This window comes from Pelomonas sp. Root1217, assembly GCF_001425705.1.
GTDB lineage: Bacteria > Pseudomonadota > Gammaproteobacteria > Burkholderiales > Burkholderiaceae_C > Pelomonas.
Genome location: NZ_LMDC01000002.1, coordinates 1 through 57,545, shown reverse-complemented (window position 1 = coordinate 57,545; position 57,545 = coordinate 1). Strand labels below are relative to the sequence as shown.

At 67.6% G+C, this 57,545-nt stretch carries 42 protein-coding genes and 4 pseudogenes (1 of these 46 running past the window's edge); 12 read left to right on the top strand and 34 right to left on the bottom strand.

Going from position 1 to position 57,545, the window contains the following annotated elements:
- Together ASC95_RS07360 and ASC95_RS07355 are read right to left on the bottom strand one after the other, a co-directional pair.
- Positions 1-3,163 carry the 5' portion of an efflux RND transporter permease subunit gene (locus tag ASC95_RS07360; RefSeq protein ID WP_057297126.1) on the bottom strand. The gene continues 65 nt to the left of window position 1, outside the view, so only the first 3,163 of its 3,228 coding nucleotides appear in the window; its start codon is at positions 3,161-3,163; the stop codon falls past the left edge of the window.
- Positions 3,163-4,203, bottom strand: coding sequence for an efflux RND transporter periplasmic adaptor subunit (locus tag ASC95_RS07355; protein ID WP_057297125.1), 1,041 nt, complete (start codon positions 4,201-4,203; stop codon positions 3,163-3,165). Before ASC95_RS07355 ends, ASC95_RS07360 begins: the two co-directional genes overlap by 1 nt.
- Positions 4,204-4,346: 143 nt before the next feature.
- On the opposite strand from ASC95_RS07355, the gene ASC95_RS07350 reads away from it, so the two are divergent.
- The 3 genes from ASC95_RS07350 (at position 4,347) to petA (ending at position 5,743) form a co-directional block, all read left to right on the top strand.
- Positions 4,347-4,706 carry a metalloregulator ArsR/SmtB family transcription factor gene (locus ASC95_RS07350; protein WP_057297159.1) on the top strand — a complete coding sequence of 120 codons (360 nt, stop codon included), beginning with the start codon at positions 4,347-4,349 and terminating at the stop codon, positions 4,704-4,706.
- 183 nt (positions 4,707-4,889) lie between these two features.
- Positions 4,890-5,039, top strand: a complete 150-nt coding sequence (locus ASC95_RS29790) for a DUF3149 domain-containing protein (protein ID WP_082567581.1) — start codon at positions 4,890-4,892, stop codon at positions 5,037-5,039.
- A 77-nt stretch (positions 5,040-5,116) separates the two neighbouring features.
- Positions 5,117-5,743 (top strand): ubiquinol-cytochrome c reductase iron-sulfur subunit, encoded by a 627-nt coding sequence (gene petA / locus ASC95_RS07345; RefSeq protein ID WP_057297124.1) that lies wholly within the window; start codon positions 5,117-5,119, stop codon positions 5,741-5,743.
- 202 nt (positions 5,744-5,945) lie between these two features.
- Here the strand turns inward: petA and ASC95_RS07340 are convergent, their stop codons facing one another.
- Positions 5,946-6,302, bottom strand: a complete 357-nt coding sequence (locus tag ASC95_RS07340) for a helix-turn-helix transcriptional regulator (RefSeq protein WP_057297123.1) — start codon at positions 6,300-6,302, stop codon at positions 5,946-5,948.
- Between the two features lie 120 nt (positions 6,303-6,422).
- On the opposite strand from ASC95_RS07340, the gene ASC95_RS07335 reads away from it, so the two are divergent.
- Positions 6,423-7,523: a YeeE/YedE family protein gene (locus ASC95_RS07335; protein ID WP_369820593.1), complete on the top strand. Its 1,101-nt coding sequence runs from the start codon at positions 6,423-6,425 to the stop codon at positions 7,521-7,523.
- Positions 7,524-7,530: 7 nt separating this feature from the next.
- Here the strand turns inward: ASC95_RS07335 and ASC95_RS07330 are convergent, their stop codons facing one another.
- From ASC95_RS07330 to ASC95_RS32440, 15 genes are all read right to left on the bottom strand, one after another.
- On the bottom strand, positions 7,531-8,043 hold the full coding sequence (locus ASC95_RS07330) for a TlpA disulfide reductase family protein (protein ID WP_057297121.1): 513 nt from the start codon (positions 8,041-8,043) through the stop codon (positions 7,531-7,533).
- Positions 8,040-8,975, bottom strand: coding sequence for an MBL fold metallo-hydrolase (locus ASC95_RS07325; protein WP_057297120.1), 936 nt, complete (start codon positions 8,973-8,975; stop codon positions 8,040-8,042). Before ASC95_RS07325 ends, ASC95_RS07330 begins: the two co-directional genes overlap by 4 nt.
- Positions 8,975-10,087 (bottom strand): YeeE/YedE family protein, encoded by a 1,113-nt coding sequence (locus ASC95_RS07320; RefSeq protein WP_057297158.1) that lies wholly within the window; start codon positions 10,085-10,087, stop codon positions 8,975-8,977. Before ASC95_RS07320 ends, ASC95_RS07325 begins: the two co-directional genes overlap by 1 nt.
- 47 nt (positions 10,088-10,134) lie before the next feature.
- Entirely contained in the window at positions 10,135-10,551 is a 417-nt protein-coding gene (locus tag ASC95_RS07315) for a DsrE family protein (RefSeq protein WP_057297119.1), read from the bottom strand.
- A gap of 28 nt (positions 10,552-10,579) precedes the next feature.
- Positions 10,580-11,095 carry a heme-binding protein gene (locus ASC95_RS07310; protein ID WP_057297118.1) on the bottom strand — a complete coding sequence of 172 codons (516 nt, stop codon included), beginning with the start codon at positions 11,093-11,095 and terminating at the stop codon, positions 10,580-10,582.
- 21 nt (positions 11,096-11,116) lie between these two features.
- A complete protein-coding gene (gene soxB, locus ASC95_RS07305) occupies positions 11,117-12,856 on the bottom strand; it encodes a thiosulfohydrolase SoxB (RefSeq protein WP_057297117.1) in 1,740 nt (579 codons plus the stop codon).
- The gene (gene soxX / locus ASC95_RS07300) at positions 12,856-13,485 is read right to left on the bottom strand and encodes a sulfur oxidation c-type cytochrome SoxX (protein WP_057297116.1); all 630 of its coding nucleotides are present in this window, start codon (positions 13,483-13,485) and stop codon (positions 12,856-12,858) included. Before soxX ends, soxB begins: the two co-directional genes overlap by 1 nt.
- Before the next feature lie 11 nt (positions 13,486-13,496).
- Positions 13,497-14,318 carry a sulfur oxidation c-type cytochrome SoxA gene (gene soxA, locus ASC95_RS07295; protein WP_057297115.1) on the bottom strand — a complete coding sequence of 274 codons (822 nt, stop codon included), beginning with the start codon at positions 14,316-14,318 and terminating at the stop codon, positions 13,497-13,499.
- A gap of 34 nt (positions 14,319-14,352) precedes the next feature.
- The gene (gene soxZ, locus ASC95_RS07290; protein WP_200960092.1) at positions 14,353-14,664 is read right to left on the bottom strand and encodes a thiosulfate oxidation carrier complex protein SoxZ; all 312 of its coding nucleotides are present in this window, start codon (positions 14,662-14,664) and stop codon (positions 14,353-14,355) included.
- A 205-nt stretch (positions 14,665-14,869) separates the two neighbouring features.
- Positions 14,870-15,328, bottom strand: coding sequence for a thiosulfate oxidation carrier protein SoxY (gene soxY, locus ASC95_RS07285; RefSeq protein WP_162250731.1), 459 nt, complete (start codon positions 15,326-15,328; stop codon positions 14,870-14,872).
- A gap of 71 nt (positions 15,329-15,399) precedes the next feature.
- Entirely contained in the window at positions 15,400-16,485 is a 1,086-nt protein-coding gene (locus tag ASC95_RS07280; RefSeq protein ID WP_057297113.1) for a c-type cytochrome, read from the bottom strand.
- Positions 16,469-17,752 carry a sulfite dehydrogenase gene (soxC, locus tag ASC95_RS07275; protein ID WP_157256004.1) on the bottom strand — a complete coding sequence of 428 codons (1,284 nt, stop codon included), beginning with the start codon at positions 17,750-17,752 and terminating at the stop codon, positions 16,469-16,471. Before soxC ends, ASC95_RS07280 begins: the two co-directional genes overlap by 17 nt.
- Before the next feature lie 347 nt (positions 17,753-18,099).
- Entirely contained in the window at positions 18,100-19,146 is a 1,047-nt protein-coding gene (locus ASC95_RS07270; protein WP_057297111.1) for a sugar-binding domain-containing protein, read from the bottom strand.
- 19 nt (positions 19,147-19,165) lie between these two features.
- Entirely contained in the window at positions 19,166-21,754 is a 2,589-nt protein-coding gene (locus ASC95_RS07265; protein ID WP_057297110.1) for a glycoside hydrolase family 2 TIM barrel-domain containing protein, read from the bottom strand.
- 28 nt (positions 21,755-21,782) lie between these two features.
- Complete coding sequence (locus tag ASC95_RS32440) at positions 21,783-22,814, bottom strand: glycoside hydrolase family 27 protein (protein WP_369820592.1); 1,032 nt, start codon at positions 22,812-22,814, stop codon at positions 21,783-21,785.
- A gap of 31 nt (positions 22,815-22,845) precedes the next feature.
- Between ASC95_RS32440 and ASC95_RS32435 the strand changes: the two are divergent.
- A pseudogene (locus ASC95_RS32435) lies at positions 22,846-22,953 on the top strand (5'/3'-nucleotidase SurE); the annotation flags it as partial.
- 119 nt (positions 22,954-23,072) lie between these two features.
- Here the strand turns inward: ASC95_RS32435 and ASC95_RS32220 are convergent.
- From ASC95_RS32220 to ASC95_RS07225, 8 genes and pseudogenes are all read right to left on the bottom strand, one after another.
- Positions 23,073-23,246: pseudogene (locus ASC95_RS32220) on the bottom strand (hypothetical protein); the annotation flags it as partial.
- A gap of 41 nt (positions 23,247-23,287) precedes the next feature.
- Positions 23,288-25,234 carry a sialate O-acetylesterase gene (locus tag ASC95_RS07250; protein ID WP_235537770.1) on the bottom strand — a complete coding sequence of 649 codons (1,947 nt, stop codon included), beginning with the start codon at positions 25,232-25,234 and terminating at the stop codon, positions 23,288-23,290.
- 37 nt (positions 25,235-25,271) lie between these two features.
- Positions 25,272-27,323: a beta-galactosidase gene (locus ASC95_RS07245; RefSeq protein WP_057297107.1), complete on the bottom strand. Its 2,052-nt coding sequence runs from the start codon at positions 27,321-27,323 to the stop codon at positions 25,272-25,274.
- A 22-nt stretch (positions 27,324-27,345) separates the two neighbouring features.
- Positions 27,346-27,486 (bottom strand): hypothetical protein, encoded by a 141-nt coding sequence (locus tag ASC95_RS30415; RefSeq protein ID WP_157255999.1) that lies wholly within the window; start codon positions 27,484-27,486, stop codon positions 27,346-27,348.
- A 14-nt stretch (positions 27,487-27,500) separates the two neighbouring features.
- Positions 27,501-30,446, bottom strand: a complete 2,946-nt coding sequence (locus ASC95_RS07240) for a TIM-barrel domain-containing protein (protein ID WP_082567579.1) — start codon at positions 30,444-30,446, stop codon at positions 27,501-27,503.
- Positions 30,443-33,010: a glycoside hydrolase family 3 C-terminal domain-containing protein gene (locus ASC95_RS07235; RefSeq protein WP_082567578.1), complete on the bottom strand. Its 2,568-nt coding sequence runs from the start codon at positions 33,008-33,010 to the stop codon at positions 30,443-30,445. The genes ASC95_RS07240 and ASC95_RS07235 overlap by 4 nt, the downstream gene beginning before the upstream one ends.
- Before the next feature lie 299 nt (positions 33,011-33,309).
- On the bottom strand, positions 33,310-34,905 hold the full coding sequence (locus ASC95_RS07230) for a cellulase family glycosylhydrolase (protein WP_082567577.1): 1,596 nt from the start codon (positions 34,903-34,905) through the stop codon (positions 33,310-33,312).
- Between the two features lie 23 nt (positions 34,906-34,928).
- On the bottom strand, positions 34,929-37,085 hold the full coding sequence (locus tag ASC95_RS07225; protein ID WP_057297106.1) for a dockerin: 2,157 nt from the start codon (positions 37,083-37,085) through the stop codon (positions 34,929-34,931).
- Between the two features lie 26 nt (positions 37,086-37,111).
- Here ASC95_RS07225 and ASC95_RS32330 point away from each other — a divergent pair, with 26 nt between their 5' ends.
- On the top strand, positions 37,112-37,336 hold the full coding sequence (locus ASC95_RS32330) for a hypothetical protein (protein ID WP_057297105.1): 225 nt from the start codon (positions 37,112-37,114) through the stop codon (positions 37,334-37,336).
- A 137-nt stretch (positions 37,337-37,473) separates the two neighbouring features.
- Here the strand turns inward: ASC95_RS32330 and ASC95_RS07215 are convergent, their stop codons facing one another.
- The 5 genes from ASC95_RS07215 to ASC95_RS07195 form a co-directional block, all read right to left on the bottom strand.
- On the bottom strand, positions 37,474-38,163 hold the full coding sequence (locus tag ASC95_RS07215; protein WP_057297104.1) for a FadR/GntR family transcriptional regulator: 690 nt from the start codon (positions 38,161-38,163) through the stop codon (positions 37,474-37,476).
- A gap of 22 nt (positions 38,164-38,185) precedes the next feature.
- Positions 38,186-40,102, bottom strand: a complete 1,917-nt coding sequence (locus ASC95_RS07210) for a glycoside hydrolase family 97 protein (RefSeq protein ID WP_057297103.1) — start codon at positions 40,100-40,102, stop codon at positions 38,186-38,188.
- A gap of 63 nt (positions 40,103-40,165) precedes the next feature.
- On the bottom strand, positions 40,166-41,815 hold the full coding sequence (locus ASC95_RS07205) for an alpha-L-fucosidase (protein ID WP_057297102.1): 1,650 nt from the start codon (positions 41,813-41,815) through the stop codon (positions 40,166-40,168).
- Positions 41,816-41,955: 140 nt separating this feature from the next.
- Positions 41,956-43,599, bottom strand: coding sequence for a glycoside hydrolase family 5 protein (locus tag ASC95_RS07200; RefSeq protein WP_057297152.1), 1,644 nt, complete (start codon positions 43,597-43,599; stop codon positions 41,956-41,958).
- Between the two features lie 161 nt (positions 43,600-43,760).
- Entirely contained in the window at positions 43,761-46,271 is a 2,511-nt protein-coding gene (locus ASC95_RS07195; RefSeq protein ID WP_235537768.1) for a sialidase family protein, read from the bottom strand.
- 544 nt (positions 46,272-46,815) lie between these two features.
- On the opposite strand from ASC95_RS07195, the gene ASC95_RS07190 reads away from it, so the two are divergent.
- Positions 46,816-47,934, top strand: a complete 1,119-nt coding sequence (locus ASC95_RS07190) for a LacI family DNA-binding transcriptional regulator (protein WP_255355213.1) — start codon at positions 46,816-46,818, stop codon at positions 47,932-47,934.
- Positions 47,935-48,107: 173 nt separating this feature from the next.
- On the opposite strand, the gene ASC95_RS07185 is transcribed toward ASC95_RS07190, so the two are convergent.
- Complete coding sequence (locus tag ASC95_RS07185) at positions 48,108-49,625, bottom strand: tryptophan halogenase family protein (protein WP_057297101.1); 1,518 nt, start codon at positions 49,623-49,625, stop codon at positions 48,108-48,110.
- A gap of 180 nt (positions 49,626-49,805) precedes the next feature.
- On the opposite strand from ASC95_RS07185, the gene ASC95_RS07180 reads away from it, so the two are divergent.
- From ASC95_RS07180 to ASC95_RS07170, 5 genes and pseudogenes are all read left to right on the top strand, one after another.
- Positions 49,806-51,212, top strand: a complete 1,407-nt coding sequence (locus tag ASC95_RS07180) for a hypothetical protein (protein ID WP_057297100.1) — start codon at positions 49,806-49,808, stop codon at positions 51,210-51,212.
- A gap of 101 nt (positions 51,213-51,313) precedes the next feature.
- Positions 51,314-54,541, top strand: a complete 3,228-nt coding sequence (locus tag ASC95_RS07175) for a TonB-dependent receptor (protein ID WP_057297099.1) — start codon at positions 51,314-51,316, stop codon at positions 54,539-54,541.
- Between the two features lie 92 nt (positions 54,542-54,633).
- Entirely contained in the window at positions 54,634-54,780 is a 147-nt protein-coding gene (locus ASC95_RS30410) for a hypothetical protein (protein ID WP_157255998.1), read from the top strand.
- A gap of 13 nt (positions 54,781-54,793) precedes the next feature.
- Positions 54,794-54,874, top strand: a pseudogene (locus ASC95_RS32430) (hypothetical protein); the annotation flags it as partial.
- A gap of 34 nt (positions 54,875-54,908) precedes the next feature.
- Complete coding sequence (locus tag ASC95_RS07170) at positions 54,909-55,547, top strand: tryptophan 7-halogenase (protein WP_057297098.1); 639 nt, start codon at positions 54,909-54,911, stop codon at positions 55,545-55,547.
- Positions 55,548-56,095: 548 nt separating this feature from the next.
- Here the strand turns inward: ASC95_RS07170 and ASC95_RS07165 are convergent.
- Positions 56,096-57,274 (bottom strand): IS91 family transposase, encoded by a 1,179-nt coding sequence (locus ASC95_RS07165; RefSeq protein WP_057297097.1) that lies wholly within the window; start codon positions 57,272-57,274, stop codon positions 56,096-56,098.
- A 10-nt stretch (positions 57,275-57,284) separates the two neighbouring features.
- Positions 57,285-57,449: pseudogene (locus ASC95_RS29785) on the bottom strand (tyrosine-type recombinase/integrase); the annotation flags it as partial.
- Positions 57,450-57,545: the final 96 nt, after the last annotated feature.

The window sequence follows — 57,545 nt, the reverse complement described above, 5'->3', positions numbered from 1 at the left end:
AGAGCAGGGGAATGACGACCAGGGTCAGCAGCGTGCTGACCAGGATGCCGAAGATCAGCGAGATCGCCAGGCCGTTGAAGATGGGGTCGTCCAGGATGAAGAAGGCGCCCAGCATGGCCGCCAGGCCGGTCAGCACGATGGGCTGTGCACGCGTGGCGGCCGAGTGCACGACGGCTTCCTTCAGCGGACGGCCCTGCGACACCTCCAGCCGGATGAAGTCCACCAGCAGGATGGAGTTGCGCACGATGATGCCGGCCAGCGCGATCATGCCGATCATGCTGGTGGCGGTGAACTGCGCACCCAGCAGCGCGTGCCCCGGCATCACGCCCGCCAGCGTCAGCGGGATGGGCGCCATGATGATGAGCGGTGTGAGATACGAGCCGAACTGCGCGACGACCAGCAGGTAGATCAGCACCAGGCCCACCGCGTAGGCGGCGCCCATGTCGCGGAAGGTCTCGTAGGTGACCTGCCACTCGCCGTCCCATTTCAGCGTGTAGTCGCGCCAGGCGTCGCTGGGCGGCTGGATGAAGGCCTCTGTCAGCGCGCCGCCACCGGGCGTGACGATGGCGGCCAGCGCGCCGCGCATCTTGAACATGCCGTACAGCGGGCTGTCCAGCGCACCGGCCATGTCGCCGGTGACGAAATGCACCGGCAGGCCGTCCTTGTGGAAGAGCGGCTGCTCGCGCTGGCTGTCCGTCACGCGCACCAGTTCGCGGATGGGTACCAGGCCGCCCGCGCTGGTGCGCACGCTCAGTTGCAGCAATGTGTCCAGGTCGCCGTGGCGCTCCGCGGGCAGTTGGATGAGGGCAGCGGCCGGGTACTTGCTGGCGTCGTGCAGCCAGGTGGCGGCCTCGCCGGCCAGGCCCGCGCCCAACGTCGCGACGATGCTCGACTGCGGGATGCCCAGCAGCGCCGCCTTGCTGCGGTCCACTGTCAGCAGCTTCTTGGGTGCAACGGCGATCCCGGAGTCGTCCACGTCAACCACGCCGGCCGTTTGCTCGAACACCCGACGCACGGCGGCTGCCACCGCGCGCCTGCCTTCGGCGTCGGGGCCGTAGACCTCGGCCACGATGGGGGACAGCACGGGCGGGCCGGGCGGCACCTCGACCACTTTCACGTTTGCACCATGGCGTTGGCCGATGGCCTGCAACGCCGGGCGCATGCGCGTCGCAATGGCGTGGCTCTGGAGGCTGCGGTGGTGCTTGTCGACGAGGTTGACCTGCAGGTCACCGATCTCGCCGCCGGCACGGAGGTAGTACTGGCGCACCAGCCCGTTGAAGTTGATCGGCGCTGCCGTGCCGGCATAGGCTTGGTAGTCCGTGACCTCGGGCTGCTGGGCCAAGTAGGCGCCCAGCTCGTGCAGTACCGCGGCGGTCCGCTCCAGCGGCGTGCCGGCCGGCATGTCGACGATGACCTGGAACTCGGACTTGTTGTCGAAGGGCAGCATCTTCAGCACCACCAGGCCGAGGGCCGGCAGCGCCAGCGACACGGCGATCAGCGCCGCCACGCTCAGGCCGAGCAGGCGGCGGTTGCGCTGGCCGCGAGCATCGTCCAGCAGCGGCCGGAACACGCGCCCGAAGAGCGGCCCCAGCTTCGCCGCGAGGCCATGGCCGGCGGCACCGGCGCGCCCGTCATGCTCGAGCCACAGCCGCGCCAGCCAGGGCGTCACGATGAAGGCGATGGCCAGCGACAGCAGCATGCCCATGCTGGCGTTGATGGGGATGGGGCTCATGTACGGCCCCATCAGCCCGCTGACGAAGGCCATGGGCAGCAGCGCGGCGATGACGGTCAGCGTGGCCAGGATGGTGGGGCCGCCGACTTCGTCCACGGCGCCGGGGATCAACTGCAGCAGCGTCTTGTCCGGGTGCAGCGCCATGTGGCGGTGGATGTTCTCGACGACGACGATGGCGTCGTCCACCAGGATGCCGATGGAGAAGATCAGCGCGAACAGCGACACCCGGTTGAGCGTGAAGCCCCAGGCCCAGGACGCAAACAGCGTGACGGTCAGCGTCAGCACGACGGCGCTGCCGACGATGGCCGCCTCGCGCCGGCCCAGCGCGATGAACACCAGGGCCACGACCGAGGCGGTGGCGAACATCAGCTTCTGGATGAGCTTCATGGCCTTGTCGTTGGCCGAGGCGCCGTAGTTGCGCGTCTCGGCCACTTCCACGCCCGCCGGGATGACGGTGTTGCGCAGTTCGGCCACGCGCTGCATGACCGCATCGGCCACGCGGATGGCGTTCTCGCCCGGCTTCTTGGTGATCGTCAGCGTGACGGCGGGATGCTCGGCCGCGTCCTTGCCGGCCGTGCCGTGCCAGACGTAGCGCTGCGCGGGCGGTGGGCCGTCCACGAGGTGCGCCAGGTCGCCGAGAAAGACCGGCCGCCCGGCGCGCACGCCCACGACGATCTGGGCCAACTCCTGGGCATCGCGCAGGAAGGGTCCGGCCTCGACGTCCACGGCGCGGTCGCCGGCCAGCAGCTGGCCCACGGGCGCGGCCAGGTTGGCCGACTGCAGGGCCTGGCGCAGGTCCGCCACGGTCACGCCTGCGGCGGCCAGGCGCGTCGGCTCGATCTCGACGCGGATGACGCGGCCCGGGCCGCCCAGCGTGGCCACCTCGCGGGTGCCGGGCACCCGCTTGAGGTCAGCCTCGATGCTGTGCGCGACGCGCTCCAGGTCGAAGGCGCCCGTCTGCGCGTCTTTGGAAAACAGCGTCAGCGTGACAATGGGCACATCGTCGATGCCCTTGGGCTTGACGAGTGGCGCGCCGACGCCCAGGCCGCGCGGCAGCCAGTCGGCATTGGCGTTGACTGCGTCGTACAGCCGCACCAGCGCCTCGGTGCGCGGCACGCCGACCTTGAACTGCACGGTCAGGATGGCCAGGCCCGGGCGCGAGACGCTCATCACATGCTCGATGCCCGCGATCTGCGACAGCACCTGCTCGGCCGGGCCGGCCACCATCTGCTCCACGTCCCGCACGGCGGCACCGGGGAAGGGGATGAGCACGTTGGCCATCGTCACGTTGATCTGCGGCTCCTCCTCGCGAGGCGTGACGGCCACGGCGAAGAAGCCCAGCAACAGGGCCACCAGAGCCAGCAGCGGCGTGATCTGGGCCGACTGGAAGAAGCGGGCGATGCGGCCTGAGACGCCGAGTTCAGTGCTCATCAAGGCCTCCGCGCCGCTGCCTGGGGGTCCAGCGCCACGCGCTCGCCCAGCTTCAGCCCGGACAAGACCTCGGTCTGGTCGCCCAGGGCAGGGCCGGTGCGCACCTGCCGCAACAGAGCGCGGCCGTCGCCGCCCACCACGTAGACGCCCTTGAATTCAGCGCGTTGGACCAGGGCCTGCGTAGGCACCAGGATGCGTGCGGTTGCCGCGGCCCCGGGCAGCCAGGCGCGGGCGAAGCTGCCCGGCGCTGCAAGGCTGCCGGCCGGCAGGTCCAGCCGCACGGTCACCGTGTGCGTTGCCGGGTCCGCCGCGGGCAACACTTCCCAGTGCACGGGGGACAGCAGCCGCCCCGGCTGGCCGGCCAGCTCCACGGCGGGCGCCTGCACCGGCAGCGCCTTCAGCAGCAAGGCCGTCGACTCAGGTACAGCCACGGCAACGCGCAAGGTCGTCGGGTCGAATAGCGTGAGCAGGGCCCGGCCCGGCTGGGCCATGTCGCCCAGCATCACGGCCACGTCGGTCACGATGCCGTCGTAAGGCGCCTTCACCGCGAAGTAGCCCGTCTCGGTGCGGGCCGCCTGGGCCGACGCCACCTGGGCCTCGGCCTGGGCGGTGGCCGCCTTGTACTGTGCTTCCGCGTGGTCCAGGGCAGCCTGGCTGATGAAGTGGCTCTGGAACAGCTGCCGCTGGCGCTTCACCTCCGAGGTGGCGGCGTCCTGTGCAGCCCTGGCCGCCTGGACGTGGGCAACGGCGGCGCCGGCCTGCTGCTCGGCAGCACGGGCATCCAGGCGCACCAGCAGTTGGCCGGCCTTCACGCGGTCTCCGGCTTTGATTGGCAGGCCGACGACCGCGCCGGCGACCTGGGAAGCCAGTACCGTCTGCCGCACCGCCTCGACCGTCCCGTCATAGCCGGTCAGGGCAGTGTTTGCCACTGGCGTCACGGTCCAGATGGCCGGCGCGCCAGCGGCGTGGCTGGCCGTGACGGCGGCGCCCAGTGCCCACGAGAGCGCGGCACGGAGCAGCGGGCGGGACCTGATCGGCATGGTTTCTCCAGGGATGACAAGACAGTCGAATGCCTTTAGTATTTAACTACGTAGCTAAATAGTCAAGTGGCAACATGAGCAACGAGGAAGTGAAGCTGCAGATCGGGCATGATGCAGAGGCATCTCAGCTCTCCTGCCCATCCATGCAAGGCCTGACCGACGAAGCTCTTCTCCAGGTGGCCGCCTATTTCCAGGCCTTGTCCGAGCCGACCCGGCTGCAGATCCTCAACCTGCTGCGCCAGGGCGAGCGCAACGTGGGCGAACTCGCGCAGGCCTGCGGCTTCACGTCGGCCAATATTTCCCGGCACCTGTCCGTGTTGATGCAGCAGGGCCTGGTGCAGCGCGAAGGGCGAGGTTCTGCGGTCTTCTACAGCATTGCGGACGAGTCCGTCTATGCACTGTGCGATCTCGTCTGCGGCAACATCGGCCGGCAGATGGAGCGCCAGGCGTCGCAGCGAAGCAGTTTCATGAAGGGCGTTCGCGCCACACGTAGGAGCGGGTGACGCAGGCATGGCGTGATCGCCTCAGGTCGGCAAGGGTGGCGGCGTTCATGCGAGGTCTGTGGCGACGCGAACCATGGCAAGCCAGCTTAGTGCGCCGCAGTGACCAGTCCTTGAGATGGCTCAAAGCAGCGCGTTGCCGGGAGGCATCGAATCAACGCACGCCATCTCAACAAGGAGTGCGTCATGAGCGTGTTCAAGGATCTCTTCACCAGCGATGCCGGCCTGCTGAGTGCTGCCGTACTGCTGTTCATGTTCGGGATGGGCGGGTTCTTCGTCCGCTACTTCGTCAAGCACATGCGCGCGGATGAACTCCGCAACGACGGGCCTCACTGAGCGCAAGTCGGTGTCATCGGCACGGCCGATGACACGACGCCCGAGCCGGCACCGTCAACCGCCCCAAGGACTCCACCATGAACGCAATACTCCAACCGTCCGGTTGCACGGCCTGCAGCGCTGCGCCAGGCGACCCGCAACGGCGCGCCTGGCTCCTGGCGACCGCGGCCGCAGGCGGCGTGACTGCCGCCGCCACTGCGATCCCTTTCGTGTCGTCGTTCGCTCCGAGCGAGCGTGCCAGGGCGGCAAGCGGCCCGGTGGAGGTGGACATCGCAGACATCCCGCCCGGTGGCGTGAAGACGGTGGAGTGGCGCGGCAAGCCGGTGTGGGTCGTGCGGCGCACGCCGGAGGCGATGGCCCTGCTGCAAGGCCACGACGCCGACTTGGTCGATCCGCAGTCCGAACGGGACCAGCAACCGGCCTACGCGAAGAACGCGGCGCGCTCCATCCGGCCCGAGATCTTCGTTGCCATCGGCATCTGCACCCACCTGGGCTGCTCGCCCAGCAACGCGCCTCAGGGTGCCAGCAACCCCAGCCTGCCTGCCGACTGGCCCGGCGGCTTCTTCTGCCCCTGCCATGGCTCCACCTTCGATATCTCAGGCCGCGTATTCAAGAACAAGCCGGCGCCGACCAACCTGGAGATCCCGCCGCACCACTATGCGGGTGACACACGAATCCTCATCGGCGACGACGCCGCAGCCTGAAGACATCATGCGGTGCTTTGCGGGGAGAAGGCCATCAGTGCAACTGCTCGCCGTGGCCCGAGCTATGACCGTGCTTCGCGCCTAGATCGGGCGCTTTGGAAAACCCTCCCGACCGCGCCGGATTCCCGCTCACCCTTTCAGGCCGGCCAGCGTTGACGGCGTTGGTGGCCGCGAGGTGGCCCGGCGCTGGCGTTCATGCGCGTCAGCGCAGTCCGCCAACAAGCAAGCGGTCCTCGGCGGGCACGGCTTCGTCGCCATCGAGCTCCATCGCAAGCTGGGTGCATACCGCGCGGCACAGCATGGCCACCTTCTCGCTTTGCAGGCGGTAGTAGACCTGGGTGCCCTCGCGTCGCCGGCCCAGCACGCCTGCACGATACAGCGTCGACAGATGCTGGGACATGTTGGGCTGGGTGGTGGCGATCTGCGCCAACAGCTCCGAGACATTGCGCTCGCCATGGCAGACCGCGCTGATGATCTTCAGCCGGATCGGCGTGGCCAGCACGCCGAACAGCTCGGCGGCAGACTCGAAGACTCGATCTTCCTCGTTGGCAGCGTTCATCGCGGCAGCAGGATTGAACTACGGAAAATCACTGTATCAGCAAGCGCCGATGCTTGGCATCCCCAATGCAGAATGCGGCGGCCGACTCACTCGCGCCAAGTTGACGCCATGGACGAATCAATGCTGCCCGCTCTCACGCATCAGGTGCTCTGGGCAGCCTTTGGCCTGTCCGTGCTGTTCGGTGCGCTTTGCCAGCGCACGCGCTTCTGCACCATGGGCGCCATCTCCGACATCTACACGATGGGGGACTGGCGGCGTGCCCGCATGTGGGTGCTCGCCGGCGCAGTCGCGATGCTTGTTTTCAACGGCATGGCTTTGCTGGGTCAGCTGAACCCGGCTGACAGCATCTACACCGGGCCGCGGGTGCTGTGGCTGTCCGCCGTGCTGGGCGGCGTGGTCTTCGGTTTCGGCATGGTGCTCAGCTCGGGCTGCATCAGCCGCAACCTGGTGCGCCTGGGCGCGGGAAACCTGAAGTCGTTGGTGGTGCTCCTGGTGGCTGCCATTGCGGCGGGTGCCACCCTGCGCGGGCTGACGGCCGTGCTGCGCGTCGCCACCCTCGAGAAGGTCTATTTCGAGCTGCCCGGCGGGCAGGCCCTGCCTACCGTGCTGGCGACCGAGTTCCACGGGGCCCTCGGTCCCTGGACGGGGGGCGCCGTCGCCTTGATCGCCACTGCGTTGCTGGCCTGGGTGCTGAAAGCTCGCGAGGGCCGCATGCCCGACGTCTGGCTGGCCGGCCTTGGCGCCGGCCTGCTGATCTCGGCGCTTTGGTGGGTGTCTGGCCATCTGGGCTTTCTGCCCGAGGACCCACGCACGCTGGAGCCCGTCTACCTGGCGACGAACTCGCGACACATGGAGTCGCTCAGCACTATCGCGCCCATCGCCTATGCGCTGGACTGGCTGCTGCTGTTCAGCGACCAGTCCAAGACCCTGACGCTTGGCATCGTCAGCGTCGCTGGCATCGTCGTTGGCGCCGCGCTGATGGCTTGGCGCGAAGGGAGTTTTCGCTGGGAGGGTTTCGGGAACGTGGGGGACCTGGGCCTGCACCTCGCTGGAGCCGTCTGCATGGGTGTGGGCGGCATCGTCGCGATGGGCTGCACCATCGGCCAGGGCATCACCGGCGTGTCGACGCTGTCTCTGGGCAGCGTCATCGCTGTGGCAGCCATGGTGGCGGGTGCCGTGCTGGGCCTGCGCTATCAGGAGTGGCGCCTGGACCGGGTCTGAGGCGCCTTCAACGGCTGCTGCCATGGCGCAGCAGCCCGCGCAGGTCGTCGTCGCTCATCTCGCCAGGGATGCAGCGCGGCTGCGCCGGTGCCGCGCCCAGCCAGCACGTCATGGGCACGAGCTTGCGCGGCGTGAGCTGCGCCTGCAGCCCGCAAGCCCCCGAGCCGTCGACGATCACCGGGAATGAATAGCCCCACTTTTGTACGGCGTTGCGCACCGTGTCGAGCCGACCGTCGGTGGACACGCCCAGCACCCGGGTCGCGGCCAGCGCCGGCTCCCGCAGCAGCCGGCCCAGCCGCTCGTTGTGCCGGCGGCAGAAGGCGCAGTCGACCGACCAGAACACCGCGAGCACCGGCCCCGTGCGCCAGAACCCGGCGTCGATAGTGCGGTTCAGCACATCGCTCGTCGGCGGGCCGTCGGGACAGCGAGCGAAGAGCGCTTCGGCGGTGGGTGCTGCCTGGGCAAAGCCGGCCAGCAGGGCGACGGCGGCAAGCCACCACGAACGGCAGGGCAGGGTCATGGCTCGCCGCGCTCCATCAGCAGGTAGGTGTTGTAGGCGTTCATGCGGTTGGCCACCCGGAACAACGGCAGGCCTTCGAAGGCCGACCAGTCGGTGCGCGCATAGGCCTCGTCGAAGGGTTCCATGCTGGCGGCGGCCTGACCCATGGTGGTGCGCAGGTATTGCAGGTAGTCGCGCGTCATGCGGAGGTCGTCCAGCGCGTGCGTGGACAGCGGCCCGTGGCCTGGAACGATGACGTCAGGCGTCGTCTCGATCAACCTGGACAGTGCGGCGATCCAGCCGCGGCTGTCGGCCTGACCCACGTAGGGGATGCGGCCGCGGAAGGCCAGGTCGCCGGCAAAGAGCACGCGAGAGCGCTCGACCCACACGCTCAGGTCTTCCGGCGTGTGGGCCGGCCCGACATGACGGATCAGCAGCCGCTCGCCCCCCAGCTCCAGCGCTGTGTCGTCGCGAATCCAGCGGTCGGCGGGCACGAGGCGGGTCTTCGCGTCAATCCACGGCGCGAGCGTCTCGCGGCTGGCCTGCAGCCGAAGCTGGGCCGTGTCGGACTGCAGGTACTCGCGCCCCGCCTCGTGGGCGATGACCGTGGCACCTTGATCCTTGAAGACTTGCAGGCCGTAGATGTGGTCGGCGTGGTAATGCGTCAGGATCACGTAGCGCACGGGCTGGGGCGTGATCGCGCGGATCGCCTCCAGCAGCGACTCGGCGACCGCTGGCGAGCCCAGCGCGTCGATGACGACCACCCCGGCCGGCGTCACGACCACGCCAGCGTTCGAGATGAAGTTGCGGTTCTCGCGCGTGCCCAGCGCCGCCTCTCCCTGGACGAACCAGATGTTGGGCGCTACCGGCAAGAGCTTCAACGGCGCGGCGTGCACCATGCCCGACAGCGCCGACACCAACCACCAGGCCAGGAGATGACAGGCTTGCAGCATCAGCGCATCGCACCCGATTCGACAGCGGACAACGGCGCGGGCGCGTCGATGGCGTGGGTGCCGCGCTGGTCCACCAGGCGGTCGGTCAGCATGGCCGCGGCCCACATGGCGACCAGCGTGACCCAGGCGGTGGCCGTGAAGATCGCCGCGCCCGAGAGGCCCGCACCCACCGCGCAGCCACCGGCCAGCATGCCGCCAAAGCCCATGCACACGGCCCCCGCGATGTAGCGCCGCATGCTCGCGCCACCTTGGAAGCCCTCCAGCTTGAGCTCGCGCGACAGCGCAGCGGCCGCGAAGGCGCCGAGGAAGACGCCCGGCACCAGGCCGAAGTCGAAGGTCAAGGGCTTGTCGCTGACAAAGAGCACGCGGGTCAGCACCTCGGCGGACGGCCCGGTGAAGCTGAGCGACTGGATGGGATGCGGGTCGAACGCGAGCCTGGACATGGCGTATGTGAACCACCAGCCCGAGGCGACGGCCAGCCCGACGCCGATGGCGCCTGCCCAGCCCCAGAAGCCGACACGTTGGCGCCGCGCCCAGAAGACGGCGGCGCAGAACCAGACCGCGGCAAAGACCAGGGCACCGACATGGCCGATGCCGGTGCGCGCCAGCAGGTCACGCGCGCCGCCGCCGTCGATGGTCCACCACTCGGACATCGCCAGGCGCAGCGGCAACAACGCGCCGGTCAGCGCCGACTGCGCGCTCACCGCAAAGATCAGCCCCGACAGCAGCGAGCGCAGATTGCCCTGGGCCGCCAGTACCAGCAGCCGGCTGGAGCAGCCGCGCGCCAGGATCATGCCCATGCCGAACAGCGCCCCGCCGATGGCAGCGCCCGACAGGCTGCCGCGCGCTGCGATCTGGCGGGCGTTGCCGGCATCGAACCAGCCGATCCAGGCCAGCCACTGGGTCACCCCGACGGCTGTGGCGAAGGCAAACAGCCAGACCGTCAGGCGCCCGCCCGTCTGGTTGCGCGAGAACTCGATGACGGCCGAGCGCAGGCAGAACTTGGAGCGCTGGGCGAAGAAGCCGAAGAGCGCGCCGATCACACAGGCGCCCAGGGCGAGCGTGCCGCTTTCGCCCAGCGCGTCGATGGCGGATTCAAGCAGCGCAGACATGGAGCGCCAGTCTGTGCCTGCGCCGCCCCGGGCCGACTTGAGTTGCATCAAGGCTTGATGTAGGCGTAGCCCTGCTTTTGCAGCTTGACGATCCGAACGACGCCGGAGGGCGTGAAGTCGGCGTCCATGATGAACTGCTCCTTCTTCAGGCCGCGGTTCTTCAGCGTGATCTCGCAGATCTCGAAGCGCACGCCGCGGGCCTTGAGGGCCGAGACGAGTGGCGCGTATTCGGTGTCGTTGGTGGCGGCCTTGGCACCTTCCATCAGCATGTCCACGCCCTCGGCGTGAGTCACCACGGTGATCTGGGCCGAGGGGTCGGTGTCCAGGTGGTTGCGGATGTTGCGCAGGCCCTTGAGCCCCTGCGCGGCCGCGTTGTCGAAGTGGTAGACCACCAGGTCACCCGCCCAGGCGAGCGGCGTGGCAAGAATCATCGCGAAGAGAGCGAACAGGAAGCGCTTGCGCATGGGGTTCTCCAGTGGGACGGGTGGACCGTCAGTTGCCGAGCTCGATGCTGTCTGCGACGGCCTTGACGCCGGCCAGCGCGCAGGCGTCGTCGGCCTCGCCGCCTGGCGCGCCGGACACGCCGATGGCGCCGACCACTCCGCCCGACGCCTCGATGACCTGACCGCCACCAATGGCCATCACCTGCGGCGACTGGCGGATGCCACTCATGGGCTTGCCGGCCTGGGTCTCTGCTGCCAACGCTGCAGTCGACATGCGAAAGCTGGCCGCCGTCCAGGCCTTGCGTGGTGCGATGTCCACTGTGTGGGCACCGGCGAAACGGTCGCGCAGCAGCACCTGCACCAGGCCCGCGCGGTCAACGACGGCCACGGCCACCTGATGCCCGGCGCCACGGCAGTGCGCAAGTGCAGCGCGCGCAGCGATGAGCGCCGTCTCCGGCGTGAGCTGCTGTGCGCTGAACAGGGGCGGCGGCTCGGCGGCCTGCGCCACCGGCAGCAGCGTCAGCAGCGCCAGCGTCAATGCGGCCTGGGCAACGGTTCTGGACATGGCGAACTCCGGTATTGGGCTTCAACCCGGCGGCATGCCGGGGTTGCCCTGCATGGCCACGAGGCGGGGCGTGTTGATGTGGCGCGGCTTCACGCGCCCGCCCTGGCTGCGCAGCCAGGTCTCGACATGGTCCCAGACGGGCTTCACGCCCGGTGCGCTCCTGGCTTCTTCGGCCACGGGCGCCCAGCCGGCCACCTTGTAGCGCTTGTCTGCCTCAATGGGCTTGCCGTGCAGGCGCATGTCGGTGACGCGCCGGCCCATGGCCTCCGCCGGTTGCATCGTGTAGGTCAGGCCGCCGACGCGCACCATGTCGCCGCCCTGCTGGTAGTAAGGATCGGGGTTGAAGAGGTTGTCCGCCACGTCCTCCAGCACGGTCTTGATGGTCGAGCCGGTCATCTCGGTCAGAGTGGCGTAGGGGTAGGTGATGGCGAGCTGGTCCATCAGCAATTCGCGCGTGATGGTGTCGCCTGGCAGCAGACTGGTGCCCCAGCGGAAGCCCGGCGAGAAGGCGATCTCGGCGCCCTGGGAGTCCATCAGCGCATCGCAGATGAGCTGGTCCCAGCTGCCATTGAAGTTGCCGCGGCGGTACAGCAGCCCGTCGGTGACGGCCAGCTTCTCGGCCAGCCGCGCTTCATAGGGCGCGCGCACCTTGGTGATGAGCGCCTGCATCTCGGGGTCGGGCCTGAGCTGGTTGGCGAACACCGGCAGCAGGCGGTAGCGGAAGTCCACCAGTCGACCACCCTTGACGTCGAAATCCATGACGCCGAGGAACTTGCCGTTGCTACCCGCGTTGGTGACCAGCGTCGTGCCGCCGGGGTTCTTGACCGGCACCGCCAGCGGCACGCCGTCGTGCGTGTGGCCGCCGAAGATGGCGTCGATACCGCGCACGCGCGAAGCCATCTTCAGGTCGACGTCCATGCCGTTGTGCGACAACACGCAGACCAACTGGGCGCCGGCCGCGCGGGCCTCGTCCACGACCTTCTGCATGTTGGCGTCCTGGATGCCGAACTCCCAGTCGGCCACCAGGTAGCGCGGGTTGGCAATGGGCGTGTAGGGGAAGGCCTGGCCAATGATGGCGACGGGCACGCCGTTGATGTCGCGCAGCGAATAGGGTTTGAAGACCGGGTCGCCGAAGTCCGCCGTCTTGACGTTCTGGGCGACGAAGTCGACCCTGCCGGCGAAGTCCTTCTCGACGATCTCCTTGACCCGCTCCATGCCGTAGGTGAACTCCCAGTGGCCGGTCATCACGTCCACACCCAGCAGCTTGCAGGCGTCCACCATGTCCTGGGCGTTCGTCCACAGCGACGTGGCCGAGCCCTGCCAGGTGTCTCCGCCGTCCAGCAGCAGTGCGCCGGGGCGGCTGGCCTTGAGGCGCTTGACCAGCGTGGCCAGATGGGCGAACCCGCCCACACGACCGTAGCGCCGTGCGGCCGTCTCGAAATTGAGCGAGGTGAACGCATGGGCCGCCGCCGTGCCGGGGCGCAGGCCCGCGGCCTTCAGCAGCGACTCGCCCACCAGGTGCGGGAGTTGGCCCTGCATGCTTCCCAGGCCGAGATTGACGCTGGGTTCGCGGAAGTAGATCGGGTTGAGCTGAGCATGGCAGTCCGTCATATGCAGCAGCGACACATTGCCGAAGGAGGGCAGTTCGTAAAGCTGGGACTCGGCCTTGTCGCTTGCCGCCTCGGCCTCGCGGCCGAGCGGCATGCCCGCGACAGCGGCGCAGGACAGCACCTGCAGGAAATCGCGCTTGGACAGCGACATTACTGGTTCACCGGCGACTTGGGGTCCAGCAGCAGCGCCATGACGTCGCGGATCTGCTGCTCGGACAGCAACTCGGCGTGGCCGAAGCGCGGCATGTGGGAGCAGGCGGCATAGGCCTTGCTGTTCCACAGCTTGCCCCAGGTGTACTTGACGATGGCCGCCGAGGCCGGGTCGGCGGGGTCAGCGACGCCGCGCAACTTGCCGTAGTTCCAGAGGCTGGGGCCGATGGTGCCGAAGGAGATTTCCTTCTTGTCCATCTGGTGGCAGTTGTAGCAGCTGCCACCGTTCTTCGCAGGGGCCGCGCTGGCGTCGGTCCAGGTCATGCCGCGACCGTTCTGGGCCAACTTCTCACCCTCCTTCCAGTCGCCGATGAATTGGCCGTCGGCGGGCCATTTGACGGCGGCCAGCTGCGCGGCCTCGATCTTCTTCGCAACGGCGGGTGATGGCGGCCTGGCCTGCGAGCAGGCCTTCTGCGCATCGTCCTGATTCAGGCGCTCCACCTTGGCAATGCCCTGGTCTCGGAAGGAGGCGCGCATCATCGCGTCGGTCTGCTGATCGAGCTGACTGGCGGTCTGTGCCTGCGCGCTACCGCTGACCAGCACGAGGGCGGCGAGGTATCGGATCTTCATGGTCGTTCTCCTCAGCGCTTGAGCGCGGGTGCGATGGACTCGGCGCCCTTGGCGTTGACGCCCATGTAGACGGCCAACGCCACCGTCACGTCGGACGCAAAGCCCGGGTAGGGGAAGCGCTGTTGGCGGAAGCAGTCATTGAGCCGGCGCTGCATGCTCCACAGCTCGCCGCTGGACACCCGGTAGGCCGGCCAGGCCGCGAAGCCGACGCCGTCGCCGGGGTTCTTGGTCAGGTTGGGCAGGTCCTGCAGGCGGATGCGCCTGCCGTCCTCGCCATGGCAGCTGGCGCAGGAGAAATCCATCGGCCCGCCGCGGAAGAAGAACGCCCGCTTGCCAAGCTCGTAGAAGCGCTTCTCCTCGGGGTGCTTCTGCGGCAGCGCCATCTTCATGTTGCGCGACAGCGAGGAGATCCATGCAGCCAGTGCCGTGACGGTCGCCTGCTCGCCCTTGTCGAACGGTGTGCTGGCAATCTCGGCGGCATCGAAACCCTGCAGCGTCTGCATGCAGCTCAGCAGCCGCGACTCCAGGTCCTGCACCTTGCGGGTGTCGGGGAACCAGCGCGGCAGCTGCACCCAGGCGCCCTTGACCATGCCCGGGCCCAGGCCCAGGTCGCAGGCCTCGAGCGACGCGTTCTTGGGGCCGCGTGGCGTCTTCCAGAGCTCCTCGCCCTTGGCCTCGAAGAGCTCGGCCGGGTTGCCGTCCTCGAGCATCCTGCGGTACTCGGCAATGCCGTCCGCGGCGGACTTCGGTGCAGCCGGCGTCTGCGCCAGCAAGGGCACCGCAGCGATTGCACCCGCTGCGGCGGCTACGAAGGCGATCAATCTGGAGCGCATAGGCCCTCCTGCAATGGCGAAAGGTCGAGGGCGGTCAGGAGACCGTGGCTTCGTCGGTGCGGGTCTCGCCGCGGTTGTCACGCCAGGTGATGGCGATCTTGTCGCCGGCCTTGGCCCCCTTGACGACGAACTGCAGGAAGGGGTTCTTCGATACCGAGGGCCCCCACTCGGCTGTGAGGACGGGCTTGCCATTGAGTTGGGCGCTCACCTCCTGGATGAACCAGGCCGGGATGGTCTTGCCGGCCGCGTCCTTGCGCAAGCCGGTCTCCATCTCGTGGCTCATCAGCACGCGAACGGTGGTTTTCTCGCCGGCCGACTGGGCGCGGATGCGCATGGGATCTGGCATGTGTGTCTCCTGTTCAGTTGCTTTTCAGTTGTTCAACTCGCCTTGGCACAGGAACCCGGGCATTCCGGGCCGAGCGCTGGGCCGCTCCCAAGCCGGCCCACCTGCGGCTGCTTGCGGCTCGATGCCGCAAGCAGCCGCGTCCCCGCGGGGGACCGGCTGGGCACGCCCGCGTTCAGCGGCGCGAGACCGGACGAGGGGCTCCATCTCACCCGCCGCAGCCACCGAGGGTGACCTTGACTTCCTTCTGGGCGTACAGCACCTTGCCGTCCGCCATCAGGGCCACCGCGATGACGTTGGATGACTGCCCCATCTTGACGCGCGTCGTGAAGCTGGGCTCCACGGAGTCGCTGACGTCGAAGGCTGCCGACAGCAGGCTGGGGTTCTTCTCGACCAGGATGAGCAGGCGCCTGACGCCGGCCAGCGAGGTGGAGGCGCCCACCGGCACGACGGCGCCGTTCTCAGCGATGTCGGGCGCGGTGACCGTGATGTCCTTGCTCTCGGCAGGCGCGCCGGCGCCCAGGGCCTTCATCAGGTCGGCCATGGTCTTGGCCTCGAAGGCAGCAGTCGAGTAGGCGGCGCGGGCTGCCTGGGGCAGCAAACCCAGGCCTCCCAGCATCAGCGCCACTTGCGCGGAGCGCGCAAGGGCAGTTCGGCGGGTCAGCATGGTTGTCTCCTGTAGTGCCATGACGGTAGGTGTGTGGCGAGTGATGCGCATGGGGGATTTCCTGGGCGGTGTCAGCGGCTGGCGGCACCGGCGGCGAGCCAGGCAGCCAAGGTCTTGAGCTCGGCGTCCGTCAGCGGCTGCGCCGGCATGGGAGTGGGGCCCCAGACGCCCTGGCCGCCAGCCTTGATCCGGCCGGCGAGGTAGGCCTCGGCGTCAACGCGCGTACCGTACTTGACAGCCACTTGCTTGAACCCGGGGCCCACCAGCTTTTGTTCCATGCCATGGCAGGCGGTGCACGAATGCTTCTTCAGCAGTGCCAGTGCTGATGAGGCCGCGCCAGGCGCCGGCGCGGCCGGAGGTGTCGCAGCCACGATGATCGGAGCGGTCGCGCGCGTGCCGGGCGGCCGGGTCGTGTCGATGCCGCGCTGCGGGCCGATCTGCCGCTGCTGCTCGGCGAGGTTGCCATGGTTGTTGCGCGCGAAGTCGGGCAGCAGCGAAGCGACCTTGGGCTCCGTCACGCAGTCGTGCATGCAGGCCACGGCCTTCACATCGACCGAACCGGCCTTGCCCAGGCTCTTGCCCGGCCACATCGCGTGGGCGGTCGTCACACCGTTGCGGTTGGGCAGCCGCTGCTGCACCTCGGCAATGTTGGCGTCTGACAGCGTGAAATCGGCCGGCACGATGCCGCCCAGGTTCAGCAGGTAGGCCGTCACCGCATAGACCTCGTCGGTCTTCAAGGACTTGGGCGCGTTCCAGGGCATGGCGCGATTGATGTAGTCCCACAGCGTCGAGACGGTGGACACCTTCATCAACGTCGTGCGGCCAGGGAAGCTGGGGTCATTCATTCGAGCGACCCGGCCGGTCTTGATGTCCTCGGCCGTGGTGCCGCCTACCAGCGGCGAGAAGGTCTCGTTGCTTTCGCCAAAGACGCCGTGGCAGGAGGCGCAGCGGGCCTCCCAGACGTCCTGGCCCAGGTTCACCGAGCCAGCGCCCTTGGGCAGGCCCTTGAAGTCGGGCCGCACGTCGATGTCCCAGGCTTTGAGCTCCGCCGCGGTGGCCGGCCTGCCGATGCCAGGGTAGGCGCTCTGCGCCGAGGCCGTGCCGAGTGCGGCCAGCGCCAGCAGCGCGGCGGCGAGCGGCTTACGTGAGCTGGACATTGCGCACCTCGCCGCTTTCCTCGACCAGCCAGGACTGGATGGCGTTGTTGTGATAGATCGAGCGCGTACCGCGCACGGCGCGCAGCTGGCGGGTGCTGGGCTGCACATAACCGCTCTCATCCATGGCGCGGCTTTGCAGGAAGGCGGGCTTGCCGTCCCATCGCCAGTCCAGCGTGAAGCGGGTCAGGCATTTGCTCATCACAGGGTCCTGCAGGCGCGCAACGCGCCAGTTGCGGCCACCGTCGGTGGTCACGTCCACCCGCTTGACCTTGCCGCGACCGGACCAGGCGAGCCCGCTGACCTGGTAGTAGCCTTTGTCGAGCAACACCTGGCCGCCCGAGGGCGTGGTGACGACGCTCTTGCATTCTTGTGTACTCGTGTATTGGCGGTGCAGGCCGCCAGGCATCAGGTCGATGTAGTGAATGGTCTCGTCCTTGGTGCCGTAAGGCTGGTCGCCCACCTCCAGGCGGCGCAGGTACTTGACCCAGCTCACGCCTTGCACGCCGGGGACCACCAGGCGAAGCGGGTAGCCCTGCTCGGGGCGCAGCATCTCGCCGTTCTGGCCATAGGCGACGATGACCTCGCCGCTCTCCACCAGCTCCATCGGCACGGTGCGCGTCATGCTGGACCCGTCAGCGCCTTCTGCCAGCACATAGCGGGCGCGCTTGTAGTCCACACCGCAGAGCTCGAACAGCACGCGCAGCGGCACGCCGGTGAACTCGCTGCAACTCAGCATGCCGTGGGTGTACTGGCAGGTTGGAACGGCGACGTTGCCCCACTCCATGCCCGTGTTGGCGCCGCATTCGATGAAATGGAAGCGGCTCACGCTGGGCAGGCGCATCAGTTCGTCCATCGTGAAGACCAGGGGCCGCTTCAGCAGCTTGTCGTCGCTGCCGTTCACCATCAGGCGGTGTTTGGAGGGGTCGATGTCCCACCAGCCCTGGTGATGGCGCTCGAAATGCAAGCCACTGGGCGTGACGATGCCGAAAAGCGACTGCAGAGGTGCGAAGGAAACCGAGGCCTGGACCGTTTGCGTCAGACCCGGGCTCGGCCGGCGCTGGACGTTGGCCTCATATTTGGAGGGCTTGCCGTAGCCATCGGTCGCGACAGCCTGGCCCAGTCCAATGCTGTGCTCGGGCAGATTCAGGATGTTGGGGTCCCCCTCACTCTTGACCTGCGCAATCGCGCTCGCAGCGGCCGAGCCTGCAAAGGCGGTCGCAAACGCTTTGCGGACGAAATCGCGTCGACCCGCCTTGGCTTCTTCCATCACGGTCCGGATGCCTTCGCGATTCAGGAATCCCTCGGGCGCCTTTTTCAGTCGGCCGGACTGGCTCGGGTCATGGCTCACAGAACCTCCTGGAGACCTGCTGAAACTGTCAGCGGCCTGCCCGTCGCACGCGGCGAGAGGTGGTCAGGCATTGATCGCGCCGATGGATTCGCGGACTGCATCTGAAGCCTTGTCTCTTGCGTTCAGGCCTGAGGGCCTGTCACGGGTTCATCTGGGCTGACCGCCAACACCGCTGGGCCGGGGTCGCTTGCCTTGGCATCGTCTTCCAAAACATCAGTTTATGTTTATATTAACGATGACGGATATTTAACACGTTGGTGTCTACCCTAGGGTGAAGACTGAAAGCCTGCGGGCCGGCGCCAACGGCTCCGGCGTTTGTGCGCAAGGAGCCAGGCGTCAATCCGCCTGCGGATGCCGAAGGGCGTGTCGATGCGGTCGACGACCTCGGCGCCGCGCTTGATGGTCGTGGTCAGTGTGTAGCGCTGCGGAGTGTCGAGCGACCACAGCAGCGGCGACTCCACGCGCAACTGGGCGCTCACGTCCGTGGTTGCGTCGGCCGCGACGGTGCGGGCCGGCTCGCTTGCGCGGGCGACGACGCGACCAGCCGGATCGCGCAGCTCGTGTTCCAGCGCGAAGTGATCGCCCGCCTTGCCGTCGTTGCGCACGGTTGTGTCCACCGTCACGTCGGCGATGTCTCCGTTGACTGTCGCGCGCACGAAGCTGCCGTGTGGCGCCACATGCAGCGGCCCGGTCTGCGTCAGCCAGACATGGCGGTAGATGCCGGCGCCCTCGTACCACCAGCCCTCCTGCGTCGTCGCGTCCACCCGCACCGCGACGACATTGCGGCCGCCGAAGTTCAGGTAGTCGCTGATGTCGACTTGGAAGCCCGAATAGCCGCTGGCCTCGCGATTCAGGTAGTGCCCGTTGACCCAGACGACGCTGTCGCGGAACACGCCGTCGAACTCCAGCGTGAAGCGCCGGCCCTTGCCGGCCGCCGGAATGGCCAGTTCGCGCCGGTACCAGCCGACGCTGTTCTCCGGGAAGCCGCGGCCGACGGCCTTCATGCCGTGCTGGGAGCTGCCGCGCTCGCTGAACGGCAGTTCCACCGCCCAGTCGTGCGGCACGTCGACGCGACGCCAGGGACGGTCCTCGAAGTCGGCCGCAGCCGGGCCGTCGCCGTAGCCGGCCTTGCCAAAGAAGAAGGGGCGCATGCCGTGGTCGAAATCCTTGGCGGGATCGTTGGCATGGCCTAGCGCGAAACGCCAGCCGTCGTCGATGCGGGTGCGCTCGCGCAGGTTGTCGGCGTAGCCCTGTGCGCCGACGATGGCCAGCGCCAATGCGATGAGGCCACTGCGGAGGGCGAGCTGTGCCATGGGTCTCTCTTGTTGAAGTTCAGTTCTTGGGCTTGGCGAATACGCGCACTTCGCTGAGTTGCGCCGGGTGATCGAGCGTGACGGCAGGGAAGCGGATGCGCAGGAAAGCCGCCTTGTTGTCGCCGCCGAACAGCGCGGCCTCGTGGTTCTTGCGGCGTTCCTTGACTTCGGCCACCTGGCGCCAGTGGGTCTGGTCGTTGCTGATCTCCACGACGAAGTCCGGGTTGCTGTCGTCAGGCATCTGCACCGACAGCCAGTGCAACGCATAGACGTTCTCCAGGTGGCCCACCCAGTAGGCCTCGCCGTTCTTGGCGTCGGCGCGCCAGAAGGTGTCCGGGTTGCCGTCGTTGGCCAGCGGCGCCTCGTGCCCAGGCGCGGAGCCGCTGGTGGCGGTGGGCCGGCTGGTGGTCACGTTGATCGGGTCGTCCGGCAAGGACTTGCGGTTGATCGGCGGGTAGGTGATGACCGGCTGGTCGGGCGCCAGCGGCGAGACGCCCGGCACGAAGCGCTCCGCCCCGGTCGTCGTGATGGTGATGCGAGCGGGCTTGAGGCCGGGGGACGTCGCCTCGATGACGGTCTCGCCAGCGAAGTACGACCGGAAGCTGATCGCGGCCTGGCCGTCGCGGATGGCGACCGGCGACTTGCTGCTGAAAGCGATGCTGCGCCCGGTGGGGAACTTGCCTGGGCCGCTGACGATGGTCAGCGTCACGTCCGGCGAGTTGCTCAGCGCCCGGCCGGTCCCGTCCTGCACGGTGACGACGAGATGGGTGTCGTCCAGCCCCTGCGTGCCGCGGATGACGGTCTGGCTGGCGGCCAGTTGCAGCTGCGCGGGCTTGCCGTCCACCGGCCAGGCGGGCGGTGGCACGCCGGCGTAGGTGTGGCGGTACCAGTGGTACTGGCGCTTGGGCAGGCGGAAGTAGTCGACGAAGCCCATGGCGCCGAACTCGATGGAAGCGATGGAGCCGTGGTCGAAGGCGCACCACAGCGCCTCGCCCGAGCGCCAGGGGTAGCGCCACGAGTAGGGACGCGGGTTGGCCTGCTGGTCCGGCGTGTCGGGCATCAGGCCGAAGCCGGGCTCGTAGGCACCGGGGCGGTCCACCATCGTCGAGCCGTATTCCGACACGACCGAGGGCACGCCGGGGTTCAAGAACAGCGTCGCGCCGTCGCCGTTGTAGCCCGCCACGTCGCCCAGCTTGTCGATCTCGCCGCGCTGCGCACCGCCGATGGCGACCGGCCGTGTCGGGTCGATGCGGTGGAAGAAGGCCACCTCGCGTTTGAGGAAGTCCCGCATCGCCCCCATCGCCTCGCCCTGGGTGAAGAAGGGCTCGTTGCTGGCGCTCCAGATGACGATGGACGGGTGGTTGCGGTGGATGCGCACCATTTCCTCGACCTGGCGCAGCACGCTCGCCTCGAACTCGGGACGGTCCGCCGGGTCGGGCGGGTAGGCGCTGGACAGCCAGCTGCCGTCCGCACCGAAGCCGCCGATGCCCCAGAAGGGCGCTTCGGACCAGAACAGCATGCCCAGCTCGTCGGTCGCCTTCGAGAAGGCCGGCGAATGCGGGTAGTGCGAGCCGCGGATGAAGTTGAAGCCGGCGTCCTTGACCATCTTCACGTCGCGCCTCGCGGCGCCGTCGGTCACGCCGTCGCCCCAGCCGGCCTGGTCCTGGTGGACGTTGGCGCCGATCATGTAGAGGTGCTTGCCGTTCAGGAAGAAACCCTTGTCGGCGGTGAACTTGACCGTGCGGATGCCGAAGGGCGTCTCGAAGCGGTCGACTGCCCGGCCGTTCACGAAAAGGCGGCTGACCAACTTGTAGAGATAGGGCTGCCCGGGCGACCACAGCCGCGGCGAGGGGATGGCGGGCAGGGTCTGGTCGTAGTCGAGCTTGCCCGCGGCGGGCACGGTCTGCTCGCTGCGATGCTGCGCCACGCGCTGGCCGGCGGCGTCCAGCACTTCGGACACCACGGCGACCTTGGCCGGCGCGGGGCGGCCGTTGAACACCTCGGTCTGCACGCGCACGGTGGCCCGCTCGTCGGACACCTGCGGCGTGGTCACGAAGGTGCCGTACCAGGCCACGTGCACAGGATCGGTGATGACCAGGCGCACGTTGCGGTAGATGCCGCCCGAGAACACGTGCTCGCCGGCGCGTGGTGCGACGCGGGCGTTCCACTCGTTGTTGACGTGCACGGCCAGCAGGTTGCGGCCGGTCTTCACATGCGATGTGATGTCGACGCTGAAGCCGGTGTAGCCGCCGACGTGGCGACCGGCCTGCTTGCCGTTGACCCAGATGACGGCGTCCTGGAAGACACCGTCAAACTCCAACGTGATGCGCTTGCCCTGCGCGCTGGTGGGCAGTTCGAGGTTTTTGCGATACCAGCCATGACCCACGTAGAAGCCGGTGCCCAGAAAGTAAGGCTCCGAGAACGAGTGGGGCAGGTCGGCGCGCCGCCATTGCGAGGTGTCGTGTTCCGCCGCGTGCGCACCGGGCGGGTTGCCGAGGGTGAAGAGCCAGTCGCGGTTGATGGGTTCGCTGCTGCGCGGAACCGCGCTGGCGATGCTGGCGAGTAAGCCCAGGCACAGGGCCACTGCGAGGTGAAAAAGCCGTTTCATGTCGACGTCCTTGGCCTGGGCTGCACAATCAACGCTGCGGCGTGACCCGCACCATGATCACGCCATGCGGGGCGACCTTGCCGCCGTAGCTGCCGCTGACGCCCTTCGTGACCTTCTTGCTCCACAGGTCTTTCACGTCGGCCTTCTGTTCGGTAGCCAGGCCCAGGCGGTCCCACTTCAGCTTCATGTCGGCCGGCGTCTTGCCGCGGTTGAACAGCACGGCCGCGAACTCACCACCCTGCAGCGGCCGCACCCAGACTTCGAGGTCACCTTCCTTCAGCATCCGGCGCCCTTGCTTGCCCAGCGGATCCTGGTCCACGGCGATGACGTCCTTGTTGGTCAGGATGCGCACGGTGTCGGCGTCCATCCTGGACAGGTCGTTGCCGGCGATCAGCGGTGCCGCGAGCATGGCCCACAGCGAGAAGTGGCTCTCGTATTCCGTCGTCGTCATGCCGCCGTTGCCGACTTCCAGCATGTCGGGGTCGTTCCAGCCGTTGGGGCCGGCATGGGCGGCGCGCTCGACCTGCATGTCGAGGATGTTGGTCATGCCGTGCGACCAGTCCTTCTGGCCTTCCCAGGCGTCGTAGATGTCGCCGGTGGTGCGCCACAGGTGGCCGGTCGTCGGGCCCCAGCGCTCGGGATTGGCGGTTCCCCATTCGCAGATGGACAGCACGATGTCCCGGCCCGACTCGCGCAGCGCCTTGGCCATGATGGTGTAGGCGGCTTCGGCGTTGCGCGTGCCGGTGTGGCACCAGTCGTACTTCAGGTAGTCCACGCCCCACTTGGCGTACTGGCGGGCGTCCTGGAACTCATGGCCGGCGCTGCCCGGACGGCCGCCGCAGGTCAGCGAGCCGGCGTCGGAGTACAGGCCGAACTTCAGGCCCTTGCTGTGCACGTAGTCGGCCAGCGCCTTGATGCCGCTGGGGAAGCGCTCCGGGTCGGCCTGGATGTTGCCGTCGGCGTCGCGGCTCTTCTGCCAGCAGTCGTCGATGACGATGTACTGGTAGCCGGCGTCCTTCATGCCGGAGGCGGCCATCGCGTCGGCCTGCTGGCGGATCAANGGAATGCCGCGGCCGGCCGAAAGGAGGGGCATGCGCATCTTGATTTCCAACGACGACGGTTACCTTGCACCGGGCCTCGAGGCCCTCGTCAAAGCTTGTGACGCCTTGATGCCTGAAGGGAAACGCTCGGGGTCGGCCTGGATGTTGCCGTCGGCGTCGCGGCTCTTCTGCCAGCAGTCGTCGATGACGATGTACTGGTAGCCGGCGTCCTTCATGCCGGAGGCGGCCATCGCGTCGGCCTGCTGGCGGATCAACTGCTCGCTGACGTTGCAGGCGAACTTGTTCCAGGAGTTCCAGCCCATCGGCGGCGTGGGCGCCAGGTTGGGCTTGGCGGCGTCGAGCTTGAGCGTCTCGTGGGCGTGGGCGGGTGCGGCGGCAAGGCAGCCGAGCAGGGCGAGGGCCTGCGCAGCATGTCGGAACAGCGGATGCATGGAAATTTCCTGTCGAGAGGTGAGGGGAAAGTGTTGGCGGTTCAGCGACCGTAGCGCCGATTGGCGGATTCCAGCGGCCAGTCATCGGTGCGCAGCGGCGGCAGCGGCAGGCCGTCGCCGCCGACGACGTTGGCCTCGCTGGCGTTGTTGACCCAGGCATAGCGTGCCGCCACGGGCGCCGGCACGGCGGGGCTGCGCAGCACGATGCGGTCACCGTCGAGGCGCGCCTCGGCGGGCTGCCAGCGGCGGTCGGCACCGGCCACGTAGAAGCCGCGCACCGGCTCGCCACTGCGGGCCGTGCGCAGGCCGCCGACGGTGGTGTCGAAGCGCAGCTCGAATTCAGCACCCCTGGCTTGGTGGCCGACCAGGCGCGGGCCCGTGGCCGGCGCGGCGCGCAGGCCCAGCTCGTGCATCGCGAGTCCCGCCAGGCGCTGGCCGACGGTGCGCTTGTTGCGCGGGTGGATGTCGACCGTGTCGCCGATGTCGATGGCCGTGGCCATGCCGGTGTGGGGCAGGCCCAGCGCCGCGGCCTGGCTGGCGCGCAGCTCGGCCCAGCCGTTGCCGTCGGGCCGGTTGTCCGCCATCGGCAGCCAGGACGCCAGCTGCACGAAGAAGAAGGGCAGCTTGGGATCGGCGAACTGGGCGCGCCAGTCCTGGATCAGGCGCTTGAAGCCATCGGCATAGGCCGCCGCGCGCCCGGCGTTCTCTTCGCCCTGGTACCAGAGCACGCCCTTCACGGACAGGCCCTGCAGCGGCGCGACCAGGCCGTTGTGGCCCAGCGTCGGCGCATCGTTGGCGACCGGGCCGGCCGGCATCGCGATCTTCTCGACGCGCGCGCGCCACGTGCCGGCCAGCGAGACCGCGCCGGCCGCCGTGTCCAGCCGCAGGTTGGCGGCCTCGCCGTGGATGCCACCACCACCGGCGTTGTCGGTCACGCGCACGGCGATCCAGTTCGCGCCGGCCTTGAGCAGGCCCGCAGGCAGCGTGTAGCGGCGCGGCAGCTCCCAGCCGCACTGGCCGCCGACCTTCTGGCCGTTGACCCAGACCTCGTCGCAGTCGTCCACCTTGGCGAGGTGCAGCGTGGCGGCGCCGGCTGCTTGCGCGGCGGTCAGCTCGACGCGCTTGCGCATCCAGACCACGCCGTCCACGTCGTACAGGCCCTGGCCTTCCCAATTGCCGGGGGCCTTCAGCGTCGGCCACTTGCCATCGATGTCGGCAGCGGCCGACCAGCCCGAGGCTTCCACGCCGTCCAGCGGCAGGCCCGGCTGCCAGGCGGCGATGCGCGGCAGCATGCGCTGGGCCAGCACGGCGCCGAAGGACGCGTTCTCGGCGGGCAGCTTGTTGACGAAGGGCGCCAGGTCGGGGTCGCGCAGCGCGGCCTCGCGGCTCATCCAGGTCTCCAGCATGGAGCCGCCCCAGGCGGTGTTGATGAGGCCGATGGGCACGCCCTGCACGGCCTGCATCTGCTTGGCGAAGTGATAGCCGACGGCGCTGAACCCACCGACGCTGCCGGGCTCGGCAACCACCCAGGAGGCCGGCGCGATATCGGCCTCGACCTTGACGCTGGCGCGGTGCGGCACGCGCAGGTGGCGCAGCTGCGCGTTCTGCGGCGAGGCCACTTCCTGCGGGCCGGTGTCGGTGTCGGCAAGCACCCATTCCATGTTGGACTGGCCGCCCAGCAGCCAGACGTCGCCGATCAGGATGTCGTTCAGCACGACGGTCTTGTCGCCCGTGACAACGAGACGGTGCGGGCCACCAGCCGGCAGCGCGGCCAGCTGCGCGCGCCAGCGGCCGTCGGCACCGACACGCGCCGTGGCCTTGCGCCCGGCGAGGTCAACGGTCAACGTCTGGCCGGGCGTGGCCTGGCCCCAGAGGTTCAGCGGGCGGTCGCGCTGCAGCACCATGTGCTCGCCGAAGACCTCGGACAGGCGCACTTCGGCCTGGGCGGCGGCGGCCAGCAGGGCCAGCATGAGGGGCAGGGCTTTCATTTTCATTGGGTTCGTTCTCGTCTTTCGGTTCTTCATCTCAGTTTTGCGGTTCCAGCAGTTCCACGCCCAGCGCCTCCAGCTTCAGGCTGCCTTCCCAGCGCTGGCCGCCGAGCACGCCTTTCATCGCGCCGGAGATGGGAACCTCCACTGGCGACCAGTTGGTGTTGACGTAAAGCGTGCGGCCCTCGACGACGCGCGCAAACACGCCGTCGGGCGTCTTCGGCCCCGGTTCGAGCCCCAAGCTCGCGTAGAGCGAGCGCAGCAGCGGCTTCATGAGCTGCGGCTGCGCCGGGGTGGCGAGGTAGATGGCGCGGCCCTTGCCGAACCGGTTGACGGTGATCGCAGGCGGCGTGCCGTCGAAGTTGCTGAAGCGGCTCAGCACTTCGGCAGTGGAGGGTTCCAGCACCTCGTAGTGCTCGATCGTGCTCTTGACCTCCTCGTCACCGATCTTCAACGTGCCCGCCGCTTGGCCGAACTCGTTGGTGCGCAGGCCGAAGACGTCCGTCAGGCCGCCGGGCAGCGGTGTGGCGTGCCACAGGTTGTTGTCGTTCACCTTGGCCGACTGCGCCGTCATGATGACCGTGCCGCCATCGGCGACGAACTTGCGCACCGCCTCGGTCGAGGCCTTGTCCAGCAGGTACATGCCCGGCAGGACGATGAGGCGGTAGCGGCTCAGGTCCTCGTAGGACAGCTTGATGACGGCGACGTCGATGTTGTCCTTGAGCAGCGGCTCGAAGGCGCCCAGGGCCTGCTTCTGGTAGTGCGTCTTCAGGTAATCGCGCGAGCTGTTGGCCGGGCCGTTGGCGCTGTGGGCGGCGACGTTGTCGAAGGAGTAGGCGATGGCCACCTTGGGCTCGACCTTGCGTGGGAAGCCGAGCTTCTCCAGCTTGGCGTAGTCGCTGGCGATGCGGGCCCATTCAGCCAGCTTCCACGAGGGCCGGTCGTCATGGTCGAGCAGACCCATCAGCACCTGCTCCTCACCGCCGAGATGGCTGTTGAAGGTCCACGCCAGTGCCGCCTGGCCGCCCATCAGCAGCACGAAATGCGACCACATGCGCGACCAGCCCTTGCTGCCGTAGTGGCCCGGGCCGCCGGCAGTGAACTCGTTGAACCAGGTCGGCGTCGTCATGCCGGCCTTGATGAGGGCGGCCTCCCAGCCGCCGTTGACCGGGTCGCCGGCATAGAAGCCCATGGCGCCGTAGGTGGTGTGCTGGCGGTAGCTGCCGTGGAAGTCGAAGCCCTTGCGGCCCGACCAGCTCCAGTAGTTGGACAGCGTGGGCTTGTCCGGCGTGTTCTTGCGACGCACGGCCTCCAGGTCGTCGAGCGTCGCAATGGTGATGTCCGACCAGAAACGTCGCAGGTCCAGGTAGCGCTCCGCCGGGCCGGGGCCGTCGGCATAGGGCAGGCGCACCTCGTCCCAGGTGCCGATGCGGCGCGACCAGCGCTGCGTCGCCCAGGCCTTGTTCAACGCGTCGATGCTGCCGTAGCGCTTCTTCAGCCATTCGACGAAGCGCTTGCGGTCGCCCTCGGAGTAGGAGATGTAGCCGTTGCCGATCTCGTTGTCATAGCCCACGGCCAGCAGCGCGGGGTGCTTGGCGTAGCGCTTGGTCAGCGTGTCGGCCATGCGCCGGGCCAGGCGCCGGTAGTCGGGGTCGCCGATGTTGTCCATGTAGCGCTCGGCCGGCGCCAGGCGGGTGCCGGCCTGGTTGACGATGTCGACGCCGGGGTATTTGTGGTGCAGCCACATCGGGGCCGGGATGCCGGGGATGTCGAGGATGACCTTGATGCCGGCGGCCTGCATCTCGTTCATCACCGCGTCGAAGTGCTTGAACTCGAACTTGCCCTCGGTGGGCTCGAAGTAGTCCCAGGACAGGTCGCCCACGCGCACGACCTTGAAGCCGGACTGCTTCATCAGCGCGACGTCGCGCTTGACCTGCTCCAGCGTGCGGTCCACGGGCTGGTAGCAGGTGCCGGCGAACAGCTGGCCGGGGCCGGGCCAGGCGGGATGGCCTTCGGCGCTCTGGGCCAGGGCGGGGTTGAGCGCTGCCAGGGCCAGCGTGCAGGCGATGAGGCTTCTCTTCAGTTTCATGTTCGGGTTGGATCGATGGGTTTCAGGCCAGCCTCGCCTCGGTGGCGCGGTCGGTGCAGACGACATCCTGCGGCGGTGCCATCGCGCTGGCCGCGGCCGACCCGGCAAGGGCCGCTTGCAGGGCCTTGCGCCGGGAGAGCGGCTTGTCGGGCATCGGATTCATCGGATCGCCTGTCGTCAAAGCTTGGGCACTGCGAAACGGACCGTGGCGGCTTGGCCCTGGTAGGGCACGGTGCGGGTCTGCTCGGCCTGACCGGGTGACGCCATCAGGCGCACCTGCAGCTCGCGGCGGCCGGCCATGCCGGGGTAGCGGCCCTGGCGGACGCCGATGTGCAGCGTGCGGCTCGCATCGTCCCAGCGCAAGGCGGTGGTGGCGCGCTCGCCGCGTTCGTAGCGGTAGGTCTCGCCGTCGTCCTCGTAGAGGGTGAAGCGGCCATCGGCGCCCGGGTAGACGCGGATCTCCCAGGGCGCATCGAGGCTCTGGCCGGTGTGTTCCACCACCGGCCCCAGCGGCACCAGGGACCCGGCGCGCACGAACAGCGGGAACTGGTCCAGCGCGTAGTCACGTGTGACGCTGCCGCCGCCGGTGTGCCGCTGGCCGGTCCAGAAATCGAACCAGTCCGTGCCGGCCGGCAGCAGCGTCGCCTGGCGCTGGTCGAGCTTGGGTTGGGCGGCGGCCAGCTCGCGCAGCTGGCTGGGCGTGCGCCAGGCCAGGCGCAGCACCCGGCCGCCGCCGGCCTGGAAGAAGTCGATGCGCAGCTTCAACACCTGGCCTTCGCGCAGCGTCAGACGGTGCCCGTTGAAACGCGCGCCGCCGACGACCCAGTCGTCGACGACGAGCTGGTCGTCCAGCCACAGCCGGAAGCCGTCGTCGCCCTCGACGCCGATCTCGTGCTCGCCACTTTCCATGGCGATGAGCTGGCCGGTCCAGCGTGCCGAGAAACTGTCCAGGTTGGCGAGGCCCGGCGGGATGCTGCCCAGCGGTGGGTTGGGCCAGGTGTGCTCGATCACCGTGTCGACGGTGCTGCTGGCCGGCTTCTCGAAGGCCTTGCCTTCGAAATACGCCAGCACCAGGCCGGGCTGGCCGTCCGGCGTGCGCAGCTGCGTGGGCGGCACCGTCTCAGGCCGGGGCAACTCCGCGTGGAACATCGCCCGTGTGATCGGCTGCACCAGGAAGGCCGGGCCGAACATGTAGGTGTCGTCCAGCTTGCGCAGCGCCGGCTGGTCGGGGAAGTCCATGGCCAGGCCGCGCATCATGATGTAGCCCTCCTGCGTGCTGCGCCAGGCCAGGCTGTAGATGTAGGGCAGCAGCTGGTAGCGCAGACGGGCGGCGCTCAGCAGCGAGCCGTAGACCGCCGGGTCCAGCGTCTTGAACAGATAGGGCTCACGCTCGACGCTGGTGCCGTGGATGCGGTAGACCGGGTTGAAGATGCCGAACTGGTTCCAGCGGGCATAGAGCTCGCGCCACGCCGGGTTGCGCTCGCCGCCGGCGTGGTTGACGAAGAAGCCGCCCGTGTCCTGCGACCAGTAGGGCAGGCCGGCCATGCCGACGTTCAGGCCGCCGGCGATCTGCTGGCGCAGCGCGGCCCAGGAGGCCGTGGTGTCGCCGGACCAGGGCAGGGCGGCGTAGCGCTGCTGCCCGGCCCAGGCCGAACGCGTCAGCGTCAGCGCGCGCTTGGCCGTCGGGCCGGCGGCGCGCTGGCCTTCGTAGACGCCGCGCGTGGTCACGAGGCTGTAGACGTTGAGGTAGCGCGTGAAGTCGCCCAGCGCATTGCGGCCCAGCCGCTTGATGTCGGCCTCGACCTCGCCGGGGTCGTGCGCGGCGCCGCCGACCTCGACCTCGGTGCCGTCCATCCACAGCGCATCGACGCCGACGTCGAGCAGGCCCTTCTTCGTGTGCTTGAAGTAGATGCGGCGGCCCTCGGGACTGAAGGCGTCATAGATGCGGGCCTTCTTGGAGATCCAGTGCAGCGGCTCGAAGCGCAGGCCCTTGGCGTCCAGTTCGCGGGCCAGCGCCGTGTCGTTGCCGACGCCGGGCCAGATGGAGGCCATCAGCTTGCACTGCAGCGGGCCGTGCAGCTCGCGCGTCATCGCGGCGGGGTCGGGGAAGCGTTCGGCGTCCCAGACCATGCCGCTCCATCGGCCGTCCCACACCCCGTTCTTCTCGCCGCCCCAGTACTGCCAGTCCTGCACGATGTAGTCGAGCGGGAAGTGCTCGGCACGGAAGCGCCGCACGACGTCCAGCAGCTGCTGCTGCGTGTGATAGCGCTCCTTGCTCATGAAGAGGCCGAAGGCGGCCTTGGGGAACATCGGCGCCGCGCCGGTGAGCTGGCGGTAGCCGGCCATCACGGCGTCCATGTCGTCCCCGGCGACGAAGTAGTAGTCCGCTCCGGCGGGCGCGCTCTCGGCACGGAAGGTGGCGCCTTTGGGCCCGTCGCTGAAGTTCATCTTCGAATAGACGTCCCACAGCAGCCCCCAACGGCGCGTCGAGACCATGAAGGGCACGACGATGCCGATGTTGGTCTGCACCATCAGCACCTCGCGGCCGCGGTAGTCCATGTAGGGCTGGTTGTACTGGCCCAGGCCGTACAGCGATTCGTCGGGCGTCAGCGTGAAGGTCTGTGTCAGCGCGTAGCTCGGGCTGCCGCTGATCTCGACGCGCTGAAACTCGGTGGGCGCCGTGGCGCGCTCGCGCGTCAGCAGCCGGCCGTCGGCGGTGAAGAAGGCCAGCGCGCCGCTGCGCTTGTCCACCGTCACGCGCAGGCCGGCGCCGGTCAGCGTCAACTGGTCGTTGGCGTCCTGCACGTCGAAGGCGACGGCCTGCGGCCTGGCCACGACGACCAGGCTGGGCTGGGCGGTGTGCGCCTGGCCCAGGTGGGCGGCCACGCGCACCAGGCCCGGGCCGTAGAACAGCACGCTCTTGGTCAGCCCACCGACGCGGAACAGCAGGCCCTCGGCCACGCGCCGCCAGGCGAAGTCATCGGCCGGCCCGTCCAGCGGGAGGGCGCGGAATTGGCCTGCGGCGTCCAGGGCCGAGGGCGAGGAGGAAGGATGGCCAGCGGGTGCTGCCAGCGCGCCTGCCGAGGCGCAGGCCATCAGGCCGAAGAGGTCACGGCGTTTCATTCACGAGTCTCCAGATGCATCACGGTTCGACCGAAGGCCGGCAGCTCGGCGCGGCCGCTGACCTGCAGCAACAGCTTCTGCCCCGGGGCGCGCACGCCGGTGGCTGCGGTCACCGGCTGGCCACCGCCGACCCACAGCGCCACCGGCCCGGGTTCCACGACGCGCCGCCCGTCGGCCTGCACCACGCTGAGCGCCTTGGCGTCCAGCGCGAAGCTGAGCCGGCGCGATTCGCCGGCGCGCAGCGCGACGCGCTGGAAGGCCACCAGCGTGCGTTCCGGCGCCATGGCACCGGTACGGCGGGCATAGACCTGCACCACCTCGGCGGCGTCGCGCGGGCTGTCGTTCTTCAGCAGCACGCTCAGTTGAGCGCCCTGCCCGGCGCTCACGCGGCTGCGTTGCAGCTTGGCCTGCGTGTAGCCGAAGTGCGCATAGCTGAGGCCATGGCCGAACGGGAACTCCGCCTCGCCCTTGAACCAGCGGTAGGTGCGACCCTGCATGCCGTAGTCCTTGAACGGCGGCAGCTGGTCGGCCGAGCGGTAGAAGGTCAGCGGCAGCCGGCCGGACGGGCTGAAGTCGCCGGCCAGCAGTTCGGCCACGGCCTGGCCACCTTCGCCGCCGGGATACCAGGCCTGCACGATGGCGGGCAGCTTCTGCGTGACGCCACCGAAGGCCATCGGGCTGCCGCTGAAGTTCACCACCACCAGCGGGCGGCCCAGCGAGGCCAGGCGCTCCAGCAGCGCCAGCTGCGGCGCGGGCAGGTCGATGCGGGTGCGGTCGCCGCCGGCAAAGCCCGGGGCCATCACCGTCATCTCTTCGCCCTCGAGTTCCCAGGTCAGGCCGCTGGCGAACACCACCACGTCGGCCTCGCGGGCAGCGGCCAGCGCGGCCTCGTCGTTCGCGCCAGGGCGGCTCCATTGCAGGCGTTGCTCGCCCTCCCAGCCGGTCTGCATCGCCTCCACGCGCACGGCGTAAGTCTGGCCGGCCTTCAGCGTCGCGCCGCGCTTGGCCGTGGGCCAGGCGATGTCCCACAGGTCCACCACCAGCTCGCCATCGATCCAGATGCGGTAGCCGTTGTTGCCCTTGAGCCGCAGCACGTGCTCGCCGCTTTCACTGGCGCGCAGGAAGCCGCTCCAGCGTGCCGATTCCTTGCGGTCGTAGCGCTCCGGCCAGCCCCATTTGAAGACGCCCTGCTGTGTCACCGCCGACGACGTCGGCGAGCCCTCGAGCTTGAGGTTGGCGAATCGCTCGAAGTTCAGCCCGGCGCGGCTGCAGGCGGCGTCGGCGCACAGGCTGGCTGCCGGCACGTCCTCCAGCGGCGGCGCCACCCAGCCGGTGCCTTCGACGAAGTCGATGCGTGCTCGCGGGTAGCGCGCCTTCAGGCCCGCCAGCAGCGTGACGGGCTTGGACGGCGTGCCGTTGTAGTTGCCCACCAGCGCGTCCACGCTGTCGGCGTTGGGGCCGATGACGGCGATGCGCTTGGGCGCAGCCCTCAGCGGCAGCAGGCCGTCGTTCTTCAGCAGCACCAGCGAGCGGCGGGCCGTCTCGAGGTTGAGGGCGCGGTGCGCAGGCGTGTCGAAGTCGCGGGCGGTGATCTCGGGGAAGGGGCGCTGCCCCGCGGGAGCCAGCAGCCCCAGACGCAGCCGCACGTCGAACAGGCGGTGCAGCGCGCGGTCCAGTTCCGCTTCGCTGAGCAGGCCCTTCTGCACGGCGGCCACGGTCGTGGCGGGCTGGGCGGTCGGGTTGCTGCCGAAGTCGCAGATCAGGTCGGTGCCGGCGCGCACGGCCAGGGCCACGGCCTCCTCGGGTGTCTTCACATGCTTGTGCGCCCAGTCCATGTGGATGTCGGCCACGGCGCCGCAGTCGGACACCACATGGCCCTGGAACTTCCACTCGTCGCGCAGGTAGTGCTGCAGCAGCAGCTCGCTGGCGCAGGCGGGCACGCCGTCCACGGCGTTGTAGGCGCACATGACCGACTCGGCACGGCCTTCGGTGACGGCCGCATGGAAAGCCGGCAGATAGGTGTCCACGAGGTCGCGGGGCGACACATGGACGTCCTCCTTGTGGCGGTCGGCTTCGGGGCCACTGTGCACGGCCAGGTGCTTGACGGCGGCCGACACGCGGGGCTGGTTCGCATCCGGCCCCTGCAGGCCCTGGATGAAGGCCACGCCCATGCGCGAGGTCAGCAGCGGGTCTTCGCCGAAGGTCTCCTGGCCGCGGCCCCAGCGGGGATCGCGAAAGATGTTGACGTTGGGCGACCACACCGTCAGGCCGCGGTAGATGCCCGACGAGCCGTCCGCACCGACCGTGTTCAGGAACTTGGCGCGGAACTCAGTGCTGACGACGTCGCCGACGCGCTTCGCCAGCGGCGTGTCCCAGGTCGCGGCAAGGCCGATGGCCTGCGGAAAGACAGTGGCGATGTCGGCACGCGCCACGCCATGCAGGCCCTCGCTCCACCAGTTGTAGGCGGGGACCTGCAGGCGCGGGATGGCCGGCGACTCGTGCTGCAGCTGGCTGGCCTTCTCGGCTAGCGTCATCTGCGCCACGAGGGCACGGGCCTGCTGCATGGATGGGCTTGCCGACGCGGCTGTCAAGCCGCTGGCCAGCGACAGCGTCAGGAGACTCGCCAGAAGGTGGCGCGCAGTTTTCCCTGCGGGCCGAGCGCCGGGCCGCTCCCAAGCCGGCCCGCGCTGGCGATGTGCTCGCGGCTGGATGCCGCGAGCATCGCCGTCCCCTTGGGGGCTGAGGCCGGACAGATTGAGCCCAGTGGGCTCGATGTGCCTGCCGAAGCGCCGCGGCACAAGCCGCGGCGTGGTCCCAGACCAGACTCGCTCGCGTTCAGCGACGCGAGGATGGGCGAGGGGCTTCATTTCGCAAGCTGCAGCGTCATCAGCGTGATGTCGTTGCTGCGCATGGGCACGGTGAACTTGAACAGGCCGTCCTTGCCGACCTTGACGGTGCGCTTCACCTCGGGCACGTCGCGCGTCAGCGACTGCAGCTTGGCGAGCTGTTCGGCGCTCAGGTCCTTGGGCGCGCCCATTTCGAGATAGGCGGTGTAGGCGTCGTTGGTCTTGTGGCCGGTGCGGTGCAGCGCCAGCTGGTAGTTGCCGGGCTTGAGGTTGCGCAGCGCCAGCTTGACCGGCTGCGCCGGGCCGTTGGGCACCGGCTTGCCGAAGAAGGTGCCGTTGCTGTTCTGGCCCTGGTCGGGGTGCTGCCAGTCCCAGGCGAGCACGGCGGTCTTGTCGCCGTCCACCGCCGCCAGCACCTTGTCGTCGGTGCTCGGGATCTCGTTGCCGCGCAGCGCGTTGAGGTATTTGTAGGCGAACCAGCTCGGCTTGCGCACGCCGTCGCGCGTCATGAGGCCGAAGCCGCCGTGGAAGGCGGCGCTCGGCGGGCCCGGCTCCTCGAAGAGGTCGCTGTAGGTCCAGTAGCTCATGGCCTGGGCGTAGCCGCGCGTGCCGACCAGCTTGTTGAGCATCCACGGCGCGCTGACATGGCTGTCATGCACCTTGTCACGCGGGTTGTAGCTGGTGCTCCATTCGGTGATGTAGAGCGGGATGCCGGGGAAGGGCGAGGCCTCGATCTCCTGGCGGTTGCGGCGCACGTCGCCAATGATGGAATTGGGGTCGGTGGCCAGGATGCGGTCGGACTTGCCGAACTCGTCGAGGAAGCCCTCGGTCACGCCATAGGTGTGCGTGGTGACGAAGTCCACCGGCACGCCGTTGCCCTTGGCAAAGGCCAGGAACTCAGGCACCCAGGCCGCGCCGGCGGTGGACGGGCCTCCCACCTTCAGCGTGGGGTCGATCTTCTTGATCGTGCGCGCGGTGTTCACATACAGATCGAAGTAGGCCTTCTGGTCGGCGTTCTCCCAGAAGTCCTTCAGGTTGGGTTCGTTCCACACCTCGAACGGCCACTTGCGCACCTCGTCGATGCCGTAGCGCTGGATCAGGTGGCGCACGAAGGCGTCGATCAGCTCGGCCCAGGGGCCCAGCTGCGGATGCGAGGTGTTGCCCTTCCAGTAGAAGATGGTCAGCGGCGAGGTCCGCATGACGGTAGGCGTGAAGCCCAGCTCGATGAAGGGCTTGATGCCGCGCGCCAGCATGGCGTCGTAGAGCTTGTCGATGGCCGTCCAGTCGAAGACGAGCTTGTCGCCGTCCTTCTTCACCGTGCCGTAGGTGTCGTGGAAGATGTCGTGGAAGCGCAGGTAGCGAAAGCCCAGCTCGTCGACCGCGGTCTTGAGCTGCGCCAGATTCTCCGGCCGGCCGGTGGTGCCGGGAAAGTCGGCGCCGACGGCGAGGTCGAAGAAACGGTCCACGGGCTTGTTCGCCGCGGCGCGGTCGAGCGTGACCTCGCGCGCCGCGGGCGGTGCGGCATGGGCCACGGCGCACAGGCCCAGGGTCAACAGCGCCGCCGAGAGCGGGCGCAGGACACAACGTGGCAGGGGAAGCAGGGAGTTCGTCATGGGTGGAATCTGTTCTTGAGAAGTCAGTTGCTGTAGAGCAGCCCGCGGCCGGTGCCGCTGACATAGATGCGCCCGTAAATGTTGTGGTCGGCCGCCATCACGCCGATGCCGCCGAACTGGTGGGCGTCGTCGTTGAAGCGTGACCAGGTGGCGCCGGCGTCGTCGGAGCGGTAGACGCCCCACACGCCGCCCACCACGCCCACCACGTAGATGGCCGCCGAGTACGTGGCGCCTGGAGCCGCCTTGCCCAGCGCGATCTGGCTGGCGCCCGCCACGCCATTGGCGGATGCGAAGTTGCCGAGCTTCGTCCAGGTCGCGCCCGAGTCGAGCGAGTGGTACACGGTGTTGCCGTCGGCCAGCCAGAGGTCGCCTTCGGCATTGGGGTTGACCGCGATGGAGCTGGCCCACCAGGCGTTGGGGGCCAGGTTCGCCGCCACCGAGCCCTGGCTCAGCGTGAAGCTGTGGCCGGCATCGGTCGAGACGTAGACCTTGCCCGCCGTGGCCCATGTGGCACCGCCCGAATCGTAGGCATAGACCTTGTTCGAGTTCTTGCGGTCCGCCACGAGGCGATAGCCACGGCTCCAGCCCGGCGCGACGCTGGGCAGCGCCGGCAGGTTGGTCGCCGTCCAGCTCGCGCCGTTGTCGGTCGTGTAGTAGGGCACCGAGTCGGACGGCGCCCAGACCGCCTTGTTGCGCGCGGTGACGGCGATGCTCGATTGGCCCTCGGTGTTGGTCGCGCCGCCCGGGGGCAGGGTGGCGAACTTCGCCCAGGTCTTGCCGCCGTCGCCCGACCAGTAGCCGGTGCCGACGCCGGTCGAGTTGATCCGACCGATGCCGGCGATGTAGTTCGGATCGGCCCAGGCGATGTCGGCGCCGTTGGCGTTGCTCCAGCCGGTGCCGGGGTTCAGCGTCGGTGCCTTGGAGAGGTCCGTGTGCACCCAGGCGCCGACGTCGCCGGAACTGCTGACCAGCAGGTAGGGCGCGCCAGCCGGCGGCGTGACGATGCCGAGGACCGCGGTCTCCTCGATACCCTCGACGGTGCCTGTCCAGGTCGGCGCGGCCGAGGAGGCGTTCTTCGTCTCGATGACACCGCCGCCGTGGACGTGCAGGATGTGGTCGCGATCGGCGGGGTCGATCTCGACGTCGTCGACCCAGCCGGACGCGACCTCGCCGGGCGTCTGGGCCTCGATCTCGCGCCAGGTCTTGCCCGCGTCGTCGGACAGTTGCACGATCTGCTGGCCGTTCCAGTTGCCCCAGGAGTTTGTCACGCCCAGCGCGATGCGCGTGGTCGCGCCGCTGCCGTGCACGGACACGCCGCCGAGGCCGAAGTTCGTTCCGCCGGCCGGGTCGACGCTCTTGAGCAGCGTCCAGTTCGTGCCGTCGAACTTGTAGAGCCGGCCGGGGCCGCCCGCGCCGGGGCCGGCGTCCTTGGTGAACACGACGTAGAAGATGCCGTCCGCGGCGCGCACCATGTGGGGAATCTGCATGCCCGTGACCGGGGTGGCCACCGGCTTCCACGAGGCGCCGCCGTCGGTGGTCCGGTATAGGCTGGAGGTCAGGCCGGCTGCGGCGACGTAGTCGGGCGCGATGGCGGCATAGACGGTCTGCGTGGCCGTGCCGCTGCCCTTGGTGGCAGTGTCGAAGGCGACCACCCCTACGCCCATGCCGTTGCCGCCTGCGGCCTTGACCTGGTCGGTCGTCATCGTGACGGACGACAGCGAGGTCACCTGGGCCCAGTTGCGGCCGGAGTCGGTGCTCTTCCACAGGCCGGCCTGGCGCGAGCCGAAGAGCAGCGTCGAGGGCTTGTTCGGGTCGACCACCAGGCGCTCACCGAGGGCCCGGCCGGGGTTGTTGCCGCCCAGGGCGAACGGCAGGTCGGCGTGCGTCCAGTGGTCGCCGCGGTCGCTGGAGATGTACAGCCGGCCATTGCCTTCGAAGGTGTACATGCCGGTGGCCAAGTAGACCAATTGGTCGTCGTTCGGGTCGACCGCGATGCTCTCGACGCCGTGGAAGCGGCTCTCGGCCGCGCCGAAGCCCAGGCCGTCGGTGATCGGCGTCCAGGCCGACGTGGCCGGGTTCCAGCGGTAGGCACCGCCGATGTCGGTGCGGGCGTACAGCAGGTTGGCGGTGGCCGGGAGGAAGACCAGGCCGGTGACGTAGCCACCGCCGCCGAACTTCACGCTCGTCCAGGTGGCGGCCCCGGCCGGTGCCGGTGCCGGTGCCGGTGCAGGAGCAGGAGCAGGAGCAGGAGCAGGAGCAGGAGCAGGAGCAGGAGCAGGAGCAGGAGCAGGAGCAGGAGCAGGAGCAGGAGCAGGAGCAGGAGCAGGAGCAGGAGCAGGAGCAGGAGCAGGAGCAGGAGCAGGAACCGCCGTGTCACCACCGCCGCCGCAACCTGCTGCCAGGGTCGAGGCGACGATGGAAAGGATGGTGAGTTGTTTGCTGTACTTCATGGGGATAACCGGGTTTCAATTCATGGATCTCGTGGCGCTGCGTGCTGCCGCCGAAGAACTCTTCTTGTTGTCGCAATGACTCGCGGGAGCGGACCGTCGCCGTATGAAGGTCTGATCTCTAGGGGGTGCTTGTCGAACGGTTGCGAGCGGCGAGCAGATGGCTGCAAAGCGCAGCGTCGGCGGTGATGGGATCGCGTGCTTTGAGGGCCTGGAAGATCACCTCGTGTTCAGCCAGGGCCGCTCGCCAGCCGCTCAGAGCGTTGCCGCCGATGCTCTGCGATGGGAATGCGCTGTGACAGCTGTCGAACAGCTCTACCACGATGTCAATAAGGGCGATACAGCCTCCCATCTCGGCAATGCTCAGATGAAATTGCCGGTCTGCCACCACGGGGGCCAGTCCACGATCAAGATCCTCGCGCATCGCCTTTATGGCGGCGGCGACTCGCCGCAGGCTGGGCTTGCTGGCCCGGGTCGCCGCGAGCGCGATGTTGGCGCGCTCCAACACGATGCGCGCCTGAAAAAGTTCGGCAGAAGACCGGCCGAGCAGCGACTGGGCGGCATTTCCCTTGTGTGCCCCGATGACATAGGCACCCGAACCACCGCGGATCTCGACGAGGCCGTCAATCTCCAGAGCGATCAGCGCTTCGCGTACGACTTGGCGGGATACCCCGAACTGCTGAGCCATCTCCCGCTCGGGAGGCAGCCTTGCTCCAGTGCTGATTTGATCCACGTCGATCAAGGTACGGATTTGCGCTGCGACTAGGCGGTATTGGCGGGGGGAGTCGCCGCTGTGATGAGGGTGCAGCATGGCTTGGGCGTGTCTGCGTGGGTCACTGGGCCGGCATCGGCTCCAGCATCACTGCGGCACCGCCGGCTGCGGCCAGTGACAGGTTCAGCGTGTCCTTGCGGGTCACGGTGCGTTCGATGCGCTGCACCTGTCGCACGCCTTCGCCGTCCTGCCAGATCGTGGCGCGCCAGCGGCCGGGCGACAGGAAGTCGAGCGAGACCTTTTCCGTGCGCGCCTGATTGGCCGTCATTGCGCCGATGTACCAGGCCTTGCCCTGCCGGCGCGCCAACACGATGTCCTTGCCGGGTTCGCCGGAGATGAAGCGCGTTTCGTCCCAGGCCGTGGGCACGCGCTTGATGAAGTCGAAGCCGGCTTCGCCGCGGTAGTTGGAGGGGTCGTCGGAGACCATCTGCAGCGGGCTGTCGTAGACGACGTACATGGCCAGCGCCTGGCCGCGCGTCGTCTGGGTCAGCGGCATGACGGCGCGAATCTCGTAGGTGGTCGGCGTCGCGTTGCGGAAGCCGCCGGGCGTGTAGTCCATCGGCCCCGTCAGCATGCGCGTGTAGGGCAGCATCAGGTTGTGCCGCGGCGTGACGCGCTTGTCCATCTTGTTCCACTCGGCGCCCAGCACGCCTTCCTGGGTGATGTAGTTGGGGTAGGTGCGCTGCAGGCCGGCGGGGACGTAGGCGCCGTGCATGTCCAGCAACATCTGGCGCTTGGCCGTTGCCTCAGCCACACGCTCGTAGAACTTGACGATGTCCTGGTCGTCGCGGTTCATGAAGTCGACCTTGATACCCTTGATGCCCCAGCGCGCGTAGGTGTCGAGCACCTCGTCCATGCGCGGCGCCAGGTGCTCCCAATGCACCCACAGCATCAGGCCCACGCCCTTGTCGGCCGCGTAGCGAACCAGGGCCGGCATGTCGATGCCGTCGGCGGCGCTGGCGATGTCGGTCGTCGGCAGCGGGTCGCAGCAGGGGCCGGCACCGAAGGACCAGCCGGCATCGATCAGGTGGTAGGGGAAGCCGGACTCGGCGGCGAAGTCGATGAAGCGCTTGTAGGCGGCCAGATCGGGCTTGACACCCTCCAGCGGGCCGGACCACCAGTCCCAGGTCGTCTTGCCGGGCTTGACCCAGCTGAAGTCGCCGGTCGGTGCCGGGTTGAGGTTGCCGACCAGGTGCGACGGGATCAGGTCGCCGGCGCGGTCGGCCATCATGACTGCGCGCCAGGCCGTCGTCAGCCCGCCCGTCGAGACGAAGGCGGGGCCCTGGCGGCCCGGAACGCCGGACAGCTGCAGGCGCAACGCCTCGCCTTCGCGGCGGAACGAGGCGCCGGTGTAGCCCTGCAGGTGGGCCTGCGTGATGGCGTAGTGGGTGCGGCCCGACGGTGTGGCGCAGACCACCGGCATGTCGAAGACCGCGTCGGACTTCAGTTGCGAGATGCGCTGGCGTTCGAACTGCGCTTCGTGGCCGCCGTCGACCGGGGTCAGCAGGCAGGACGGATCGCCGGCCGGCACGAAGGTGGTCTGCTCGCCCTTGAGCTTGACGGGGGCGCTGCCCTCAATGCGGTAGCGGAAGGCGACGCCGTCGTCATACGCACGCGCATCGACGAGCAGCCGGCGGCGCCCGCCGCCGGCTTCGCGAAAGCTCAGCGTTGCGCTGCGGTAGTGGTCGCGCGCGGTCGCGGCCTTGGTGGCGACCAAGGGGATGACGCGGTCTTCCGCCGCGTCCTGCCGTGATTCGAGCTTCAGCGTGCCGAAGGCGGGCTGGCCTTCGAGTTCGAGGCCCAGCGCCGAGCGGGTGATCACGGTCTCGCCGCGGCGGACCACGCTGTAGCTGGCGCCGTCGTCGGCGATGCGGATGGCGACCAGGCCGCCTGGCGAGGTGATGACGATGTCGGCCGATTGGGCCTGAGCTGCGGCCAGCGCGAGCAGGGCGGTGGCGATGGGAGTGGTCTTCTTCATGAGGTGTCGTCAGGTCGCGCGAGGCGAAAACGGGGGATGCAAGAGGTCAGTCGGTTGTGTTGCTCAGACCACTGCGCCGCGGATCCTGATGGCCACCGCCGGCGAGCCGGCGAGGCCCTGCGGCAGCTTCACTTCCAGCCAACGGTGGTTGCGCGTGAAGCTCAGGCTGTCGGGCGAGCCCACAGCCTGCACGTTCTCGATGGCGCCGGGGGCGAGTGCCGAGCCCTGGGCCAAGGTGGGGATGCGCAGCAGGCCGTCACGGGGCCAGCCCAGCGCGATGGCATAGAGCACGCCGCCCTTGGTCGTGAAGCGGATGTCCTCGGCCGTCAGCGGCTTGGAGCTGCCTTCGCTGAACATGCCGCCGCTGACCTTGGTAGGGCCTTCGCCGTAGATGCGCCAGGGGCGGGTGCCGTAGATGGCCTCGCCGTTGCGCACCATCCACGTGGCGATCTCGCCGAGGATCTTCTGCTCGTCGGCGTCGATGGTGCCGTCGCCGCGCAGCGGCACCGACAGCAGCAGGTTGCCGTTTTTGGAGACGATGTCGCACAAGCGGTGGATGACCGTGCTGGCTGGCTTGTACTGGTGGTTATCGAAAATGCCGCGGCTGTAGTGCCAGTCGCCCAGGCAGGTGTCGGTCTGCCAGGGCTGGGGCTCGATGCCTTCGCGAAAGCCGCGCTCGACGTCCTCGACGAGGCCGGCGCGCCATTCGCTGGGCATCACCTTGGCGTTGAGCACGGCCTCCAGCTTGCCGCCGTTCCAGGCCATGCTGGCGTTGTAGAAATGAGCGGCGATGTCCAGGCCGGCCTGGCCCAGCGGCAGCGTCGTGTTGTCCATGTAGACCAGGTCGGGCTTGTAGCTGTCGATCAGGTCACGGCAGCGCAGGAACCAGCTGCGCGTGAAGGCCGGGTTGTGCAGCGGCGGCTTCTCGTCCCAGTGGGCGGTCTGGCTCTGCTGCCAATCCTCGACGCTGCGGATGGTCTTGAAGCCGTCGGGCATGACGATGTTGCGGCCGGTGTAGAGGTCCTGCGGGTCCAGGCCTTCCCACCATTTGCCCTTGCCGTCTGCCTTGGTGAGGCGATAGGCGTCGTAGCGCTGGCCCGCATATGGGCCTTCGGGGTCGTAGCCGTAGGCTGGCTGGTACCAGTGCCAGGCATGGGCACTGTGATTGCTGACGCCGAAGCGCAGGCCGCGCGCGCGCGCCGCCTTCTCCCAGCCGGCGATGAGGTCTCGCTTGGGGCCGACGCGCAGGCTGTTCCAGGCGTGGAATTTGGAGTTGTAGTTGTCCTGGTTGTCGTGGTGGTTGGCCAGGGCGACGAAGTATTTGGCGCCGGCCTTCACGTACAGGTCCAGCAGCGCGTCCGGGTCCCAGTTCTCGGCTTTCCAGCGGTTCTGGATCTCCATGAAGCCGACCTGGGTCGGGTGGCCATAGGTCTTGACGTGGTGGTCGTACTGCCAGTTGCCCTGGATGTACATGCGCCGGGCATACCAGTCGCCCATCTCGGGCACGCATTGCGCGCTCCAGTGCGCCCAGATGCCGAACTTGGCGTCGCGGAACCAGTCCGGCGTGCGGTAGCCGTCGACAAGGGAATCCCAGTTGGCCTGGAAGGGGGCCGGCGCCGCTTGGGCGGTCGTCAGCCCGGTGGCGCCGGCGGAGGCGGCAGCGGCGCTGAGGAAGGAGCGGCGGCTCCAAGGGGCGGCGAGTTTTGCGGTCATGGCAGTCACGAGGAGAAATGCGCGGGAGGCGTTGGCTTCCCGCGCTTGGAAAAAGTGCGGGCGCCAGGCCCGCTGTCCACTGGTTGCTTATCTGGCGTGGCATTCGGCGGATGGCGCCGTCGGCCCGCTCGAATGGACCTTCACTTGGTGGCGTTGACGATGGTGCTGATCTCGTCGGGCGTCTTCACCGCGCCGGTGTTGCGGTCGATCATCTCGCCCGTGTCCCACCACATCGGCACCAGGCCGTGCAGCCAGGCCGAGCGCGTGACGTACTGCGCCCAGGCCTTGCGGTAGGGAGGCATGCCCGGGTAGTTCGGCTTGTTGTAGGCACCGTACTCGCCAACGATCACCGGCACGCCCTGGTCGACGAAGCGCGTCTTCATCTTCTGGAACTCGGCGTCCACATAGGGCTCGTTGGCCCAGGTCTCGCGGTTGGGATCGGTCGCCGAGACGCCCCACTGCCACTGGTTGCTGTTGCTGTTGAGCGTGAAGTTGTACGGGTCGTAGTAGTGGATCTCGAAGAACAGCCGGTTGGCGATCGTGTCGGTGGGCAGCACCGCAGACGCGTATGAGATATCGATGTTGGTCTCGTAGGCCTGCGCGACGAGGTGGCGCTTGGCGTTGTTGCCGCCGGTGGCGCGCACCGCGTTCACGAACGCCTGGTTGTAGCCGTTCTGGACGTTCAGCCACTCCGGGTCTTTGGGCGCGCCCCATTGCGTGTTCTCCTTGCCAACCTCGTTCATGGCGGCAAACAGCAGGTAGTCGTCGTAGTCCTTGAAGTTGTTGGCGATCTGCGTCCACAGCTTGTTCAGCCGGGCGTTGTTGGCCGGCTGGGCTGCATAGGTGGTGTTGTTCAGCCAACCGCCTTCGTGGTGCAGGTTCAGGACGACGTACAGGCCGGCGTTACGGGCGTACTTGACGACCTGTGTGACGCGTGCCATCCACACGGGGTCGATGTTGTCGTTGGCGTCGACGTGTGGCGTCCAGGTGACAGGCAGGCGGATGCTCTTGAAGCCGGCGTTCTTGATGCCGTTCATCAGCGCCTGATTGATCAATGGGTTGCCCCAGGAGGTCTCGGTCGGCGTGGCGTCCAGCGTGTTGCCGATGTTCCAGCCCGGCGACATCTCCTTGGACATCTGCATGGCGGTGATGTCGCGCATCCCGCCAGCGACGGCGATCGTGAACGACTGCAGCGTCTTGGCGCCGCATGCGTTGGTGTAGGTGGCCGTGGCCGTGCAGGCGGCGGTGGGCGTGACGGTCTGCTCGCGGGATCCGCCGGCGGTGCCGCAGCCGCTCCAGCTCCACATGCCGCCGGAGACCGGCTGCGGGCCGAGGATGGCCGACTGGCCCGCGGGGACGGAAGCCGAGGCGGTCTGCGTCCAACTGCCACCGACGTTGATGTAGGGCGTGACGGCGGTGGGCGCGCAAGTGCTGCCGCGCGTGGCCGTGGCCGAGCCGGAGTTGTAGCTGCCGGCGTTGGTCGTGAACTTGACCCAGTACCAGTAGGGCGTGCCAGTGGTGGCCGAGGCGTCGCCGTAGCTAGTGCTGGCCTTGTTGACGACCGCGATGCGGCTGCGGCCGTTGGGATCGGAATCCGTGTCTCGGTAAACCTCCAACGACTTGACGGCGCCGCTGACGGTCCAGTTCAGCTGGATGTCGTTGGCCGTGCCATTGGCCGTCAGGCAGACGGTGGCGCCGCCACCGCTGCCGCAGTTCTGGGCCTGAACGGCCGAGCCTGCACTGGCACCGAGGGCCAGGAGCAAGGTTGATAGAAGCAGTCTCATGGTCATACCTTTCCAAGCGAAGGGCTCGGCCGGTTGTCTCCTCCGGTGACGAGCGTTGTGGGAGGCCGGTCCGATGCTCGGAAGCGACCTCGACGATGACGCGTAACTTGAGTCGGCGGGCTGACGCCAGGACTTGCGCGCCAGCCCACCGAGTCATGCGTTCAATTGCTGTAGTTCACCCCGCGGCAGGTGCCACCGACATAGACGCGCCCGTAGGTCGCCTGGTCGGCAGCCATCACGCCCACGCCGGCGTACTGGTGGGCGTCGTCGTTGTGGCGTGTCCAGGTGGCGCCTGCATCGTCGGAGCGCCAGACGCCCCACACGTTGTTGATGACGCCGACGACATAGACCGCAGCAGAGTAGCTGGCACCGGCCTTTGGCTTGCCCAGCGCGACGATGCTGGCGCCCGACACCTCAGGTCCGAGCCAATCATTGCGGCCGTTCCAGATCGGCGCGAAGTTGGTCAGCTTGGTCCAGGTCGCACCCGAGTCCACCGAGCGGTACACGGCCAGGCCGTCGGCTACCCAGAGGTGGCCCTCGGCGTAGGGATTCACCGCTATCGATGACGAACCCCAAGGCGCAAAGCGCATATTGGCCGACACCGAACCCTGGCTCAGAGTGAAGTTGTGGCCGCCGTCCGTGGAAACGTAGACCTTGGCCGGGGTGTAGGTCCACCAGGCGCCGCCCGAGTCGTAGGCATAGACCTTGTTCGGGTTCTTGCGGTCGGCGACCATTCGGTAGCTGCGCGGGACACCGCCCTGGATCGCGAGTGCAGGCAGGTTGGTCGCTGTCCAGCTGGCGCCGTTGTTGGTGGTGTAAGACGGCACCGAATCAGCCGGCGCCCAGACCACGTTGTTGCGGGTCGTGACGGCGACGTTCGACGCCTCGCTGGTGTTGGTTGAGGCGCCGGTAGGGAGGCTGGAGAACGACGCCCAGCTCTGGCCGCCGTTGCCGGACCAGTAGCCGACGCCGGCAGCAGAACCGTCCGGGTTGTTGACCCGGCCGCTCGCGACGATATAGGTTGGATCGGACCAGGCCATGTCGGCGGAGTTGCCGTTGTTCCAACTCTTGTTGGGGCTCAGCGTCGGCGCCGTCGAGAGGTTGGTGTGGAGCCAAGTGCCGACGTCACCCGAACTGTTGATGAAGGCATAGGAGGCGCCCGCCGGCGGGGTCTTGAGGCCCAGCGTGCAGGTCTCTTCCACGCCGTTGATCGCGTTGCTCCAGGTGGGCGCCGACGCGGAGGCGTTCCGGGTCTCGATGATGCCGCCGCCGTGGACGTGCAGGATGCGGTCGCGGTTGAACGGGTCGATCTCGATGTCGTCCACCCAGCCCGACGCGGTGACGCCGGGCGTCTGCGCCTCGATCTCGCGCCAGTTGCGGCCGCCGTCATCGGACAGCTGGACGATCTGCTGGCCGTTGTAATTGCCCCAGGTGCCGCTGACGCCGAGCGCGATGCGCGCGGTCGAGCCGGTGCCGGAGACGGACACGCCGCCGTAGCCGGCGTTGTCGTTGCTGTTGAGCAGGGTCCAATTGCTGCCGTCGAACTTGTAGAAGCGAGCGGGGCCACCGGCGCCGGGGCCCGAGCCCTTGGTGAACAGCACGTAGTACATGCCGTCGGACGCGCGCACGACGTGCGGGATGTGGTAGCCGGTCACCGGCGTCGCGACCGGCGTCCAGCTGGCACCGCCGTTGACGGACTTGTACAGGTTGGAGCTCAGGCCGGCCGCGCTGACATAGTCCGGCGCGATGGTGGCATACATGATCCAGGTCGTCGCACCGCCGCCGACGGCCGAGTTGTCGAAGATCAGCTGCTCGACGCCCATGACCTGGCCACCCAGGTTGTTGATCTGGTCCTGGGTCATCTTGGTGGACGACAGCCCGGTCTGGCTCCAGGTCTGACCCGAGTCCGCGCTCTTCCACAGCCCGGCCGTGCGCGAGGCGTAGAACAGGATGGACGGGTTGGTGGGATCGACCGACAGGCGCTCACCGATGGCGCGGCCGTTGTTGTTGCCACCCGCCGAGAATGGCAGGTTGACGTAGGTCCAGCTGTTGCCGCGATTGCTGGAGATGTACAGCCGGGCGGTCGGGTCCGCCGACGCGGACATGCCGGCGACGATGTAGACGCGCTGGTCGTTGGTCGGATCCACGGCGAGGCTTTCGACGCCGTGATAGAAGCCCTCGGCTGCCGTGAAACCGTCGTTGATGGCGATCCAGGACGACGTACCGGCGTCCCAGCGGTAGGCGCCACCGACGTCGGTGCGTGCATACAGGACGTCCTTGGTCTTTGGATGGAAGACCAGGCCGGTCACGTAGCCGCCGCCGCCGAACTTGGCGCTGGCCCAGGTGCCCACGCCGACCGAGAAGGCCTGCTGGCTCTTGGCACCGCAGCTGTTGGTGTAGGTGGCCGTGGCCGTACAGGCGGCGGCTGGCGAGATGGTCTGTTCGCGCGAGGCACCGGCGGTGCCGCAACCGCTCCAGCTCCAGGAGCCGCCGGACGTGGGCTGCGGGCCGAAGATGGCCGAGCTGCCGAGCTTGAGCGTGGCGGAAGAGGTTTGCGTCCACGTCCCGTTGACGTTGACGTACGGCGTGATCGCCGTCGGCGCGCAGGTTTGTGCAAGCGCCACCGGGCCGGCGCTCATGGCGAGCATCAGGGTTCCCAACTTCAGTCTCATGGTTCTACCTTTCAGGAAAGGGGCCCGGCCGGTTGTCTCCTCCGGTGACGGGCGTTGTGATGAGGCCGGCGCAGTGCCTGGCTCGACCTCGGCGACAAGGTGGACGCTGGTGCGAGGGTCTAAGTTGCTGTTCGATCCACGTTGCGCCGCAGTTCACGGAAACTCCGCAATGTGGAATACAGATATACCGAGATATCATCTTATTGGTCAGACCAATGCGCATCGGTGGAAACGCCCACGCTGATCAAGCCGAATGATTCTTGTTATGCGAAGTCAGCCTCCGCGTCGCGTGGTCATCGCGCCTCGAATTCGCCTCTGAGAGGACAGGAGAGCTGCTGGCTGCCTCGCCATCGGACGCTGGTCATGCAGGCGCGCCGAGCCGATGACGCCTTGCACCGCCTCGACCGACGCAGCGCGAGTTGGCAGTGGCGCATCCCGCTCCGGCATCGCACCGGCAACAGGTCGGTCTGCTGCATAGGCGGCGCAGTGCTATAAAGTGCGCCGCTTTCAAGATGTGGCGTTCTGCCCTGTCGCTTAGAACTCAGTGGCTCCAGCTCGCCCGAAAGACTCCACCGAACCCGCCGCGGAGGGCCGCCGACGCAGTAGTGCGCCGACTCTGGCCGACGTAGCCCGCGAAGCGGGGGTTTCCAGAATGGCGGCCTCAGGCGCACTGAACGGTGGACGACGTGGCTCAGCGCGGGTTTCGGTCGACACGCGGGATCGCGTGTTGGCTGTTGCAGAGCGGTTGGGATACCGGCCGAATGCCACTGCCCTCGCGCTGGCGCATCGGCGGACCGATGCGGTAGGCGTCGTCACCAATTTTTTGGGAGAAGAGCCGAACCTCTACTTCCTCGAGTTGTTCAGTGGCGTCATTCAGGGCGCCACGGCAGCTGGATTGACAACTGCCGTCTTCACCTTGAAGGACTGGCGCGACGCGCCCAGCCGCATACCGGCCCTGTGCGACGGCCGTGTTGATGGGCTGATCCTGTTGGCCCCTCGGCTGCCGGATGATGGCGCGAAGTGGTCGCCAAAACACACGCCCATGGTGTCCGTGCATGCCGAGCAACCCGTTTACGGCGTGGTGAACATCGAATCGGACAACGAAATTGGCGCCTACGAAATGGTGCGCCACCTGCTTGAGATCGGGCACCGACGCATCCTGCATGTCGGTGGACCAGCCCAATACTCTGGCGCGACTCGACGAGTGGACGGCTACCTGCGTGCGTATGCCGAAGCTGGCGTTGCGCCTCCTAAAGGTCACGTGGTTCGTGCGCCGCTGACGGTCGAGGGTGGCCGTGAAGCGATGCAGCATTGGCTTCAGGTTCACAGCGGTCGGCAACTCCCGGAGGCCGTTTTCGGAGGCAATGACGCCATCGCCTTCGGCTGCATTGAGGCGCTGCGAATGCGAGGTGTCCGCGTGCCTGAGGATGTGTCCGTCGTCGGCTATGACAACAGCTGGATGGCGCGCTCTGTGCAGATGGCGACGGTGCACCAGCCACTGCATGAAATGGGAAGGCACGCCGTCGAGGTGCTTGTGCAGCGGATAGACGCGCGCAATCGAGGCGACGCCGAGACTGCGCCAAGCCCTGTCGTGCTGCCGACCGAGATCGTGCTGGGGAAGACGTTGGCCTCGCCACGTCGGGCTCGCCTGACCATAGCTTGAATGGCGCCGGGGAACCCAATCGAGCGCGATCGATTGCGGCGCTATGCCTCAGGGAAAGGTCGAGCCCGCCAGGATTAGGTCCACGGCCTGAACTGAGCACGAGGCCATTCTTCGCGCTGGCAGCGCGCAACCCGCAGGCAGCCGCTGCGGCGATGCCCAGCCTGTCCGTAACATCAACGGCTCGCGATTCGCGCAAGGAACTCTGCATGCAACGGCATGGCCTGCGTGGTGCGGTGGATGACACTCCGTACGGTCGACAGGTGCCGCTTGACGCTGTCGAGGTCGACCAGGTCGACATAAGGGTCTCGCCGGCGCGGCAAGATCCCCAATCCGAGCATCAGAGACGCCCAGGACGGTTCCGCGAAGCCCTCTGGATCGATGATGGCCACGCGACCGGTGTCCCGGAACAACTCAATCTGGTGTGCCAGGACGTCCGGGATGCTCATGTCGGCGCAGTAGCGCCAGAACTCGCTGTCGCGCCGCTCGCCGAGCTTGTAGTGCAGGATGATGAAATCGCGGGCCGACTCATAGCGATATGCCATCTGCCGGTTGAACTCATCGGCCAGTGAAGGGGCGAAGTCACGGTCCGGTAGAAGCGCGGTCAGTCGTCCGACGCTGTCCATGATGAACTGGATGCTGGTGGACTCCAATGGTTCCAGGAATCCAGCGGATAGGCCGATGGCCACCACGTTCTTGGTCCACGCCAGCCTGCGGCGGCCGGTTGTGAAGCGCTGCGGCCTTGGATCGTCCAGCGGCTTGCCGTCCAGGTTCGCCAGCAAGGTCTGCGCTGCCTCATCGTCGCTGAGATGGCTGCTGCAGTAGACCAGCCCGTTGCCGGTGCGGTGCTGCAGCGGGATGCGCCACTGCCAGCCCGCCGAGCGAGCGGTCGAGGTGGTGTAGGGCGTCATCGGGTCGGTGCGTTCGCATGGAACGGCCAACGCCCGGTCGCAAGGCAGCCAGTGGCTCCAGTCCTCGTAAGGTGATTTCATCGCGCCATCGATGAGCAGCGCGCGGAAGCCCGAGCAGTCGATGAAGAGATCGCCTTCAACGCAGCGGCCATCGCTCAGATGCAGGGCCTCGGCGAAGCCGCTCTGCTCCGAGGTCTTCACGCTGACGATGGTGCCGACTATCCGTTGGGCGCCATGGCGAACCGCATGGTCGCGCAGGTAGCGGCCATAGAGCGCCGCGTCGAAGTGGTAGGCGTAGTCGAATGCATTCGCGGGTGAAGGTTCCCCCGGCTGTGGCGGGGTGAATCGCAGCGCACGCGCCATGACCGTGGCGGTGGACCAGTCCTCATAGGACTCAATGCCAGGCTCCCGCTCGCGCAGGCGCAGCCAGTAAGACCACAGCGGCCTGTTGTGGATGGGCGGACCGAAGCCTCCAAAGCCGTGGAAGAAGCGGGCGCCCAGCCGCCCCCAGTCCTTGAACTCGATGCCCAGCTTGAAGCTCGCCTGCGTGGCGCGGACGAAATCGGCCTCATCGATGCCCAGCAACTGGTTGTAGAAGCGAATGGTCGGCAGCGTGGCTTCACCCACGCCCACGGTACCGATCTCGTCTGATTCGACCAGCATGACCTCGCAGTGGTCGGGCTCGCCCGGCCTGCAGAGCATGCGCGCCAGGGGCGCTGCGGTGATCCAGCCCGCGCTGCCGCCGCCAACGATGACCACGCGACGCAGAGACCGACTTCGCATAACAAGAACCTTTCAGCTTTCAAGGATTGGTCAGCGTGGCGTTTACACCAATGCGCATTGGTCTGACCGGTAAGATGATATCTCGGTATATCTGTATTCCACAATGCGGAGTGGCCGTGAGGTACGGAGCAACACCTGCGGAGAAACCACTCGGCTCACCAGAGAACGAGGAGACACATCGTGACGAAGAAATGGGTTCCGCACGGGCGCAAGCTGACGCTGTTGGCGACGTGCGCTTTGTTGACCGCCTGTGGCGGTGGTGGCGAGGGCGGGGGCGCGAACTCGGGGGGGCGCTTTCAGACCATCGATTTCAAATATCCCGGCGGTGCCATGCTGCTGGATGGGCCGGTGGCGCTTTCGGCCGTGGCGACCTCCGGTCTGCCAGTGACCTTCGAGTCCACCACGCCGGGCATCTGTACCGCTTCCGGTAGCCAGCTCACGCTGGTGAAGGCGGGCGAGTGCCGTGTGGTGGCAAGCCAGGGCGGCGGCGCGAGCAGCGACGGCGTGCAATGGGCAGCCGCCGACAACGTCAGCCAGCTGTTCAAGGTCCTCAAGAAGACCCAGCAGATCACGTTCGCGCCGCCTGACTACGTCCTGAGCGCGAACAGCACTTCCGTGGCTCTGAGCGCGACGTCGCCTTCCGGCCTGCCGATCAGCTTCAAGACCACCACGCCGGCCACTTGCACCATCGAAGGCAGCAATCTCAAGCTGCTGGGCAAGGGCACCTGCGCGGTCACCGCCATGGCGCCGAGCAACGAGAACTGGGCCGAGCAGTCGGTGGATCGTTTCGTTGCTGTCGACCCGCTGCTGATCGCCGACGGTTTCGAGCCCAGCGGCGCGGGACGCGGTACGTCCACGACCATGAGCACGAAGCAGGGCGGCAATGTGGCTGTCAATCCTTGGGGCAGCCCCCTGAACGCTGGCTGGGAATCATGCGACGGCAATGCAGGTGGCGACTGGTGCTATCGCGATATCTCGCCGGACGGTTCGACGCTGACTTCGGCCTTGCACTACCCCGAGAGCAATTGGACGCCTGGTGGGTGGCAATACGGCTTCAATCGCATTGATATCTTTGCGCCGGGCCTGAGTGGCTTCAACAGCGCCGGCGATACGGCCGGCGGCGTGCAGGTGACTACGGAAACGGCCCTGGGCTTCACGCTGGGCATCAACAGCGGGCTCTACGCGGCGAACAGGCCGGTCGTGCTTCATCTGAACCTGGGCAAGCAGAACAACGGCTGCAACGTCGAGCTGAGCACCTTGCTGTGGCCCATGAACGGCCTGACGAGCTACGCCGTCCCGCTGGGCAATTTCGCCGTCACCAATGCCTGTGGCCTTGCCGGAGTCACCGCAGCATCCCTGGATGGCGACATTCGGACCCTGCCCAATCCGATCACCGCCGATGGCCTGGCTGCATTCCAGGCTGCGATGGCCAAGATTGTCGACGCACGCACTTCGGCGATGACGCTGATGAAGTCGTCCAACGTTGTTCAGGTTCGCTTCCGCCTGATGGATGTCAATGACAGCCAGAAGACCAACGGTGTCTACGCGTCGGATCTGACGCTCAAGGGCGCCATCACGATCCAGTAATCGCGGCCGGCGCTTCGCGCCGCCGGTCCCCCCGATTCAGGACCGCCACGGGCGGCCTGCCGATCGGGATGCATCAAATTTGAAGGAAAACGGAGACATCCATGAGCAAACAGTTTCGACCCACGGCCATCCACCGTGGCGTCATTCAACTAGCGCTGCTGAGCGCCGGCGGTGCCGTGCTGGCACAAACGCAACCGGCGACAGACAAGACCCCGACCTCGCTCGAGACCGTGGTGGTCAAGGGCCAGCGCGCCGCGCTGCAGAGCGCGCAGAAGATCAAGCAGAACGCCGAGGAGGTGGTCGACTCGGTGGTGGCCGAAGAGGCGGGCAAGCTGCCCGACAAGTCCATCACCGAAGTGCTGCAGCGCATCGTCGGCGTGACCGTCGAGCGCCTGCGTTCGACCAACAACGACCCCAAGCACTTCTCCGAAGGTAGCGACGACCGCATCAACGTGCGCGGCCTGTCCTGGGGCTCGTCCACGCTCAATGGCCGCGAGATCTTCTCTGCTGGCTGGCCGGGGCGCGACCTGAGCTGGAGCGCCGTGCCCTCGGAACTGATGGCTGGCGTGGACGTGTACAAGAACCCGTCGGCGGAAAGGATCGAAGGCGGTGTTGCTGGCCAGGTGGACCTGCGAACCTGGCTGCCGTTCGACTTCAGCGGCACGAAGAGGATGATTTCCTTCGGTGGCAACTACGAGCAACGGACGAAGAATGCGTCGCCTGCGCTGTCGGGCCTGTATTCCACGCGATGGGATGCCGACTCGGGCCGCTGGGGTGTGCTGGTCGACCTGGCCTTGAACCACTCCAGCTACGAGTCGCAGAAACTGGAGGTCCAGCCCTATTTCCCGCGTACCGACGTCGTGCCGGGCCAGACGGTGTGGGTGCCTACCGGTGCCAATTGGGGCCAGAACCTCGGCACCAGCGACCGCAAGGGCTTCTACGGCGCCCTGCAGTGGAAGAAGAACGAGATGCAGTCGTCGCTGACGGCTTTCGTCTCGAAGTCGCTGGAGGAGAACACCGGCTCGAACATCTACCCGAGCTTCAGCGACCCCAACTTCAACGCATCGCCCTACAACGTGCTGGTGGAGAGACCGGTGGTCGATGATCATGGCGTCGTGGTGTCGGGCCACTACAGCTATCCGCTGCGGCTGCCCAGGAATGCCGACGGCACCGTCTCGAACTGGAGCCGTGGCGGCAAGGGTGCGAACCAGTTCGCCGATGGCGGCATCAGCATGGGCACCAGCCGGGCCTTCAACCAGCACCGCACCAGCACCAGCGAGCTGGCCTGGAACTTCCAGTGGAACGTCAATGAGCGCTTTGCGCTGCAGAACGACCTGCAGTGGGTGAAGTCCACCTTCCGCACCCGCGGCGAGGAAGTGCAGACGGCCACGTTCGCGCCGAGCATGGACATCACGACCTCCGGCAACAACCCGGTGCTGCTCGGTTTCGACGACAAGACGCGCACCTTTCTCGCCGATCCGGGCAACTACTACTGGTTATCGGTGATGCCCGGGCGAATCAAGGGTGATGCCAACCTCTATGCCTGGAAGGTCGACGGCAAGCTCGTCTTCGACCATGACGTGCTGCGCGACCTGCGGGTCGGCTTCCGCACCACCTATCGCACCTCAGTGCGCGAACAGGCGGTCTATGCCGGCGACCTGAACAGCGTGGGCTGGAAGTCGATCGCTGAGCCCTGGGTCGTACGCCAGACCGGCACGGCCGGCCAGTTGCCCGGCGCAAACGACGACCAGGGCTGGCAGTCGCGTGCCAACTTCGCCTACCTGAGCGATCCCCGTTACGCGGCCGCGGCGCCGGTGGAGGTATTCAACTACAAGAACTTCGGTGGCAACAACCCGCCGAGCGTGGTGTTCCCGACCTACGGCGGCATCAAGGACTACAACACCTATTCCAAGCTGATCGGCGATGTCCGCTACAACCAGTGTCTTGATTCCCAGGCCTGGGCGAGGGCGGAGAACGCGAAGAACCCGACGGGCACTCAGATCAACGTTCCCACCTGCGATGCGTCCACCTACGTCTGGGACACGACGCTGCGCTACGGCCTGAATCCGAACATGATCAGCAACGTCTCCGAGCGCACGCATGCCGTCTACGGCACCTTGCGCTTCGGCTTCGACGACTGGAAGGTGCCGGTGGAAGGCAACATCGGCATGCGCGTGGTCTACACAGGTCGCGCCTCGCATGGTTTTACCAACTTCAACCCGACGTACACCGACCGCACTCCACCCGACGCGCCGCGCTTCGATTCGGTCAATGACCCTCTCGATGTGAGCACCAGCAAAGTCGACTTGCTGCCCTCGCTGAACCTGAAGTTCAACCTGAGTGGTGACAACAAACTCCTGGGTCGAGTCGGCATGGCCAGGAGCGTGTACCGCCCAGGCTTCGACAAGGTGCAGGAGTCGGTGGCGCTGACCCAAAACATCGACACCGGCAATAACCGGATCCTCTACACGGGCACCAACACCGGCAATGCGAAACTGAAGCCGCTGACGTCTGACAACTTCGACCTCGGCCTGGAGTGGTATCCGCGCGCAGGCCAGATGTTGACCGCCACGGCCTTCTACAAGGACGTGAAGGACCTTATCTACAAGTCGACCTACAGCCGCGACTACTTCAGCACTGACGGCAACGCGCAGTCTTTCCTGATCACGGGGCCGCGCAATTCCGCCAGGGCCTGGGTGCACGGCATCGAGCTCAAGGCCGAGACCTACCTCGACCACTTCGACTTCCTGAAGGACAAGCTGCCCGACTGGGCCAAGGGCTTCGGGGTTTCCGCCGACTACACCTACATCGGCAGCAGCCAGAAGTTCTATCGCGATGCCCAGGTGCAGTACTGTCCGTCCATCAGCGCCGTTACCAGCGATGCGCTCAAGGTCTACGGCTGCGACACCAACGGCCTGCAGTTTGGCGCCCTGCCGGTGCCAGGGTTGGTGAAGAACGCCGCCAACTTCGCACTGCGCTATGACCGTTATGGGTTCTCCGCTCGCTTGGCCTACAACTGGACCAGCCGCGTGCTGAAGAATGTCGGCAACGACAACAGCCCGAACGGCCAGAACGGCACCAGCGCCGATCCGGCGCGCTTGGGAATGCAAGACACCTGGTGGGGTCTGCCGCAGTACCAAGAGGGCTTCGGGCAGTGGGACGGCGGCGTGTCGTACAACTTCACGGACAAGTTCGGCATGTCGCTCAGCGTGACGAACCTGAACAACGTGACTGTGCGTTACCTCAACAAGCAGACGCCGGGCTTCATGGGCTCGAGCTGGAACTTCCCGGGCCGCAGCTACTACGTGACGGGCCGCTACGAGTTCTGACCCTCGCTGGGGCCTTTGAACCTCTGTCTCGGTTCCGGCCGGCCGCGAGGGCGTCCCTCGCGGCCGGCCGTTGTGCCGTTGGAGCAAACCTCATGATCAAACGTCCGTGCCTGCTGCCATGGTCCTGCGCGCGGCAGCGCTTTGCTGGCCTCATTTCCCTGCCTGCCGACCTGATGGCGCGTGGCAGCGCCGAGGACGGCACCTGCAGGTCCGCTGTCGTCATCGGCGACCATCGCTAGTCGTTGCCCAAGCATGCAGGCCATGTCACAGCAGTACAACCGCATCGTCGTCGTCGGCGGGGGGAGCGCGGGGTGGATGACCGCCGCCGCCCTCGCCACCGGCTTGAAAGGCCGCGTCAGCGTCGAGCTTGTCGAGTCGGAGGGAGATACCGATCATCGGTGTAGGCGAGGCCACGTTCCCGTCGATACGCAATTACAACCAGCTGCTCGGCATCGACGAGGTCGAGTTCCTGCGCGCCACCAACGGCAGCTACAAGCTGGGCATCCGTTTCTGCGACTGGCTGGAGGTGGGCCGCGAGTACTTCCACACCTTCGGCCATTTCGGCAACCTTTTCGGCTCGCAGACGCTGTGGGCCCAACACCGCCGCATGGGCCTGGTGGACCCGCTGGGCACGCAATGCCTGCCGACCGTGATGGCCATGCAGGGCCGTTTCGTGCTGCCCCAGGACGATTCGCAGTTCAAGTACGCCTACCACTTCGACGCCGTGCAGTACGCGGCGTTCCTGCGCAGGCTGGCCGTGCAGCGCGGCACGCGGCACACGCTGGGGCGCATCGTCGACGTGCTGCGCCGCCCCGATGGCGGCGTGGCGGCGGTTCACCTGGACGACGGCCGCCGCATCGAGGCCGACCTGTTCATCGACTGCTCGGGCTGCTACCGCCGGATCTCGAGGATCGATGTTGAGGTCGTCAGGCGCATTGCTGCAGATCCCTCCATCACTCCAGCTCTTGTGAATGTTGCCCATCGCAGGGGTGTAGACAATGCCTGACAACCCGTCCTGCAGATCGTTGCATTTTTCGACGCGACGTGAGCACCAGGTCCAGCGTCTTCTGAGCACGGAATCCGGCGCCTGACGAGCACCTTGTCCGGAGGTGTCGCGCAGGGCAGCGTGTCCGGTGACTTGACCACTCGGTCCAGCGCCGGGTGCGGAGATGCTGGCTGCTTCTGTTTAGGTTTGTCCGACACCTGCCCGTCGCGTTGGACAGGTCTGCGCATCAAGCCGACCTGAGGGCAGGTGTTGGATAAACCTCGGGGGAGGAAACCGCGGCGCATGTGGCAACGGTTGTCGAAGGCACCGTTGCTATGGCGATTGGGTATCGTGGCGGCGCTGGCGCAGCGCGTCTGAGCGCATGTCGACGGTCGCGAATCGTGCGACACCGATGTCCCAGCAGCGGCCATCGCCTCCCGCATGCCGTGGTGCATGGTCCGCCCGTGTCGTTGAACCCGGGTCGGCGCCAGGCAACACAAGTCCACCCCGCACCGGCATGCGATGAACAAGGGCCGGTGCTTGTTGGAGCCGGGTTGTCGCGCCAATGCTCATGATGGGGGTGCCCGGATCGAAGGCCGCTCGCGCAAGACGATCTCAACGATGAGCATTGGCCGCCCGCAGTGCCGGCAGACGAAGGCCGGCGCTCGCGCCGCCGGTTCGCCGGTGGGCACTTCGACCTTGGCCTGCAGCGCGGTGCGTGCCATTGCCAGGCAGTCGCGCCGATTGCCGTTGGCCAGCAGGCCGTAGTGCCGGATGCGATGGAAGCCCCCGGGCAGCACATGCAGCAGGAAGCGACGCAGGAACTCTTGCGGCGCCAGCGTCATGGTCTTGTGGCGCACCTTCCCCTTGGCATCGCCCTTGGCGCGGTAGTCCTTCCAGCGGAACGTCACGCCGCTTACATCAGCTGCGACGAGGCGGCTGTTGGAGATAGCCACGCGGTGCGTGTAGCGCGACAGATAGGCCAGCACCGCCTGCGGCCCGGCGAACGGAGGCTTGGCATAGACCACCCACTCCTGCTGACGCATCGGCGCCAGCCAGTCGGCGAAGGCCTTGGCGTCCTGCAGCGCCGCGTGCACGCCGAAGAACTGCAGCCGCCCCGCGCGATGCAACTGCTCCAGCCCTTCGAGGAAGCGCCGGCGGAACAACCGCGAGAGCACGCGCACGGGCAGGAAGAACCCCGGCCGACAGGCCACCCAGGTCTTGCCGTCGATGCTGAGCCCGCCGCCCGGCACGATGCCGTGCACATGAGGGTGGTGCGTCAACGCCGAACCCCAGGTGTGCAGCACCAGTGTGGCGCCGATGCGCGCACCCAGATGCTTGGCGTCAGCCGCGATGACCTGCAGCACTTCGGCGGCCATGTCGAACAGCAGGCCGTAGATCGCGACCTTGTTCTGATACGCGATGTCGGCGATGGGTGCCGGCAGCGTGAAGACCACGTGGAAGTACTCGACCGGCAGCAGATCGGCCTGCCGGGCATCCAGCCAGCGCTGCGCCGCGTTGCTCTGGCACTTGGGACAGTGCCGGTTGCGGCAGGAGTTGTAGCTGACCTGATCGGTGCCGCAGCCTTCGCAGCGCAAGACGTGACCACCCAGCGCCGCGCTGCGGCACTGCTCGATGGCCGACATGACCTTGAGCTGGCCCAGGCTCAGGTGGCCGCGCTGGGCGGCTCGCCAAGCGGGGCCGTGGCTGCGGAAGATGTCGGCGACCTCCAGGGAGGGCCGCCCCACGGCGGTCGCCTCACGAGGTGGGCAGCTTCTCCAGCGGACTGATCACCTCGCGCAGCAGATCGGTGGCGACGTGGGCATAGATGCTGGTCGTCTCCAGCCTGGCGTGACCGAGCAAGACCTGGATCACACGGATGTCGACCCGCTGCTCCAGCAGGTGAGTCGCAAATGAGTGACGGCTATGCCGATATCGGCATAGGCGGCACTATTCCGAGTCAAGGAATATGCCGAGACAGCCGTGTCGCTGTACTCGCGCAGCAAGCGACAGGGCGGG

Excerpts from the sequence above, each read along its gene's own strand:
- ASC95_RS07355 (WP_057297125.1), bottom strand. The coding sequence starts at position 4,203 with ATGCCGATCAGGTCCCGCCCGCTGCTCCGTGCCGCGCTCTCGTGGGCA.
- ASC95_RS07350 (WP_057297159.1), top strand. The coding sequence starts at position 4,347 with ATGCAAGGCCTGACCGACGAAGCTCTTCTCCAGGTGGCCGCCTATTTC.
- ASC95_RS29790 (WP_082567581.1), top strand. The coding sequence starts at position 4,890 with ATGAGCGTGTTCAAGGATCTCTTCACCAGCGATGCCGGCCTGCTGAGT.
- petA (WP_057297124.1), top strand. The coding sequence starts at position 5,117 with ATGAACGCAATACTCCAACCGTCCGGTTGCACGGCCTGCAGCGCTGCG.
- ASC95_RS07340 (WP_057297123.1), bottom strand. The coding sequence starts at position 6,302 with ATGAACGCTGCCAACGAGGAAGATCGAGTCTTCGAGTCTGCCGCCGAG.
- ASC95_RS07335 (WP_369820593.1), top strand. The coding sequence starts at position 6,423 with ATGCTGCCCGCTCTCACGCATCAGGTGCTCTGGGCAGCCTTTGGCCTG.
- ASC95_RS07330 (WP_057297121.1), bottom strand. The coding sequence starts at position 8,043 with ATGACCCTGCCCTGCCGTTCGTGGTGGCTTGCCGCCGTCGCCCTGCTG.
- ASC95_RS07325 (WP_057297120.1), bottom strand. The coding sequence starts at position 8,975 with ATGCTGCAAGCCTGTCATCTCCTGGCCTGGTGGTTGGTGTCGGCGCTG.
- ASC95_RS07320 (WP_057297158.1), bottom strand. The coding sequence starts at position 10,087 with ATGTCTGCGCTGCTTGAATCCGCCATCGACGCGCTGGGCGAAAGCGGC.
- ASC95_RS07315 (WP_057297119.1), bottom strand. The coding sequence starts at position 10,551 with ATGCGCAAGCGCTTCCTGTTCGCTCTCTTCGCGATGATTCTTGCCACG.
- ASC95_RS07310 (WP_057297118.1), bottom strand. The coding sequence starts at position 11,095 with ATGTCCAGAACCGTTGCCCAGGCCGCATTGACGCTGGCGCTGCTGACG.
- soxB (WP_057297117.1), bottom strand. The coding sequence starts at position 12,856 with ATGTCGCTGTCCAAGCGCGATTTCCTGCAGGTGCTGTCCTGCGCCGCT.
- soxX (WP_057297116.1), bottom strand. The coding sequence starts at position 13,485 with ATGAAGATCCGATACCTCGCCGCCCTCGTGCTGGTCAGCGGTAGCGCG.
- soxA (WP_057297115.1), bottom strand. The coding sequence starts at position 14,318 with ATGCGCTCCAGATTGATCGCCTTCGTAGCCGCCGCAGCGGGTGCAATC.
- soxZ (WP_200960092.1), bottom strand. The coding sequence starts at position 14,664 with ATGCCAGATCCCATGCGCATCCGCGCCCAGTCGGCCGGCGAGAAAACC.
- soxY (WP_162250731.1), bottom strand. The coding sequence starts at position 15,328 with ATGCTGACCCGCCGAACTGCCCTTGCGCGCTCCGCGCAAGTGGCGCTG.
- ASC95_RS07280 (WP_057297113.1), bottom strand. The coding sequence starts at position 16,485 with ATGTCCAGCTCACGTAAGCCGCTCGCCGCCGCGCTGCTGGCGCTGGCC.
- soxC (WP_157256004.1), bottom strand. The coding sequence starts at position 17,752 with ATGGAAGAAGCCAAGGCGGGTCGACGCGATTTCGTCCGCAAAGCGTTT.
- ASC95_RS07270 (WP_057297111.1), bottom strand. The coding sequence starts at position 19,146 with ATGGCACAGCTCGCCCTCCGCAGTGGCCTCATCGCATTGGCGCTGGCC.
- ASC95_RS07265 (WP_057297110.1), bottom strand. The coding sequence starts at position 21,754 with ATGAAACGGCTTTTTCACCTCGCAGTGGCCCTGTGCCTGGGCTTACTC.
- ASC95_RS07250 (WP_235537770.1), bottom strand. The coding sequence starts at position 25,234 with ATGAAAGCCCTGCCCCTCATGCTGGCCCTGCTGGCCGCCGCCGCCCAG.
- ASC95_RS07245 (WP_057297107.1), bottom strand. The coding sequence starts at position 27,323 with ATGAAACTGAAGAGAAGCCTCATCGCCTGCACGCTGGCCCTGGCAGCG.
- ASC95_RS30415 (WP_157255999.1), bottom strand. The coding sequence starts at position 27,486 with ATGAATCCGATGCCCGACAAGCCGCTCTCCCGGCGCAAGGCCCTGCAA.
- ASC95_RS07240 (WP_082567579.1), bottom strand. The coding sequence starts at position 30,446 with ATGAAACGCCGTGACCTCTTCGGCCTGATGGCCTGCGCCTCGGCAGGC.
- ASC95_RS07235 (WP_082567578.1), bottom strand. The coding sequence starts at position 33,010 with ATGCAGCAGGCCCGTGCCCTCGTGGCGCAGATGACGCTAGCCGAGAAG.
- ASC95_RS07230 (WP_082567577.1), bottom strand. The coding sequence starts at position 34,905 with ATGACGAACTCCCTGCTTCCCCTGCCACGTTGTGTCCTGCGCCCGCTC.
- ASC95_RS07215 (WP_057297104.1), bottom strand. The coding sequence starts at position 38,163 with ATGCTGCACCCTCATCACAGCGGCGACTCCCCCCGCCAATACCGCCTA.
- ASC95_RS07210 (WP_057297103.1), bottom strand. The coding sequence starts at position 40,102 with ATGAAGAAGACCACTCCCATCGCCACCGCCCTGCTCGCGCTGGCCGCA.
- ASC95_RS07205 (WP_057297102.1), bottom strand. The coding sequence starts at position 41,815 with ATGACCGCAAAACTCGCCGCCCCTTGGAGCCGCCGCTCCTTCCTCAGC.
- ASC95_RS07200 (WP_057297152.1), bottom strand. The coding sequence starts at position 43,599 with ATGAGACTGCTTCTATCAACCTTGCTCCTGGCCCTCGGTGCCAGTGCA.
- ASC95_RS07195 (WP_235537768.1), bottom strand. The coding sequence starts at position 46,271 with ATGAGACTGAAGTTGGGAACCCTGATGCTCGCCATGAGCGCCGGCCCG.
- ASC95_RS07185 (WP_057297101.1), bottom strand. The coding sequence starts at position 49,625 with ATGCGAAGTCGGTCTCTGCGTCGCGTGGTCATCGTTGGCGGCGGCAGC.
- ASC95_RS07175 (WP_057297099.1), top strand. The coding sequence starts at position 51,314 with ATGAGCAAACAGTTTCGACCCACGGCCATCCACCGTGGCGTCATTCAA.
- ASC95_RS30410 (WP_157255998.1), top strand. The coding sequence starts at position 54,634 with ATGATCAAACGTCCGTGCCTGCTGCCATGGTCCTGCGCGCGGCAGCGC.